At 64.7% G+C, this 55169-nt stretch carries 57 protein-coding genes (1 of these 57 running past the window's edge); 35 read left to right on the top strand and 22 right to left on the bottom strand.

Annotation, left to right across the window (positions count from 1 at the left end; all coding sequences use genetic code 11):
- The 4 genes in view from J4D52_RS19755 to J4D52_RS19740 are tightly spaced (at most 1 nt apart) and all read left to right on the top strand, a layout consistent with a single transcriptional unit that may run on beyond the window.
- Positions 1–1356, top strand: the 3' portion of a protein-coding gene (locus tag J4D52_RS19755; protein WP_102677463.1) for an extracellular solute-binding protein. Its footprint begins 498 nt before the window's first position; the window shows 1356 of its 1854 coding nt (coding positions 499–1854); the start codon falls outside the window, past its left edge; it ends in the stop codon at positions 1354–1356.
- 1 nt (position 1357) lies between these two features.
- Positions 1358–2431 (top strand): microcin C ABC transporter permease YejB, encoded by a 1074-nt coding sequence (locus J4D52_RS19750; RefSeq protein ID WP_009048701.1) that lies wholly within the window; start codon positions 1358–1360, stop codon positions 2429–2431.
- 1 nt (position 2432) lies between these two features.
- The gene (locus J4D52_RS19745) at positions 2433–3452 is read left to right on the top strand and encodes an ABC transporter permease (RefSeq protein ID WP_102677464.1); all 1020 of its coding nucleotides are present in this window, start codon (positions 2433–2435) and stop codon (positions 3450–3452) included.
- Between the two features lies 1 nt (position 3453).
- The gene (locus tag J4D52_RS19740; protein WP_102677465.1) at positions 3454–5064 is read left to right on the top strand and encodes an ABC transporter ATP-binding protein; all 1611 of its coding nucleotides are present in this window, start codon (positions 3454–3456) and stop codon (positions 5062–5064) included.
- 111 nt (positions 5065–5175) lie between these two features.
- On the opposite strand, the gene J4D52_RS19735 is transcribed toward J4D52_RS19740, so the two are convergent.
- Positions 5176–5544: an antibiotic biosynthesis monooxygenase gene (locus J4D52_RS19735; protein WP_053278861.1), complete on the bottom strand. Its 369-nt coding sequence runs from the start codon at positions 5542–5544 to the stop codon at positions 5176–5178.
- A 101-nt stretch (positions 5545–5645) separates the two neighbouring features.
- Here J4D52_RS19735 and J4D52_RS19730 point away from each other — a divergent pair, with 101 nt between their 5' ends.
- Positions 5646–6116 (top strand): MarR family winged helix-turn-helix transcriptional regulator, encoded by a 471-nt coding sequence (locus tag J4D52_RS19730; protein ID WP_102677466.1) that lies wholly within the window; start codon positions 5646–5648, stop codon positions 6114–6116.
- A 28-nt stretch (positions 6117–6144) separates the two neighbouring features.
- On the opposite strand, the gene J4D52_RS19725 is transcribed toward J4D52_RS19730, so the two are convergent.
- From J4D52_RS19725 to J4D52_RS19705, 5 genes are all read right to left on the bottom strand, one after another.
- Positions 6145–6750 (bottom strand): GGDEF domain-containing protein, encoded by a 606-nt coding sequence (locus J4D52_RS19725; RefSeq protein WP_025809211.1) that lies wholly within the window; start codon positions 6748–6750, stop codon positions 6145–6147.
- A 91-nt stretch (positions 6751–6841) separates the two neighbouring features.
- Positions 6842–7420, bottom strand: coding sequence for a hypothetical protein (locus tag J4D52_RS19720; protein WP_102677467.1), 579 nt, complete (start codon positions 7418–7420; stop codon positions 6842–6844).
- Position 7421: 1 nt separating this feature from the next.
- On the bottom strand, positions 7422–9569 hold the full coding sequence (locus J4D52_RS19715) for a xanthine dehydrogenase family protein molybdopterin-binding subunit (protein WP_102677468.1): 2148 nt from the start codon (positions 9567–9569) through the stop codon (positions 7422–7424).
- Between the two features lie 23 nt (positions 9570–9592).
- Positions 9593–10048, bottom strand: a complete 456-nt coding sequence (locus J4D52_RS19710; RefSeq protein WP_102677469.1) for a (2Fe-2S)-binding protein — start codon at positions 10046–10048, stop codon at positions 9593–9595.
- A 188-nt stretch (positions 10049–10236) separates the two neighbouring features.
- A complete protein-coding gene (locus J4D52_RS19705) occupies positions 10237–11082 on the bottom strand; it encodes an oxidoreductase (RefSeq protein WP_102677470.1) in 846 nt (281 codons plus the stop codon).
- Between the two features lie 110 nt (positions 11083–11192).
- Between J4D52_RS19705 and J4D52_RS19700 the strand changes: the two genes are divergently transcribed.
- The 3 genes from J4D52_RS19700 to J4D52_RS19690 all read left to right on the top strand — a co-directional run bounded on the left by J4D52_RS19700 (position 11193) and on the right by J4D52_RS19690 (position 13608).
- Positions 11193–12107, top strand: a complete 915-nt coding sequence (locus tag J4D52_RS19700) for a LysR family transcriptional regulator (RefSeq protein ID WP_102677471.1) — start codon at positions 11193–11195, stop codon at positions 12105–12107.
- 124 nt (positions 12108–12231) lie between these two features.
- Positions 12232–12729, top strand: coding sequence for a VOC family protein (locus J4D52_RS19695; RefSeq protein ID WP_102677472.1), 498 nt, complete (start codon positions 12232–12234; stop codon positions 12727–12729).
- Positions 12730–12774: 45 nt separating this feature from the next.
- Complete coding sequence (locus J4D52_RS19690; protein WP_102677473.1) at positions 12775–13608, top strand: AraC family transcriptional regulator; 834 nt, start codon at positions 12775–12777, stop codon at positions 13606–13608.
- Positions 13609–13835: 227 nt separating this feature from the next.
- On the opposite strand, the gene J4D52_RS19685 is transcribed toward J4D52_RS19690, so the two are convergent.
- Complete coding sequence (locus J4D52_RS19685) at positions 13836–14423, bottom strand: LysE family translocator (RefSeq protein WP_025809218.1); 588 nt, start codon at positions 14421–14423, stop codon at positions 13836–13838.
- A 104-nt stretch (positions 14424–14527) separates the two neighbouring features.
- On the opposite strand from J4D52_RS19685, the gene J4D52_RS19680 reads away from it, so the two are divergent.
- The 18 genes from J4D52_RS19680 to J4D52_RS19595 all read left to right on the top strand — a co-directional run bounded on the left by J4D52_RS19680 (position 14528) and on the right by J4D52_RS19595 (position 30509).
- Positions 14528–15112 (top strand): GNAT family N-acetyltransferase, encoded by a 585-nt coding sequence (locus J4D52_RS19680; RefSeq protein WP_102677474.1) that lies wholly within the window; start codon positions 14528–14530, stop codon positions 15110–15112.
- A 2-nt stretch (positions 15113–15114) separates the two neighbouring features.
- Entirely contained in the window at positions 15115–15621 is a 507-nt protein-coding gene (locus J4D52_RS19675) for a GNAT family N-acetyltransferase (RefSeq protein ID WP_063430282.1), read from the top strand.
- A 51-nt stretch (positions 15622–15672) separates the two neighbouring features.
- Positions 15673–16167, top strand: coding sequence for a hypothetical protein (locus J4D52_RS19670; protein ID WP_102677475.1), 495 nt, complete (start codon positions 15673–15675; stop codon positions 16165–16167).
- A 114-nt stretch (positions 16168–16281) separates the two neighbouring features.
- On the top strand, positions 16282–16950 hold the full coding sequence (locus J4D52_RS19665; protein WP_025809222.1) for a DUF2491 family protein: 669 nt from the start codon (positions 16282–16284) through the stop codon (positions 16948–16950).
- Between the two features lie 344 nt (positions 16951–17294).
- On the top strand, positions 17295–17876 hold the full coding sequence (locus tag J4D52_RS19660) for a YjfI family protein (protein WP_016704634.1): 582 nt from the start codon (positions 17295–17297) through the stop codon (positions 17874–17876).
- Between the two features lie 26 nt (positions 17877–17902).
- Positions 17903–18604: a PspA/IM30 family protein gene (locus J4D52_RS19655; RefSeq protein WP_096374014.1), complete on the top strand. Its 702-nt coding sequence runs from the start codon at positions 17903–17905 to the stop codon at positions 18602–18604.
- Between the two features lie 206 nt (positions 18605–18810).
- Positions 18811–19377, top strand: coding sequence for a rhomboid family intramembrane serine protease (locus J4D52_RS19650; RefSeq protein ID WP_097303215.1), 567 nt, complete (start codon positions 18811–18813; stop codon positions 19375–19377).
- 69 nt (positions 19378–19446) lie between these two features.
- Positions 19447–20481: a potassium channel family protein gene (locus tag J4D52_RS19645; protein ID WP_053278848.1), complete on the top strand. Its 1035-nt coding sequence runs from the start codon at positions 19447–19449 to the stop codon at positions 20479–20481.
- Positions 20468–21118 carry a DUF2491 family protein gene (locus tag J4D52_RS19640; protein WP_102677476.1) on the top strand — a complete coding sequence of 217 codons (651 nt, stop codon included), beginning with the start codon at positions 20468–20470 and terminating at the stop codon, positions 21116–21118. Before J4D52_RS19645 ends, J4D52_RS19640 begins: the two co-directional genes overlap by 14 nt.
- Before the next feature lie 15 nt (positions 21119–21133).
- Positions 21134–21562: a DUF350 domain-containing protein gene (locus J4D52_RS19635; RefSeq protein ID WP_009043573.1), complete on the top strand. Its 429-nt coding sequence runs from the start codon at positions 21134–21136 to the stop codon at positions 21560–21562.
- 20 nt (positions 21563–21582) lie between these two features.
- On the top strand, positions 21583–22299 hold the full coding sequence (locus tag J4D52_RS19630) for a DUF1190 domain-containing protein (RefSeq protein ID WP_063430272.1): 717 nt from the start codon (positions 21583–21585) through the stop codon (positions 22297–22299).
- Positions 22300–22310: 11 nt separating this feature from the next.
- The gene (locus tag J4D52_RS19625) at positions 22311–23468 is read left to right on the top strand and encodes a glutathionylspermidine synthase family protein (RefSeq protein WP_063430270.1); all 1158 of its coding nucleotides are present in this window, start codon (positions 22311–22313) and stop codon (positions 23466–23468) included.
- Positions 23469–23910: 442 nt separating this feature from the next.
- Complete coding sequence (locus J4D52_RS19620; RefSeq protein WP_025809228.1) at positions 23911–24195, top strand: hypothetical protein; 285 nt, start codon at positions 23911–23913, stop codon at positions 24193–24195.
- A gap of 289 nt (positions 24196–24484) precedes the next feature.
- A complete protein-coding gene (gene mgtA / locus J4D52_RS19615) occupies positions 24485–27202 on the top strand; it encodes a magnesium-translocating P-type ATPase (protein WP_063430268.1) in 2718 nt (905 codons plus the stop codon).
- A gap of 162 nt (positions 27203–27364) precedes the next feature.
- Positions 27365–27580: a hypothetical protein gene (locus tag J4D52_RS19610; protein ID WP_063430266.1), complete on the top strand. Its 216-nt coding sequence runs from the start codon at positions 27365–27367 to the stop codon at positions 27578–27580.
- 21 nt (positions 27581–27601) lie between these two features.
- Positions 27602–29311 (top strand): Na/Pi cotransporter family protein, encoded by a 1710-nt coding sequence (locus tag J4D52_RS19605; RefSeq protein ID WP_063430264.1) that lies wholly within the window; start codon positions 27602–27604, stop codon positions 29309–29311.
- Complete coding sequence (locus J4D52_RS19600) at positions 29299–29652, top strand: DUF2493 domain-containing protein (RefSeq protein ID WP_016704625.1); 354 nt, start codon at positions 29299–29301, stop codon at positions 29650–29652. Before J4D52_RS19605 ends, J4D52_RS19600 begins: the two co-directional genes overlap by 13 nt.
- 71 nt (positions 29653–29723) lie before the next feature.
- Positions 29724–30509 carry a hypothetical protein gene (locus J4D52_RS19595; protein WP_102677478.1) on the top strand — a complete coding sequence of 262 codons (786 nt, stop codon included), beginning with the start codon at positions 29724–29726 and terminating at the stop codon, positions 30507–30509.
- Positions 30510–30728: 219 nt separating this feature from the next.
- Here J4D52_RS19595 and J4D52_RS19590 read toward each other — a convergent pair whose 3' ends face one another.
- The 3 genes from J4D52_RS19590 to J4D52_RS19580 all read right to left on the bottom strand — a co-directional run bounded on the left by J4D52_RS19590 (position 30729) and on the right by J4D52_RS19580 (position 33077).
- Positions 30729–31358: a LysE family translocator gene (locus J4D52_RS19590; RefSeq protein WP_025809234.1), complete on the bottom strand. Its 630-nt coding sequence runs from the start codon at positions 31356–31358 to the stop codon at positions 30729–30731.
- A gap of 57 nt (positions 31359–31415) precedes the next feature.
- Positions 31416–32336, bottom strand: a complete 921-nt coding sequence (locus J4D52_RS19585; protein WP_102677479.1) for a pyridoxal-phosphate dependent enzyme — start codon at positions 32334–32336, stop codon at positions 31416–31418.
- Between the two features lie 84 nt (positions 32337–32420).
- Entirely contained in the window at positions 32421–33077 is a 657-nt protein-coding gene (locus tag J4D52_RS19580; protein WP_025809236.1) for a ribonuclease T2 family protein, read from the bottom strand.
- Positions 33078–33502: 425 nt separating this feature from the next.
- Between J4D52_RS19580 and J4D52_RS19575 the strand changes: the two genes are divergently transcribed.
- Both J4D52_RS19575 and J4D52_RS19570 read left to right on the top strand, forming a co-directional pair.
- On the top strand, positions 33503–34201 hold the full coding sequence (locus J4D52_RS19575) for an AzlC family ABC transporter permease (RefSeq protein ID WP_097303204.1): 699 nt from the start codon (positions 33503–33505) through the stop codon (positions 34199–34201).
- Complete coding sequence (locus J4D52_RS19570) at positions 34201–34512, top strand: AzlD domain-containing protein (RefSeq protein ID WP_009043562.1); 312 nt, start codon at positions 34201–34203, stop codon at positions 34510–34512. The genes J4D52_RS19575 and J4D52_RS19570 overlap by 1 nt, the downstream gene beginning before the upstream one ends.
- A 201-nt stretch (positions 34513–34713) precedes the next feature.
- Here the strand turns inward: J4D52_RS19570 and J4D52_RS19565 are convergent, their stop codons facing one another.
- The 3 genes from J4D52_RS19565 to J4D52_RS19555 form a co-directional block, all read right to left on the bottom strand.
- Entirely contained in the window at positions 34714–35934 is a 1221-nt protein-coding gene (locus J4D52_RS19565) for a cytochrome c biogenesis protein DipZ (protein WP_102677480.1), read from the bottom strand.
- 70 nt (positions 35935–36004) lie between these two features.
- Positions 36005–36241, bottom strand: a complete 237-nt coding sequence (locus tag J4D52_RS19560) for a hypothetical protein (protein ID WP_102677481.1) — start codon at positions 36239–36241, stop codon at positions 36005–36007.
- A gap of 46 nt (positions 36242–36287) precedes the next feature.
- Entirely contained in the window at positions 36288–36551 is a 264-nt protein-coding gene (locus J4D52_RS19555) for a DUF2790 domain-containing protein (protein ID WP_063430250.1), read from the bottom strand.
- A 294-nt stretch (positions 36552–36845) separates the two neighbouring features.
- On the opposite strand from J4D52_RS19555, the gene J4D52_RS19550 reads away from it, so the two are divergent.
- The 4 genes from J4D52_RS19550 (at position 36846) to J4D52_RS19535 (ending at position 40260) form a co-directional block, all read left to right on the top strand.
- Entirely contained in the window at positions 36846–37586 is a 741-nt protein-coding gene (locus J4D52_RS19550; protein WP_023968023.1) for a response regulator, read from the top strand.
- Complete coding sequence (locus J4D52_RS19545; RefSeq protein ID WP_102677482.1) at positions 37583–38905, top strand: ATP-binding protein; 1323 nt, start codon at positions 37583–37585, stop codon at positions 38903–38905. Before J4D52_RS19550 ends, J4D52_RS19545 begins: the two co-directional genes overlap by 4 nt.
- Before the next feature lie 116 nt (positions 38906–39021).
- Positions 39022–39657 (top strand): hypothetical protein, encoded by a 636-nt coding sequence (locus J4D52_RS19540; protein WP_102677483.1) that lies wholly within the window; start codon positions 39022–39024, stop codon positions 39655–39657.
- A gap of 96 nt (positions 39658–39753) precedes the next feature.
- The gene (locus J4D52_RS19535; RefSeq protein ID WP_102677484.1) at positions 39754–40260 is read left to right on the top strand and encodes a DoxX family protein; all 507 of its coding nucleotides are present in this window, start codon (positions 39754–39756) and stop codon (positions 40258–40260) included.
- 212 nt (positions 40261–40472) lie between these two features.
- On the opposite strand, the gene J4D52_RS19530 is transcribed toward J4D52_RS19535, so the two are convergent.
- The 5 genes from J4D52_RS19530 to J4D52_RS19510 form a co-directional block, all read right to left on the bottom strand.
- Positions 40473–41234 carry a DUF2063 domain-containing protein gene (locus J4D52_RS19530; RefSeq protein ID WP_102677485.1) on the bottom strand — a complete coding sequence of 254 codons (762 nt, stop codon included), beginning with the start codon at positions 41232–41234 and terminating at the stop codon, positions 40473–40475.
- Positions 41227–42123, bottom strand: a complete 897-nt coding sequence (locus J4D52_RS19525; protein WP_256581553.1) for a DUF692 domain-containing protein — start codon at positions 42121–42123, stop codon at positions 41227–41229. Before J4D52_RS19525 ends, J4D52_RS19530 begins: the two co-directional genes overlap by 8 nt.
- Positions 42124–42188: 65 nt before the next feature.
- Positions 42189–42575, bottom strand: coding sequence for an EF-hand domain-containing protein (locus J4D52_RS19520; RefSeq protein ID WP_063430239.1), 387 nt, complete (start codon positions 42573–42575; stop codon positions 42189–42191).
- Between the two features lie 202 nt (positions 42576–42777).
- Positions 42778–43710: a GDP-mannose pyrophosphatase NudK gene (gene nudK, locus J4D52_RS19515; RefSeq protein WP_102677486.1), complete on the bottom strand. Its 933-nt coding sequence runs from the start codon at positions 43708–43710 to the stop codon at positions 42778–42780.
- A 37-nt stretch (positions 43711–43747) separates the two neighbouring features.
- Complete coding sequence (locus J4D52_RS19510) at positions 43748–44368, bottom strand: TetR/AcrR family transcriptional regulator (protein WP_009048658.1); 621 nt, start codon at positions 44366–44368, stop codon at positions 43748–43750.
- A 152-nt stretch (positions 44369–44520) separates the two neighbouring features.
- Between J4D52_RS19510 and J4D52_RS19505 the strand changes: the two genes are divergently transcribed.
- A complete protein-coding gene (locus J4D52_RS19505; protein ID WP_025809250.1) occupies positions 44521–44961 on the top strand; it encodes a hotdog fold domain-containing protein in 441 nt (146 codons plus the stop codon).
- 58 nt (positions 44962–45019) lie between these two features.
- Here J4D52_RS19505 and fabV read toward each other — a convergent pair whose 3' ends face one another.
- From fabV to J4D52_RS19485, 4 genes are all read right to left on the bottom strand, one after another.
- On the bottom strand, positions 45020–46216 hold the full coding sequence (gene fabV / locus J4D52_RS19500; protein ID WP_025809251.1) for an enoyl-ACP reductase FabV: 1197 nt from the start codon (positions 46214–46216) through the stop codon (positions 45020–45022).
- Positions 46217–46425: 209 nt separating this feature from the next.
- Positions 46426–47715 carry an FAD-binding oxidoreductase gene (locus J4D52_RS19495; protein WP_102677487.1) on the bottom strand — a complete coding sequence of 430 codons (1290 nt, stop codon included), beginning with the start codon at positions 47713–47715 and terminating at the stop codon, positions 46426–46428.
- Positions 47715–49268, bottom strand: a complete 1554-nt coding sequence (locus J4D52_RS19490) for an amino acid permease (RefSeq protein WP_102677488.1) — start codon at positions 49266–49268, stop codon at positions 47715–47717. Before J4D52_RS19490 ends, J4D52_RS19495 begins: the two co-directional genes overlap by 1 nt.
- A 416-nt stretch (positions 49269–49684) precedes the next feature.
- A complete protein-coding gene (locus J4D52_RS19485; protein ID WP_256581554.1) occupies positions 49685–52225 on the bottom strand; it encodes an EAL domain-containing protein in 2541 nt (846 codons plus the stop codon).
- Positions 52226–52688: 463 nt separating this feature from the next.
- On the opposite strand from J4D52_RS19485, the gene J4D52_RS19480 reads away from it, so the two are divergent.
- Both J4D52_RS19480 and J4D52_RS19475 read left to right on the top strand, forming a co-directional pair.
- Positions 52689–53630: a LysR family transcriptional regulator gene (locus tag J4D52_RS19480; protein WP_102677489.1), complete on the top strand. Its 942-nt coding sequence runs from the start codon at positions 52689–52691 to the stop codon at positions 53628–53630.
- A 133-nt stretch (positions 53631–53763) separates the two neighbouring features.
- The coding region (locus J4D52_RS19475) for a GMC family oxidoreductase (protein WP_207272150.1) at positions 53764–55169 on the top strand (1406 nt) is incomplete at its 3' end.

The raw sequence follows: 55169 nt of genomic DNA, 5'->3' as shown, positions 1-55169 counted from the left end.
GCCGAAGACCCGCTCAAGGTGCTGTTCAAGTTCAAGCACACCAACAATCGCGAACTGCCGCTGATTCTTGGGCAGCTGTCGATACTGCCCAAGCACTGGTGGGAACACCGCGACTTTTCCAAGGGCAACCTGGAAATCCCCCTCGGCAGCGGCCCGTACAAGGTGATCGAGGTCAAGGCCGGGCGCTCGGTGCGCTATGAACGGGTCAAGGACTACTGGGGCAAGGACCTGCCGATCAACCGCGGCCAGTTCAACTTCGACGTCATGGCCACCGACTATTACCGCGACAACACCGTGGCCCTGGAAGCCCTCAAGGCCGGCCAGTTCGACTACTGGCTGGAGACCAGCGCGAAGAACTGGGCCAACGCCTACAACATCCCGGCCGTGACCGAAGGCCGGCTGATCAAGGAACAGATCCCCAACGGCAACCCCACCGGCATGCAGGGCTTCGTCTACAACCTCCGCCGCCCGCTGTTCCAGGACGTGCGGGTACGCAAGGCCCTGAGCCTGCTGCTGGACTTCGAGTGGACCAACAAGCAACTGTTCAACGGCGCCTACACCCGCACCCGCAGCTACTTCGAGAACTCGGAAATGGCCGCCACCGGCCTGCCCGACACCGACGAACTGCAGATCCTCGAACCGCTGCGCGGCAAGATCCCCGACCAGGTCTTCACTGAAGCCTTCCAGCCCTCGGTGTGCGATGGCAGCGGCATGATCCGCGCCCAGCAGCGCCAGGCCTACCAGCTGTTGCAGGAAGCCGGCTGGCGCATCGTCGACGACAAGATGGTCGACGCCCAGGGCAAGCCGGTGGTGATCGAGTTCCTGCTGGCCCAGACCGAGTTCGAGCGCGTGCTGCTGCCGTTCAAGCGCAACCTCGCGGACCTCGGGATCGACCTGGTGATCCGCCGGGTCGACGTTTCCCAGTACATCAACCGCCTGCGCTCGCGGGACTTCGACATGGTGGTCGGCGGCTTCCCGCAATCGAGTTCGCCCGGCAACGAGCAGCGCGAATACTGGAAATCCTCCAGCGCCGACAACCCCGGCAGCCGCAACTTCATCGGCCTCAAGGACCCGACCATCGATGCCCTGGTGGAAGACCTGATCAACGCCGACTCGCGCAAGAGCCTGGTGGCCCATGCCCGCGCCCTCGACCGGGTGCTGCAATGGGGCTACTACGTGATTCCCAACTGGCACATCAAGACCTCGCGCGTGGCCTACTGGGACCATATCGGCCACCCCAAGGTCTCGCCCAAATATGACATCGGCATCCAGACCTGGTGGATCAAGCCCGACGCCAAGCCGGCCGTGATCCCGGACACCCACTCGCAGGCCGCCCCCGCCGGCGTGGAGCAATAAGATGCTGGCTTACATTCTGCGGCGACTGCTGCTGATCATCCCTACCCTGTTCGGCATCCTACTGATCAACTTCGTGATCATCCAGGCCGCTCCCGGCGGCCCGGTGGAACAGATGATCGCCAAGCTCGAGGGTTTCGAGGGCGCCACCAGCCGCATCGCCGGCGGCGGCGCCGAAGTCTCGGTGGCCGGTTCCAGCTACCGTGGCGCCCAGGGCCTGGACCCGGCCCTGGTCAAGGAAATCGAGAAGATGTACGGCTTCGACAAGTCGGCGCCGGAACGCCTGTGGATCATGATCAAGAACTACGCCACCCTGGATTTCGGCGACAGCTTCTTCCGCGACGCCAAGGTGGTCGACCTGATCCGCGAGAAACTCCCGGTGTCCATTTCCCTGGGGCTGTGGAGCACCCTGATCATGTACCTGGTGTCGATCCCCCTGGGGATCGCCAAGGCCACCCGCCACGGCAGCCACTTCGACGTCTGGACCAGCTCGGCGATCATCGTCGGCTACGCGATCCCGGCGTTCCTGTTTGCCATCCTGCTGATCGTGATGTTCGCCGGCGGCAGTTATTTCGACTGGTTCCCGCTGCGCGGCCTGACCTCGAACAACTTCGACCAGTTGAGCTGGGGCGGCAAGATCCTCGACTACTTCTGGCACCTGACCCTGCCGGTGACCGCCCTGGTGATCGGCAACTTCGCCACCATGACCCTGCTGACCAAGAACAGCTTCCTCGACGAGATCAACAAGCAGTACGTGATCACCGCCAGGGCCAAGGGCCTGACCAAGCGCCGCGTGCTGTACGGCCATGTGTTCCGCAACGCCATGCTGCTGGTGATCGCCGGTTTCCCCTCGGCCTTCATCGGCATCTTCTTTACCGGATCCTTGCTGGTGGAGGTGATCTTCTCCCTCGACGGCCTGGGCCTGATGAGCTTCGAGGCGGCGATCAACCGCGACTATCCGGTGGTGTTCGGCACCCTGTTCATCTTCACCCTGCTGGGGCTGGTGGTGAAACTGATCGGCGATTTGACCTACACCCTGGTCGACCCACGCATCGACTTCGAAAGCCGGGAGCATTGAGATGAACCTGTCCCCCCTCAATCGCCGGCGCTTCGAACTGTTCAAGGCCAACAAGCGCGGCTGGTGGTCGCTGTGGCTGTTCCTGATCCTGTTTGGCGCCAGCCTTGGCGCCGAGCTGATCGCCAACGACAAGCCGCTGGTGGTGCACTACGACGACAGCTGGTACTTCCCGGCGCTCAAGCGCTACCCGGAAACCACCTTCGGCGGCGAGTTCCCCCTGGAGGCCAACTACAAGAGCCCGTACATCCGCGAACTGCTGGCGGCCAAGGACGCCTGGGTGCTGTGGGCGCCGATCCCCTTCAGCTACCAGAGCATCAACTACGACCTGAAGGTCCCGGCTCCCGCGCCGCCCTCGGCGGAGAACCTGCTGGGCACCGACGACCAGGGCCGCGATGTGCTGGCGCGGGTGATCTACGGCTTCCGGGTGTCGGTGCTGTTCGCCCTGACCCTGACCATCCTCAGTTCGATCATCGGCGTCATCGCCGGGGCGCTGCAGGGTTTCTATGGCGGCTGGGTCGACCTGGCCGGGCAGCGCTTCCTGGAGATCTGGTCCGGGCTGCCGGTGCTGTACCTGCTGATCATCCTCGCCAGCTTCGTGCAGCCGAACTTCTGGTGGCTGCTGGGGATCATGCTGCTGTTCTCCTGGATGAGCCTGGTGGACGTGGTGCGCGCCGAGTTCCTGCGCGGGCGCAACCTGGAATACGTGCGCGCCGCCCGCGCCCTGGGCATGCAGAACGGCGCCATCATGTTCCGCCATATCCTGCCCAACGCCATGGTCTCGACCATGACCTTCATGCCGTTCATCCTCACCGGCGCCATCGGCACCCTGACCGCCCTCGACTTCCTCGGTTTCGGCCTGCCGCCCGGCGCGCCGTCCCTGGGCGAACTGGTGGCCCAGGGCAAATCCAACCTGCAGGCGCCGTGGCTGGGCATCAGTGCCTTCGCCGTGCTGGCGATCATGTTGAGCCTGCTGGTATTCATCGGCGAGTCCGCTCGCGATGCCTTCGACCCGAGGAAATGAGATGAATCAGGACAATCTGATCGAAGTCCGCGACCTCGCCGTCGAGTTTGTCGTCGGCGAACAAAAGCAACGGGTGGTCGAGGGCATCAGCTTCGACATCAAGCGCGGCGAAACCCTGGCCCTGGTGGGCGAAAGCGGCTCCGGCAAATCGGTGACCGCGCACTCGATCCTGCGCCTGCTGCCCTACCCGCTGGCCCGCCACCCGTCCGGGACCATCCAGTACGCCGGCCAGGATTTGCTGACCCAGAAAGAGAAGACCATCCGCCATATCCGCGGTAACCGCATCGCGATGATCTTCCAGGAGCCCATGACCTCGCTCAACCCGCTGCACAGCATCGAGAAGCAGATCAACGAGGTGCTGGGCCTGCACAAGGGCCTGACCGGCAAGATCGCCACCCAGCGCACCCTGGAGCTATTGGAACTGGTGGGCATCCCCGAGCCGCACAAGCGCCTCAAGGCCCTGCCCCACGAGCTGTCCGGCGGCCAGCGGCAACGGGTGATGATCGCCATGGCCCTGGCCAACGAGCCGGAGCTGCTGATCGCCGACGAGCCGACCACCGCCCTCGACGTCACTGTGCAACTGAAGATCCTCGAACTGCTCAAGGAACTGCAGGCACGCCTGGGGATGGCCTTGCTGCTGATCAGCCACGACCTCAATCTGGTCCGGCGCATCGCCCACCGCGTCTGTGTGATGCAGCGCGGCTGCATCGTCGAGCAGGCGCCTTGCGAAGAGCTGTTCCGCGCGCCGCAGCATCCCTACACCCGCGAACTGCTGGCGGCCGAACCCAGCGGCAAGCCGGCGACCAATGTGATCGGCCCTCCGCTGTTGCAGGTCGAGGACCTGAAGGTCTGGTTCCCGATCAAGAAAGGCCTGCTGCGCCACACCGTCGACCATGTGAAGGCGGTGGACGGCATCAACTTCAGCCTGCCCCAGGGCCAGACCCTGGGCATTGTCGGCGAAAGCGGCTCGGGCAAGTCCACCCTGGGCCTGGCGATCCTGCGGCTGATCGGCAGCAAGGGCGCCATCCGCTTCGAAGGCAAGCAGCTGGACTGCCTGTCGCAGCAGCAGGTGCGGCCGCTGCGCCGGGAGATGCAGGTGGTGTTCCAGGACCCCTTCGGCAGCCTCAGCCCGCGCATGTGCGTGAGCCAGATCGTCGGCGAAGGCCTGCGCATCCACAAGATCGGCACCGCCGCCGAGCAGGAACAGGCGATCATCGAAGCGCTCAAGGAAGTGGGGCTGGACCCGGAAACCCGGCACCGCTACCCCCACGAGTTCTCCGGCGGCCAGCGCCAGCGCATCGCCATCGCCCGCGCCCTGGTGCTCAAGCCGGCGCTGATCCTGCTGGACGAGCCGACCTCGGCCCTCGACCGAACCGTGCAGCGCCAGGTGGTGGAGCTGCTGCGCAAGCTGCAGGCCAAGTACAACCTGACCTACCTGTTCATCAGCCACGACCTGGCGGTGGTCAAGGCCCTGAGCCACCAGTTGATGGTGGTCAAGCATGGCCAGGTGGTGGAACAGGGCGACGCGCAGAATATCTTTGCCGCGCCGCAGCACCCCTACACCCGGCAGTTGCTGGAGGCCGCCTTCCTGGCGCCGGCCAGCGAGGCATGAGTGTGAGTTTTGCCTGCTGTCACCGGGCGACGGCCAGCAGGCCGAGCGCGGATGCAGCAGTGGCCGGCAGGCGCCTCACGGCAGCAACCACCTGGGCCAGGTATCGACTGCCTAGGCGACGCAGATGCCCGGTACCGCGACCTTCTGGAACAGATGCGGGGAAGCGACCGCCGAGGACGGATAGTGCGAAAGCTTGGCCCTGAACTCCGGATGCACGAAGGCCGCCCGGAAATGCGCGTTGGACTCCCAGACCGCGTAATTGAGATAGGTCGGGCTTTCGCCGATGGCGCGATGCAGCTGTGTGGAAATGAAACCCGGCTGTTGCTTCATGAAGCTGGCATCGTCTTGCCAGGCCTGCAGGAAGGTCGGCTCGTCGGCCTGGTCCAGGGTGAAGACGTTGATCAGGATGACCGGCGAGGCTTCCAGCGTGATCTGGCGGTCGATCGGAAAGGCGGGGTCCATGGGGCGAATGAGAGGCATGGCAAGCTCCAGGTGTGAGGGCTGAATTCGTAACCACATTGCGATATTGACATCATGATGTCAATATCCCTGAAGAATCACTTTGTCTGGATAACGACGTTATGCACGAACCTGAACCCACCCCGGCCGGGGCTGCCCTGACCGACTTCATTCTGAGTATGTTCCGGGCCAGCAACCTGACGCTGGCCTGGGGCGACCGGATAGTCGCGCCCCTCGGGCTGACCAGCGCCCGCTGGCAGATTCTGGGCGCGATCGTGGCGGCGGAGCGCCCGCAGCCGGTCGCCTGGCTCGCGCGGGACCTGGAGGCCAACCGGCAGAATGTCCAGCGCATCGTCAACGATCTGGAGAAGGAAGGGCTGGTGACATTCCAGCCCAACCCGCATCACCGGCGCGCACAGCTCGTGACGCTGACAGACAAGGGTACGGCAGCCTTCAACGAGGCCATCCGCCTGTACACCCCGCTGGTCAACGACCTGTCGGCCGGACTTGAGGTTGAAGACATTCAAACGGCCCTGCGCGTGATCACCGAGCTGCGCAACAGGCTTCAAGGGCAGACAGACACCGAGCAATGACCAGCCGTATTGCGATATCGGTCCGGCATCACGCCTTCAACGGCCCGAGGCCAGGCCTGCTCATGGACTTGTCGGCATCCGCCAGCAAGGTTTCCACATCGACCGGCCTGGCCGGATCGAACTCGATCTGGCCGATGCTGAAGCAGATGTCGTAGATACACTGCTGGGTGGCCGTGCGCTCGTCGAGGATGGCCTGCAGACGGGTGATGATCGCCAGTTTTTCCACCCGTTCCGAGCCGGTCAGCAGCACTGCGAAACGCTGGTACTCCAGATGCCCGACCACGTCGCTTTCGCGAAAGGCGATGCGCAGCCCGTCGGCGAAGGTCTTCAGCGCCGCCTCGCCTTCGTCCGGCCCGTAAGCACGGGCGATACGGTAGATATCGTCGAGATCGAACAGCAGCAAGGTCGCCGGGCAGTTCAGGTCCTTGCAGGCCTGCAACGCATCGCCGGCCAGCACCGCAAAGCCGTGGGGGTTGGGCAGCAGGGTCAGTTTATCGAGGTTGGCTACCTGCACCGCGGCCAGCTCCTGCTCGGCCCTGCGGTTCTGATCGCGCAACAGTTGCCGGGACGGGTCGTCCGCCTCCGGGGATGGCACCTGATCCGGTGCCTGGACAGGCTTGTCTGGGGAAAACATCGCACACTCCATTGGCGGGAATCACCTATAGAGCTTAGTTGCCGAGGCCTACACCTGCCCCGCAACCAGCCCTCCCTGGGGGCCCCTGGCGTCAACTTCCGACCGCCGGACAGGGTCCGCCCGCCTCGGCCCAGAGTTTGAACTGGCTGACGAACACCTCGTGGGGCACCGGTACCGACGCGCGGTTGCCGCCGGGGTTCCAGCCCCAGAGCACCAGCTTGTCTTCGCTGACATGCTTGATCAGCGCGGCAAAGTCACGGTCGCCGTTGCTGGCCTTGTCCTTGATCATCTGGCACAGACGGTCGGCCGGCAGGCCGATCCAGGCCATCTTGTGCGCCGCCGGCGGCAGGCTCCAGTGCGGCGCCCCCGGTGGCATGTGCGGGCCGTAGCTGGCCGGCGGGTTGCTTGCGCCATGGCAGGTGGCGCACGGCAGCCCCGCCGCGCCCTTGCCGTCCAGGCCACGGACCACGGCCATGGCATGGGGCGTGCCGGCGTCGAACTGCAACGGCGCATCCCCGGGAATGTGGCAGTTCTGGCAGCGTGGGCTCTGGAACACCTTCTGCACCGTCGCGAACGCCGCCAGCGCCGGCTCATCGGCGGCGAACAGGTCCGAGGCATAACCGCCCAGGCCGACCAGGATCAGCGCGCCGAGGAACAGGTGGCGTTTCATCTCACACCCCCGCCAGTTGCAGCGGCAACTCGCGCAGGCGCTGGCCGGTCAGGGCGAACACCGCGTTGGCCACCGCCGGCGCCGTGGGCGGCACGCCCGCCTCGCCGATACCGCCGGGTTTGTCGGTGCTGGCGACTATATGCACCTCGACCTGGGGCATCTCGTTCAGGCGCAACACCTGGAAGTCGTGATAGTTGGACTGCACCACCCGGCCATCCTTGAAGGAAATGCGGCTGTGCAGGGCCATGCCCAGGCCAAAGGTGATGCCCGACTCCATCTGCGCGGCGATGCTCTGCGGGTTCACCGCGATGCCGCAATCCACCGCGCAGACCACCCGGTGCACGCGAATCCGCTCGGCCTCCTGAGACACCTCGACCACCTGCGCCACATAGCTGCCGAAGGACTCGTGCACCGCGACACCCAAGGCATGCCCGTTGGCCACGGGTTTGCCCCAACTCGCCTTCTCCACCGCCAGGTTGAGCACGCCCAGGTGCCGCGGGTGATCCTTGAGCAAGATGCGGCGGTACTCCACCGGGTCCTTGCCCACCGCGTCGGCCATCTCGTCGATCAACGACTCGACGACGAACGCAGTATGGGTATGGCCCACGGAGCGCATCCACAGCACGGTGATGCCGGTCATCGGCGAATGCAGGTCGACCCTGTGGTTCGGCGTGCCCTTCAGGTAAGGCCCATCCGCCAGGCCCTCGACCGAGGTGTTATCGATACCGTTCTTGACGAAGCTGGCCTCGAACGAGGTGCCGGCCATGATCGACTGCCCCACCAGCACATGCTGCCAGGCCAGCGGCAGGCCCTGGGCGTCCAGGCCGACCTGCGCCTGATGCAGGAACGCCGAACGGAAATAGCCGCCGCGCACATCGTCTTCCCGCGACCAGACGGTTTTCACCGGGGCTGCGGCGGCCTTGGCCACCTCCACCGCTTCGCTGACGAAGTCCGAGGTGGGGTTGGCCCGGCGGCCGAAACCGCCGCCCAAAAATTGCGTGTGGATCTGCACCTGTTCCGGCTTGAGCCCGGTGATCTTCGACGCGACCATCTGGTCCAGGGTCTGGAACTGGGTGCCGGTCCAGATCTCGCATTTGTCGGCGCCGATGCGCACCGTGCAGTTGAGCGGCTCCATCGGCGCATGAGCCAGGTAAGGCACGCTGTATTCGGCCTTGATCACCTGGGTCGCCTTGGCCATGCTCCCGGTCGCATCGCCAGCCTCGGCCGCCTTGGTCCCGGGGGTCAGCGCCAGTTTGCGAAAGCTCTGCATCAGGCCTTCGCTGCTCATGTTGGCGTTCGGCCCCAGGTCCCATTCGGCCTTGAGCGCGTCGCGCCCCTGCTTGGCCGCCCAGTAATGCTCGGCGACCACCGCCACGCCCGTGGGCACCTGGAGCACCTTGAGCACCCCAGGCACCGCCAGCGCCGCCTGGGGATCGAAGGACTTGAGCGTGCCGCCGAACACCGGCGAACGCAGGACCACGGCGGTCAGCAGGCCGTCGAAATACATGTCCATGCCGAACTGCGCGCGGCCGGTGATTTTCTCCGGGGTGTCCAGGCGCTTGGTCGGCTTGCCGATCAACCGCCAGTCCTTGGCCTCCTTCAAGCGCAGCGAAGCCGGGTCCGGCACCGGCAACTGCCCGGCGTCGTTGGCCAGGTCGCCGTAGCTCAGGCGCTGTTTCCCGGCCACCACCCAGCCCTGCTCGGTGTGCAGGGTCGAGGGCGCCACCTGCAGGCGCTTGGCCGCCGCCTCGATCAGCATCTGGCGGGCCGCGGCGCCGGCCTGGCGATAGCGGTCGAACTCCATCCAGGTCGAGGTCGAGCCACCGGTGATCTGCATCCCGCCGAATGCCGGCAAGCCATACACCGCGGCGGCCGGCGCGTGCTCGACGCGGATCTTCGACCAGTCGGCATCCAGCTCCTCGGCGATCAGCATCGACAGCCCGGTCCAGATGCCCTGGCCCATTTCCGAATGGCCGAGCACCACGGTGACCACCCCGTCCGGGGCGATGCGCAAGAACGCATTGGGCACGAATTCTTCGCTCGCCGCCCGGGCAAAACGATTGGCCCCCGGGATGACGAACGCCACCACCAGCCCGCCGCCGAGCAGCGCGCCCCCTTTGAGAAATCCACGACGCGACGCAGTGATCATGCCTTGTCCCTCTTAATGCCGACTCAGCCGATTTCGGCGGCGCGTTTGACCGCCGCGCGGATCCTTGGGTAGGTGCCGCAGCGGCAGATATTGCCGGACAGCGCCTGGTCGATATCGTTGTCGGTGGGCGACGGAATCTTCGCCAGCAAGGCCGCGGCCGACATAATCTGCCCTGACTGGCAGTAACCGCACTGCACCACATCCAGCTCGGCCCAGGCGCGCTGCACCGGGTGCGAGCCGTCCGTCGACAGGCCTTCGATGGTGAGGATCTTCTGCCCGTTGGCCACCGCCGCGGCCGGGGTCACGCAGGAACGCAGCGGCGCGCCGTCGACATGCACGGTGCAGGCGCCGCATTGCGCCATGCCGCAGCCGAACTTGGTGCCGGTCAGGTGCGCCACATCACGCAGCACCCAGAGCAGCGGCATGTCCGCGGGCACCTCGAGCGGCTGGTCTTTGCCATTGATATTGAATGTCAACATGCAGAACTCCTCAGGCCGAGGGGGGACAGGATTCACGGGATCCTGGAGCGGCGTCGCCGTGGCCGAAGGCCTACGCGCGCCGCGAGGTTTTCCATACAGCTAAGCGCAGTTTGCCGAACAGGCCGGATTCTGCGACCGCCGGTCACGCCCAGGCCGCCCCGAACAAGGCGGCCGAGCGATGCGCAGCATCAGAAATCGGTGGAGGCCGACAGCGCCCGCCAGGTCGCGGTTTCCTGCTCAACGTAGGCGTTCTTCGCCGCGATGGCGCCCAGAGTGTCGGTGCCCAGGGGCAGGCGCAGCGGCGGTTGCCCGGCTTCGACCAGGGCGATCATCGCCTGCGCCAGTTTGTCCGGGTCGCCCGGCTGCTGCTGGTTATAGGCCTTGGCCTGCTGGCGTACCTGGCCAACGGTGGTGGTGTAGTCGGCGATCGAGGCCGGCGACTCCAGCAACGAATTGCCGTCGAGGAAGTCGGTGCGGAAGTAGCCCGGCTCGACCACCGTGACCTTCACCCCCAAGGGCGCCAGCTCGCTGTGCAGGGCTTCGCTCAGGCCTTCGACGGCGAACTTGGTCGAGCAATAGACGCCGTAGCCCGGCCCCGACTGATAACCGCCGATCGACGAGATATTGATCACATGGCCACTGCGGGCGGCACGCATGTGCGGCAGCACCCCGCGGGTGACGTTGAGCAGGCCGAACACGTTGGTTTCATAGACCCGGCGGATCTCGTCGCCGCTGGCCTCCTCCACCGCACCGAGCAGGCCAAAGCCGGCGTTGTTGACCAGCACATCGATACGGCCGAAATACTCGACGGCCATCTGCGCCACGTCACGGGCCTGGGCCTCGTCGGTGACATCCAGTTGCGCCGCCAGCAGGCCCGGCTGCGCGCCGAAACGCTCGATGAGCGACTGGGCATTGCGCGCAGTGGCCACCACCGCATCGCCATGGGCCAGGGCCGCGGCGGTGATTTTTGCGCCGATGCCCCGGGAAGCCCCGGTGATCAGCCAGACACGTTTGAAAGTCGTTTGCGAAGTCATGATCGGTACCTTGTGAGAAGTGGGTGAACACAAGGTACGCAAGCGCATTGGCTGGAAAAATGGCCTCGTGCTACAAGCACTATGAATTTCTATTTCATAATGGCCTTGCAATGAACCAAGACCCTTTCGACGGCCTGACCGAGTTTCTCGCCGTCGCCGAACACAAGAGTTTCACCCTCGCCGCCACCCAACTGGGAGTAACCCCGACCGCCGTGAGTCATGCGGTAAAGACCCTGGAGCGGCGTACCGGGGTGCTGTTGTTCCAGCGCACCACTCGCCGCGTGGCCCTGACGGAAGCCGGCAGCAGCCTGTTCATCCGCCTGCGCCCGGCCGCCAGTGAAATCGGCGACGCCCTGGCGGTGCTGGGCAGCTATCGCGACCGGCCCATGGGCACCTTGCGCCTCACCGCGCCACGCCTGTCCGGCAAGCGGCTGATCGAACCCTTGGTCTCGCGCTTTCGCGCGGCCTATCCCGACGTCAGGCTGGAGATTTCCCTGGACGATGCCACAGTCGACCTGGTCAGCGAGGGCTTCGACGCCGGTATCCGCCTGGGCGAGTCGATCGAAAAGGACATGGTCGCCGTGCGCCTGACCCCGGACCTGCAATGGTCGGTGGTGGGCTCCCCGGACTATTTCGCCCGGGCCGGCAGGCCGCAGACCCCGGAAGAACTGACCCGGCACCAGGGCATCGGCTTTCGCTTCCTCACCTCGGGCACGACCCATCGCTGGGAGTTCCGGCGCAACGGCCGGGATTTCACCGTCGGTGTCGAGGGCGCGCTGGTGGTCAACGATCGGCACTTGCTGGTCGCCATGGCCCGGGGCGGACAGGGGCTGGCCTACGCCTGCGACTTCGAGGTGGCCGACGACCTGGCCAGCGGGCGCCTGGAGTCTGTGCTGCAGCCTTTCATACCGCTGAGTTCGGGCCTGTACCTGTACTTTCCCAGCCGCACCCAGAGCCAGCCGAAACTGCGCGCCTTTATCGACATGGCCAACGCCTGGGTAGCCGAGCAAGGGCGGCGATTCTGAGGCGGATGCGCCGGCTCGATACCACTCCTCGCCCGGCTGCGCTTTGTCGATCTACGGCAGCCCCGGCCGCCCTCGGGCTGGCTACGCTTGCTCAAGCGTGGACCAGCCGCCGAGGAGAACCGTCATGTCGCACATTCACCGCATCACGCCCTGCCTGTGGTTCGACCATCAGGCCGAAGCCGCCGCCCAGTTCTATTGTTCGGTCTTCGAGCACTCGCGCATCACCGCCCTCACCCACTACGGCAAGGCCGGCTTCGAGTTCCACGGCCGCCCCGAAGGCTCGGTGATGACCGTGTCCTTCGAACTCGATGGGCAGACCTTCACCGGCCTCAACGGCGGTCCGGTATTCCAGTTCAACGAAGCGGTTTCCCTGCAGGTCAACTGCCAGAACCAGGGGGAAATCGATCATTTCTGGAGCGCCCTGTCCTACGGCGGCGATCCCCAGGCCCAGCAGTGTGGCTGGCTCAAGGACAAGTTCGGGCTGTCCTGGCAGATCGTGCCCTGCGCTTTGAACCACTGGATGACCGCCCCCGACACGGCCAAGTCGCAGCGGGTGATGCAGGCCCTGCTGCAGATGAAAAAACTCGATATCGCCGCGCTGGAGCGAGCCTTCGCCGGCTAGACCTAATACACTCGCAGACCGACGCTTGCCGATGGGATGCCTTTGATGAAGCCGAGCTTGAGCCCCAGCCTCGATACCGCCCCGCAGTTCTGGCGCGATGCGGCGCTGCCCTTTATCGAGGCCCGCTCGATCGCCGATGGGCGCAAGGTCTGTTACGCCCGGCATGCCCACGAGCATTTCTCCATCGGCGCCATCACCGCCGGGCACAGCACTTACCTGCACGAGCAGGCGCAATTTCGCATCGGCGCCGGCACCGTGGTGCTGATGAACCCCGGCGAAGTGCACGCCTGCAACCCCATCGACGACCAGCCCTGGTCGTATCTCATGCTCTATGTCGACACCCCCTGGCTGACCGATCTGCAGCACCAGCTGGGGTTCAGCCAGGACCTGGGCTTTCGCGCCTTTTCCACGCCCCACAGCGACGACCCCGAACTCTATGCCGGGCTCAATCGCCTGTATGAGGTGCTGGTGGACGAACAGGCCGAGGTCCTGCAAAAACACAGCGCCGCGGTGGCGTTTTTCAGCGACCTGCAACAGCGCCTGAACCCGGCAAGCCGGCCGCCGCGCGAGAGCAACCAGAAGCTGCAACGGGCGGCCGACTACATTCGCCAACACTGCACCCGTTCGCTGAAGCTGGAGGAAATCTGCCAGGCCGCCGAGCTGTCGCCGTCCTACCTGATCCGCGCCTTCAAGCAGCATTACGGCATGACGCCCCACGCCTTCGTGGTCAACCAGCGGGTGCAGTTCGCCCAGACCCGACTGCGTGACGGCGAGCCGATCGCCGAGGTGGCCCTGGAAGCCGGTTTCGCCGATCAGGCGCATTTCCAGCGCGCCTTCAAGCAGCACCTGGCGGCGACACCGGGGCAATATCGCGGATAAGGTATCGGCCGTTTGTAGGAGCGAGCGGGCGGCGATCCGACTTGCCCGCGATGGTCGCCAACGATGACGTGGAGCACCTGATACTCCGCGCGATCCTCAGGTTCATCGCGAGCAAGCTTCGCTCCTACAAAAGCACAGGCTTATTCGGTCTGTAGGAGCGAGCGGGCGGCGATCCGACTTGCCCGCGATAGCCATGACACTAAATGCCCGGCACGCCGCTCAGATGCTCAAGGCAACAACAGATACACCGCGCTCGCCACCAGCAGCGCCGCCATGCTGCGGTTGAACAGACGCATGCCCTTCGGGTTGCTCAGGTACTGGCGCAAAAAAGTCCCGGCGTAGGCCCAGCAGGCAATCGACAGGTAGCAGATCACGAAGTACACCAGCGCGAACTGCCACACCAGCAGCGCCTCGCCATTGGCCGCGAACGCCCCCATGCCGGCGACGCAGGCCAGCCAGGCCTTGGGGTTGAGCCATTGCATGATCGCGCCGTACAGGGCCGACGGCGCCTTGGCCTGGCCGTCGCTGCTCAGCCGGCCGTCGTCCAGCGCCAGCTTCCAGGCCATGAACAGCAGGAAGGCCACCCCGAATAGCTGGATGCCGCGGGTCAGGAACGGCCACAACCGCAACAGCTCGTGCAGGCCCAGGCCAATCAGCACCAGCAGCAGGACAAAACCCAGGGTCGCGCCACCGACATGTCGCAGGCTGGCGCGAAAGCCGAACTGCGCGCCGGAACTCAGGGCCACGATATTGACCGGGCCGGGGGTAATCGAAGAGGCTAGCGCAAAGGCCGCCATGGAAAACACTAGGCTCATCACACACCTTCAAAGGATCAATCGGAAAGTCCGGTGCCCAAGGTAAGTGCGCAGACCGCTCAGTGTATTGAAGAAAAATACCCCCTCGCTCACGGACGATTCCTATGCCCGATGCTCTCTCCTCCGCGACCACCCTCACCGCCCGCCTGCTGCTGCGCGCACCAACGGCCGCCGACCTGGACGTCACCCACCTGATCCACGGCGACCCACAAACCCAGCGCTACAACCCGGCCGGCCCGGACAGCCGCGAGAGCTGCCAGCACCGGCTGCAGGGCTGGATACAACACTGGCAGGACCAGGGTTTCGGCTATTGGGTGGTCTGCGACCGCGCCCAGCCCGAGCGGGTGCTGGGGTTCGGCGGCGTCATGCACAGCCGCTTCGGCGAGCGCACCGGGCTGAACCTGTACTTTCGCTTCGCCGTCGATGCCTGGGGCCAGGGTTATGCCAGCGAAATGGCCGACGCCGCGCTGCACCTGGCGTTCCGCGTGCTGGGCAAGGAACAGGTGATCGGCCTGGTGCGCCCCGACAACCAGCCATCGCGCCGCGCCCTGGAACGCCTGGGCCTGACCCTGGACGGCGAACTGGACGACTTCCCCGGCCTGGCCCCCAGCCTGCTGTACAGCCTCAGCGCCGAACGCTACTTCGCGGCCAAGGCCACATCGCCCACCGACACGGTGCGGAGCCTGTAACCATGAGCCAGATCGAACTGCACCCGGCCCAGCGCGACGAGCTGGAATGCATCGAAAACCTGATGCAGTTCTACCTGTACGAACTCAGCGAGTGGCTGCCGATCAAGCTCGGCTGCCATGGCCTGTTCCAGATCCAGCCGATGACCGAATACTGGCGCCAGCCCGGCACCCGCCCCTGGCTGCTGCGGGTCGACGGCGAGCTGGCCGGCTTTGCCATAGTCAACGACCAGGTGCACTTCGCCGAGGTGCAGTACAACCTCGCCTACTTCTTTGTGGTCCGGCGCTTTCGCGGTCGCGGCATCGGCCGGCAGGTGGTGATGCAACTGCTGGAGCTGCTGCCCGGGCACTGGCAGATCTTCCATATCGATGACAACCGGCCGGCGCGGGATTTCTGGGCCCGGGTCATACCCACGCTCACCGGCGACGCCTACAGCTGCCACCCGATAACGGCAGACGGCTACCCCTGCACCCTGTATAAATTCCACACCCCGACAGCGCCCGGGCAATGATCGAGGCGCGATCGTCGACAGCCTCGCCCGCCGCACAAGGACCGCCCCGGCATGGATTCAACGAGCCTTCTGGACACCGAGCACTGGCGCATCAGCTATCGCCGCGATGCCCGCCACCCGGGCAGCCTGATCGTCGCCTCCCGCGCCCAGGCCAGCGACCTTGTCGACCTTGCACCTCCGGCGCTGGCCGCCCTGGGCCAGGTCCTGGCCCTCAGCGAACGCCTGCTGCGCCTGGAGTACCAGCCGCACAAGGTAGTGTTCTACAAGCTGGGGTTCTCCAGCGGTTTCAGCGTGCACTTCCACGTGGTGGCAGTGACCCGGGAACTGCTGCAAGAGATAGTCGAACACCCGGATTATCCCGACGAACCCGACGGCAACGACGCCATCCTGTTCATCAGCCGCGAATACGCCGAACGGGCGCTGACACCCACGGAACAGCTCGAGCAGACACAGCAGGTCGAACGCCTGCGCCAGCGGCTGGCGAGCCTGGACTCGCTGGATCATGCGCAGCAAAACACTTTTATCCAGCACAAGACCGATGTTTAATGCCGCCACCAAATTGCTATCAGGGGGCATTTTTCTGTCTGCTTCGATGGCAACACTCATGCCTGGGCGACAATAGCGGTTCTATCGCCCGCACTCATTTCAAGGACATCGACAATGGGCTGGTTTGACCACGTTCTGGGAAGCGAACCTGCAAAGGATCTGGAAAAGGAAATCCACCTTGGCCCCCTCGACCTTAGCCTGAGCAGTACGGTCAGCTTCGACTCGATTCTCAAGCTGCTGCTCGACGGTAAAAGCAAGGCCACGATTCCGGACGGCGAGTTGGAAATCTATGCCGAGACCTTTATCGATCTAGGGGACACCCACTGGCTATCACGCTACTTCCTCGAACCCGGCAGCCATTGGTTGCAGATTCATACCCAGGGCCACAACGAAGACCTGCAGGTCAAATCCATCATCCTGTTCGATAGTATTGTCCTTACGGATATCGATAGTAGCGAACGGTTGGGCTGTACGGTCGCCCCATGGTCATTAATCGGTCGTCCCACCTATATCCATGAAGGCATCGAGTACAGCCGGGAATGGGGGGTCGATGCAGGGCAAACAGCCTTGCTACCTTTGATTGAACATTTAGTCCATAAAGACGACGAGGACGACGCAAGCCCTGAGAGCATCATGCACCGCTCGGTGCTTTACTCCCGCGAGACAGGTTTGACCAATCGCCGGGAATTCCTGCTGTTCGGGGTGGATGACGATGTTGACTTCACCTTTGCCCAAGGTATCTCGCTGTACTTGAGCGATCTGCACGTCAGTTACCCCGGATAGGGGAGAACTACGTGAACTCAACGAGAAACGGGGCACGACGCCCCGATCCTCTCAAGCCACTTCCAGAACCTGCGATACCTGCGATCCGTTGTTGAATCCAGCTCCAAAAAATATCACGCGTGAGTCATTGAGTCGTAACAAAATCCCCTGTAATGTTCTCACGCGTGATACGTGAACAGCGGAGTCACCCCATGAAAAAGACCCTCCCGGCCAGTCAGCCTGCTGACCTACCGGCTTCCTCTGAGAGTCGACAAGGAGAGCGCTCGAAAGCTTCCAGCAGTAAGGCCTCCAGCAACAAGGCCCCTAGCAGCAAGGCTTCCGCCAAGAAGCCGTCGAGCTTCTATATGAAGCAGATGCGCGCGGGCCTGAGTGCCGCTGGTTATGTGAAACACGAAACCTGGGTACTTCCGGAAAACCGGAGCGTGCTCAAGCACATTGAGAAGAAGCTGCGCCAACCCCTGATCGGCGGCGCACCGGTATTGGAGAATGACATGATCGCAGGTGAGAACTGGACCATCGACCGCCTCTTCAGCGCCTTGCAGGCCCTGGACGAAGTGACCTCGAACGAAATCGGCCTGAGCCTGATTCAAGGCGCCGAGCCAAGCATCAAGCTGGAAATGCACGACTTCGGCGGCCTGCCGATCTACATCGCGGTGGTCGGCGAGCAGATCATCGTCGACACCGTGCTGGTGGACCTGGAGTCGATCAACGACGTCGCCCGCTTCAATGACGCGGTGCTGCGCAGCCGGGAGATGTTCCCCCTGTCCTCGATCGGCATCGAGTCCATGCCCAACGGCCAGACCGTCTACAACATGTTCGGCGCCCTGAGCGCCAGCTCGAACCTGACCAACGTGGTGACCGAGGTCAAGACCCTGGTGGACAACGTTCAACGCGCCACCGAAGCCTTCGAAAGCTTCTTCAACTGATTGCCGAGAATCCGGAGTACGCCTACATGACTCAGTCCATCTGGAACAAACTGTTCACCGCCCTGCGCGGCGGCGCCAACGAAGTCGGCGAAGCCATCGCCGACCAGCAGGCCCTGCGCATCCTCGACCAGGAAATCCGCGACGCCGACAACGCCCTGTCCAACGCCAAGCGCGAACTGGTCACCATCATGGCCAAGCACAAGCTGTCCTCGGAGCGAGTGAGCGAATTCACCGCCAAGATCGCCGACCTGGAATCCAAGGCCCTCGCCTCGCTGCAGGCCAACCGCGAAGACCTGGCCCTGGAAGTCGCCGAAGCCATCTCGACCCTGACCACCGGCCTGGAAGCGGAGCAGAAGCAAGCCAGCGAATTCGGCGCCTACGCCGAGAATATGCGCAAGGACATCGGCAAGGCCGAAGCGCGCATCCGCAGCCTGCGCCAGCAAGTGGACATGGCCAAGGCCCGGGAAAGCGTGCAGAAGGCCCAGGTCAGCGCCTCGATCGCCAGCGGCGGTGCCAACGGCAAGCTGGAAACCGCGGTCAACACCCTGAACCGCCTGCAGGCCCGCCAGGATCAGCGCGCGGCGGAAATGGAAGCCCAGGAGCAACTGGCCGATGCGAGCAACGGCAACGACCTGGAACGCCGCCTGCGCGAAGCCAACATCGTGCCGGACCAGGGCAGCGCCAACGCCATCCTCGAGCGACTGAAGAAACAGAAGTCGGCCGAGTAAGGCTCCTGGAGCAGTAAAAAAGGCACGCGGTGCAATGCCACGGAAACTGTAGGAGCGAGCTTGCTCGCGATGGACTGGAGAGTGCCGCGCTCATCCAGTCAGTACGCGGTATCGTTAACGATCATCGCGAGCAAGCTGCGCTCCTACAATGGATCACCTGCGCTTAAGCACCCTGCGCCCTTTTTCTGGCCTATGGGAGGGCCTCGATGGCAGTTGCAAACGGTTTCAAGACCCTGGCGGGCCTGGCCCTGGTGATGATCGCCGTACAGGTGCTCAACAGCCTGAGCGGCTACAGCCTGAATATCTTCGGCCTGATCCCGCGTACCCTGCAGGGTTTGCCGGGGATACTCACCTCGCCCTTTCTCCACGGTTCCTTTACCCACCTGACCGCCAACCTGGTGCCCTTCCTGATCCTCGGCGCCATGGTGATCGCCGAAGGCCAGCGACGCTTCGTGGCGGTCAGCCTGATCATCGTCCTGCTCGGCGGCGCGCTGGTCTGGCTGTTCGGCTTCCGCGGCATCCATGTCGGCGCCAGCGCCTGGGTCTTCGGTTTGTGGGCCTACATCCTCACCCGTGCCTGGTTGCTGCGCAGCTGGAGCAGCCTGCTGGCCGCCGCGGTGACGATGTTCCTGTATTCCGGCCTGGTCCTGGGGTTCCTGCCACGGGCCGGGGTTTCCTTCGAAGGGCATATCTTTGGCGCCTTCGCCGGGTTCATCGCAGCAAAAATGCTTTTATCCGGCGCCAAGCCGATGTCTAATGCCGCGCGGCAATGAGCCGTGCCTTGCCCGGGCACGGCGCGCTGCATCACGGATAGATCAGCTCAACAGGAAATCAGGGATTCGATGTCGATTTTCATCTTGCTTCGGGTATACGCGGCCACCTTCTTCCAGCGCTTCGGCTGGATGGGCCTGGCCATCGCGCTCGGCGTGCATGCCGCGACCTCCTATCTCGGCCTGGTGGCCCTGGGCGAGCAGCACCTCACCGCGCCCGCGACCTTCATCTATTTCTATTTCACTACCACCCTGACCGTGGGTTATGGCGACCTGTCGCCGCAATCCGCCGCTGGCCGGGTCTTCGTGGCGGTGTGGGTGATGCTCGGCGGCATCGCGCTGCTGACCGCGGCCATCGGCAAGACCACCAGCAGCGTTATGGACCTATGGAGAAAAGGCATGAAAGGCAAAGGCGACTTCACCGGCCAGACCGGGCATACCGTACTGGTCGGCTGGGAAGGCGCGTCCAGTGAGCGGGTGATCGAATTGCTGCTGCAGGACGAAACCTCCAACGACAACCTGATCGTCATCTGCGACGCGACCCTCGACGAGAATCCGATGCAGGGCAAGGCCGCCTTCGTCAGGGGCGAAAGCCTGTCGTCCGCGGCCCTGCTGTTGCGCGCCGGAGTGCCCGGCGCCGAACGGGTGCTGGTGCGCACCAGCTCCGACGACCTGACCCTGGCCAGCGTACTCGCGATCAACCAGCTGCGCCCCGCCGGCCATGTGGTCGCCCACTTCAACGACAGTGAAATCGCCACCCTGGCCGCCTCCTACGCACCGAAGCTGGAATGCACCTCGAGCATGGCCATCGAGATGCTGGTGCGCTCCTCCCAGGACCCCGGCTCCTCGGTGGTGATCAACGAACTGCTGTGCGTCGGCCAGGGCGCCACCCAATACGTCATGCGCCTGCCCGAGACTTACGAGGGCCGTTTCGCCGAGCTCTACGTACACCTCAAGGAACGCTACAACGCCACCCTGATCGGCTACCGCGCCCGCGGCGCGCAACACCCGCAGATCAACCCGCACAGCGATACGCGGATCCAGGGCGGCGAACTCTTCTACATCGCTTCCACCCGCCTCAAGGACATCGACAATGGGATGGTTTAAACGCTTTCTGGGGCTCCAGGCCCCGGCCACCACAAGCTCGAGTTTCGCCACCGGCCCACTGGGCCTGAGCATGGGCGCGGGCATCCGCTTCGATGCCAGCCTCAAGCTGCTGCTCGCCGACAACAGCCGCGTGGCGATTCCCGGCGACCAGGCGGTCTACAGCGAAGGCCTGGTGGACCTGGGCCAGTCCGAATGGCTGTCGCGCTACTACCTGGACGACGAGGACTACTGGCTGCAGGTGCACACCAGCGGCGGCATCGACGGCCAGGTCAAATCGATCATCCTGTTCAACTACCTGAGCAACCAGGCGGTCAACAACGAAGCCGAGCTGCGCCGCCTGGCCGGCCCGAACAGCCTGATCGGCCAGCCCACCTACAGCCTCGACGGCGTCGAGTACCAGCGCGAATGGGGCACCGAAGCCGGGCAGACCGAGCTGGTGCCGCTGCGCGAGCAGGTGTCCAAGCCGGACGAGACCTTCGCCTTCGAAAGCCATTCGATGCTCTATGCCCGTGACACCGGCCTGACCAATCGCCGCGAGTTCCTGCTGTTTTCCGTGGAGCAATACGCCGACGGTACCGTCAGCCTGGTGACCTCCCTCGGTATTTCCCTGTACATGACCGACCTGCAAACCCTCTGACAAGGACCAGAACCCATGCTTGAAGCCCTTTCCATTTCCCTGAACAAATTCGCCGTGGTCGGTTTCCTGACCTACATCCTCGGCGCGGCCGTGCTGTTCGCCCTGTTCCAGTTCGTCTACACCCGCCTGACGCCGCACAAGGAGTTCCAGCTGATCCGCGAGGGCAACGTCTCCGCCGCCATCGCCCTGGGCGGCGCCATCATCGGTTTCGCCATCCCGGCCAGCAACGTCATCGCCTACTCCATCAGCCTGCTGGACTTCGCCGTCTGGGCGCTGATCGCCGCCGTGGTGCAACTGCTGGCGTTCCTGATGACCAGCCTGGTGCTCAAGGGCACTTCGCAGCGCATCCGTAACGGCGAAATCGCCGCCGGCATCTACGTCGCCGCCGTGGCCATCAGCGTCGGCCTGCTCAACGCCGCCTGCATGACCCCTTCGCAGAACTGATCGACCGCACGGAGCCCTCGATGAAACGAAGCCAATACGTTCAGCTCTCCCTGGCCGCCTCGGTGGCCCTGGCGATCTCGGGCTGCAACTCGGAGCCGGAGACCCTCGCGGTCCAGCAGAAATTCAACTTCCAGTCGGTGCAGGAATGCGTGGACGGCAAGATCGCCGTGGACGTCTGCTCCGATGCCTATATCAAGGCCATGGCGGAGCACCGCGCCCAGGCGCCGGTCTACGACAACCAGGCCGATTGCGATGCCGACTTCGTCGAAAACTGGTGCCAGATGGATTCCAGCGGCAAGTTCGTGCCAAAGCTGGGCGGCTTTGAAATCAACGCCCAGGGCGCCTTCACCCGCGAGCAGCTGGCGGCAGCCGGAGTCAGCCCCGAGGCCGGCCGCAGCTCGTCGTTCAGCAGCAATGACAGCGGCCTGCTCACCGGCCTGCTGATCGGCAACCTGCTCAGCGGCGGCAACCGCAACTATTACTCCGAGCCGGTCTACCGCTACCGCGACGACCGCGGCAGCTACACCAACTCGACGCTCAACCAGCGCATCGCCAGCGGCTCGACCTTCTCCAAGTCACGCCAGGCGCAGTCGGGCAGCGGCTTCCGGACCACCACCCGGCCGATGTCCGTGTCCTCCTCCACCTCTCGTGGTGGCTTCGGCAGCCAGGCCAGCGCCCGCAGCGGCTGGGGCGGCTCCAGCTCCTCAAGCTGGAGCTCGGGACGCTCGAGCAGCTAAGGAAGCGCGCCATGAAGAAGATCCTCTGCAACGAACGCCCGGACTGGCGACAGACCGCGGAAAAACTCGGCTTCCTGTTCCACACCATCGACGGCGAAGCCTACTGGGACGAAAGCGCTTACTACCAGTTCAGCCTCAAGCAGATCGAGGACGACCTGGAAGACCCGACCACCGAGATCCATGAGATGTGCATGGACCTGGTGGACCGGGTGGTGCGCAGCGAGGCCCTGCTGGATCGCCTGAGCATTCCGCCGGCCTTCTACGACATGATCCGCACTTCATGGCTCGAGGGTCACCCGCACCTCTACGGCCGCCTGGATTTTTCCTATAACGGCCAGGGCCCGGCCAAGCTGCTGGAGCTGAACTACGACACGCCCACCAGCCTCTATGAAACCGCGGCGTTCCAATGGGGCTGGCTGGAGCAGAACATCGAGCGCGGCCTGCTGCCGCGGCATGCCGACCAGTTCAACAGCATCGACACCCGGCTGCACCAGGCCTTCGCCCAGTTGGGGATCGAGCGTCCGTTCTATTTCGCCTCGATGAAGGACTCGGTGGAAGACCGCGCCACCACCGACTACCTGCGCCTGATCGCGGAAAAGGCCGGCATCGAGTCGCGGCATATCGACGTGGAAGACATCGGCCTCACCGCCGAAGGCCGCTTCGTCGACCTGCAGGACCGCTGGATCCCGCACCTGTTCAAGCTGCATGCCTGGGAGTTCATCTTCCACGAGCCCTTCGGCGCGGCGATCGCCGCCAGCGACACGCAGTTTTTCGAACCGGCGTGGAAATCCATCCTCTCCAACAAGGGCATCCTGCCGCTGCTCTGGGAGGCCCACCCGGGCCACCCGAACCTGCTGGAAACCCACCTGGACCTGCACCCGCAGCGCGATGTGCCCAAGGGCTGGGTGCGCAAGCCGTTCTTTTCCCGCGAAGGCGCCAACATCGAGTTGCGCACCCCGCAGGACGAGGTGGTCAAGGAAGACGGCCCCTACACCGACGCGCCCTACATCCTGCAGTCCTTCGCTCCGCTGCCGCGCTTTGGCGACAGCTACACCCTGATCGGCTCCTGGGTCATCGGCGACCAGGCCGCCGGCATCGGCGTGCGCGAAGACGACAGCCTGATCACCAAGGACTCCAGCCGCTTCCTGCCGCACCTGATCCTCGACTGAACAGTCGCCGGGGCGCGCAATGCGCCTCGGCCTGTTTCTCCAGGCGTACAAACTGTCGCAGCACAATAACTATCGTGCACATTGTTTCAATGATTGTTATTCAAGGCCGTCCTATATAACTTGCCCCTTCATTTATCCGAGCTCCGATACAGACCTTACTTAAAGCTGAACGAATATATGATTCGTGGCAATTTAATCTTGACTTGACAGGTCGGCCTGAGTAAATTGCGCGGGCCGGCCAAACCGGCCTTTTTTCAACTCACTAAAGAAGCCAATGGACACAGTATCTAGACGCTGTCTGGTCGATGCGCTTGCGCAGGGCTGGGCACTTAACCCAGAAAATGACGGGACTCGACTTTTCGGTCGGGTGAGCTGCGCTAGAGCTTGACGCTCCTTCGTAACTTGCCTTCACCGGAGCCAGTCCGGTCGCGAGGCAACTGTTATGAACTTCAAATCCACTGTAATGCCCGGCGTACGCGCCTTCGCATCGACCATGCGGGTCAAGCCCTGCGCTGAGCGCGCTGGCGTTTCCCGGGTCGCCACCCTGTATTCCACCCCCTCCTCGCAAACCCGGCCGCGGGCCAACTGGCGCGTCTGCCCGGTCACCTGCCGGCTCCAGCAACGCTGGAGCTTCGACGATAGCCAGGACCCACAGAGTCGGAGCCTGGCCGGCCTCCTGATGCAGGCCGGCCTGCTGCTGAGCCTGTCCCGGGACTCGCACTTCTAGTTCAATCGAAGGCACTTTCAAGTCCTTCCAGAACGTTTTCCTGAATAAGGAATTCGGCAACTTCCTATTGCCTGCTTAAAACTAAAAGTTGGTGGTAATTGTTATGGACGAAGCCAGTAGTAGGTTCGTCGTCTATTCATGCTCATTGAATAGGCGGCGAACGTTAAAACCAATAAAACGCAACTACCTGAATCGATCGCTTACTTGCGGCTCGACATACGTTCGCTCGTCTTTGAATAGGTGAGTGGTCTGTGTGTCGTGCCGCAAGCCTGCGGCAGGAGCACACGTAATGACTACGGTAAAAACCCGCACCTCCTCCTCGCAAAACCCCACCCGCGACGACACCCGGCTGTCGATGCGTGCCGCCCGCGAAGCGCAGAACAGCCTTGGCGTGACCCTGGACAACGTCAAGTCGAACGCCAACGGCCTGACCGAACTCGACGCCGAAGGCCGCCTGCAGCGCGACGGCTTCAACGAGGTGGCCCACGACCGGCCGCCCCATGCCCTGGTGCAATTGCTGCAAGCCTTCAACAACCCGTTCATCTATGTGCTGATGACCCTGACCGGCATCAGCTTCTTCACCGACTTCTGGCTGCCCCTGCAGGCCGGCGAGGAAACCGACCTGACCGGGGTGATCATCGTCCTGGTCATGGTCCTGGCCAGCGGCCTGATGCGTTTCTGGCAGGAGTACCGCTCGGCCAAGGCCGCCGAGGCGCTCAAGGCCATGGTGCGGACCACCGCCACCGTGCTGCGCCGCGAGCAGATGGGCATGAAGGCCGCGCTGCGCGAAGTGCCGATGCGCGACCTGGTGGTCGGCGACATCGTGCAGCTGTCCGCCGGCGACATGATCCCCGCCGATATCCGCCTGATCGAATCCCGCGACCTGTTCATCAGCCAGGCGGTGCTGACCGGCGAGGCGCTGCCGGTGGAGAAGTACGACACCCTGGGCGCGGTGCAGGAGAAATCCGCCCACCGCACAGCTGCTGCCGACCAGCAGGACCTGCTCGACCTACCGAACATCTGCTTCATGGGCACCAACGTGGTCAGCGGCACCGCCACCGCGGTGGTGGTGGCCACCGGGTCGCGCACCTACTTCGGTTCCCTGGCGCGCTCCATCGTCGGCTCGCGGACCCAGACCGCCTTCGACCGCGGGGTGAACAGCGTCAGCTGGCTGCTGATCCGCTTCATGCTGGTGATGGTGCCGGTGGTGCTGCTGATCAACGGCTTCACCAAGGGTGACTGGGCCGAGGCCTTCATGTTCGCCCTGGCGGTGGCCGTCGGCCTGACCCCGGAAATGCTGCCGATGATCGTCAGCGCCAACCTGGCCAAGGGCGCCGCGGCCATGGCCAAGCGCAAGGTGGTGGTCAAGCGCCTCAATGCGATCCAGAACTTCGGCGCCATGGACGTGCTGTGCACCGACAAGACCGGCACCCTGACCCAGGATCGGATCATCCTCGAGCACCACGTCGACATCAGTGGCAGCCGCTGCGACCAGGTGCTGCAACTGGCCTGGCTGAACAGCTACCACCAGAGCGGCATGAAGAACCTGATGGACCGCGCGGTGGTGAGCTACGCCGAAAACAACCCGAAGTTCAGCGCGCCCGATGCCTGGAGCAAGGTCGATGAACTGCCGTTCGACTTCGTCCGCCGGCGCCTCTCGGTGATCCTCGCCGACGACAGCGGCCATCACCTGCTGGTGTGCAAGGGCGCGGTCGAGGAAATGCTCGACACCGCCACCCGGGTACGCCAGGACGGCGTCACCCTGAACCTCGACGCCGGGCGCCGGGCGGCGCTGCTGGAGCTGGCCGAGGAATACAACCGTGACGGCTTCCGCGTGCTGCTGGTCGGCACCCGCGACCTGGCGCCGGGGCAAACCCGCCAGCAGTACAGCGCCAGCGACGAACGCGAGCTGATCATCGAAGGCTTCCTGACCTTCCTCGATCCGCCCAAGGAAACCGCCGGCCCGGCCATCGCCGCCCTGCGCGAGAACGGTGTGACGGTGAAGGTGCTGACCGGCGACAACCCGATCGTCACCGCGAAGATCTGCCGCGAGGTCGGCCTGGAAGTCGGCGAGCCGCTGCTCGGGCGCGATATCGAGCGCATGGACGACGCGCTGCTCGCGCGCCTGGTGGAAGAACGCACGGTGTTCGCCAAGCTCACCCCGCTGCAGAAATCCCGGGTGCTCAAGGCCCTGCAGGCCAACGGCCACACCGTGGGCTTCCTTGGCGACGGGATCAACGACGCCCCGGCGCTGCGCGACGCCGACGTCGGTATCTCGGTGGACAGCGGCACCGACATCGCCAAGGAATCGGCGGACATCATCCTCCTGGAAAAGAGCCTGATGGTCCTGGAAGAAGGCGTGATCAAGGGCCGCGAGACCTTCGGCAACATCATGAAGTACCTGAACATGACCGCCAGCTCCAACTTCGGCAACGTGTTCTCGGTGCTGGTGGCCAGTGCGTTCATCCCGTTCCTGCCAATGCTGGCGATCCACCTGCTGCTGCAGAACCTGATGTACGACATCTCCCAGCTGTCGCTGCCGTGGGACAAGATGGACAAGGAGTTCCTGCGCAAGCCGCGCAAGTGGGACGCCAAGAACATCGGGCGCTTCATGCTGTGGATCGGGCCGACCTCGTCGATCTTCGACATCACCACCTACGCCCTGATGTGGTTCGTGTTCGCCGCCAACAGCGTGGAAATGGCCGCCCTGTTCCAGTCCGGCTGGTTCATCGAAGGCCTGCTCTCGCAAACCCTGGTGGTGCACATGCTGCGGACCCAGAAGATCCCGTTCATCCAGAGCACCGCGGCGCTGCCGGTGATGCTGATGACCGGCCTGGTGATGGCCCTGGGTATCTACGTGCCGTTCTCGCCGCTGGGTGAAATGGTCGGCCTGGTACCGCTGCCGTGGGAATACTTCCCTTGGCTGGTCGGCACCCTGCTGTGCTACTGCGTCGTCGCCCAGACCATGAAGACCCTCTACATCCGTCGCTTCAAGCAATGGTTCTGAGGAACTGAGCCGGGACCGCGTCATCGGTTGGAGCTGGCTTGCCAGCGCTCAGCGATGACGCGGTACTTCTGATGACCGGCGGCGCCTTCATCGCGGGCAAGTCGGATCGCCGCCCGCTCGCTCCTACGGGGGTTGGCGTCGCATGCGACCCGGAGAACAACCATGAAACCAATCACCGAGCTGCTGGCCCGCAGCGAGCGCACCTTGCGCGCCCTGCTGGTGAGCACCCTGGAAGGCATCGCCGCCCTGATCACCCTGGTCGGCATCCGCCTGTATGCCAGAAGCCTGTTGAGCCGCGCTGCCATTCGCCTGCTGCTGGGCCTTGCCAGCGCCATTCATCGCCGCTGCATCCGCCTGCTGCGATCCGCCAAGCCATGAAACACACAAGGGAGAGTCCTCATGTCGGGAACTACTCTGCTGATCAACCTCGCCGGCTCCATCGCCCTGCTGCTATGGGGCACCCAGATGATTTCCTCGGCGCTGCTGCGCGGCTTCGGCACCCAGTTGCGCCAGTGGCTGGGGCAGCACCTGAACAACCGCTGGATGGCCCTGCTGTCCGGCATCGCCATCACCGGGGTCCTGCAAAGCAGCACCGCGGTGAGCCTGATGGCCAGCTCCTTTACCGCCACCGGCACCCTGGGCCTGGCCCCCGCGCTGGCGGTGATGCTCGGGGCCAACATCGGCTCGACCCTGGTGGTGCAACTGCTCAGCGTCGATATCTCGATCCTCACGCCGCTGGTGCTGCTGGCGGGCTTTATCGTGTTCCGCCTGCGCGACGACTCGCGCTTTGAAAGCCTCGGCTGCGCGCTGATCGGCCTGGGGCTGATGCTGCTGGCCCTGCGCATGCTCGGCAGCACCCTGGGCGAAGTGGAAGGCACGCCGGTGTTCGCCGCGCTGATGCGTGGCCTCGACGGCGACCTGCTGATCGCCCTGCTGGCGGCGGCGCTGCTGACCTGGCTGTGCCATTCCAGCGTCGCCGTGGTGCTGCTGGTGGCGTCCCTGGCCGCCACCGGGCTGCTGTCCTCGGTGACCGCCATGGCCCTGGTGCTGGGAATCAATATCGGCGGCGCCCTGCCGTCGCTGCTCAACGCCGACTCCAGCGTCGCCCGGCGCCTGCCCCTGGGCAATCTGCTGGTGCGCCTGTGCGGTGCCGTCGCGCTGCTGCCGTGCCTGCCCTGGATCGCCCAGAGCGCGCCGGTCGCCGCCCTGGATGCCAGCCTGCAGGTGGTCTACCTGCACAGCCTGTTCAACCTGGTGCTGGCCCTGCTGTTCATTGGCCTGACCGGCCCCATGGCAACCTTGCTCAACCGTCTGCTGCCGGAGCCGCCGCGCGACGTCGACCCGGGCATGCCCCACTACCTGGACGAAGCCGGCCTGGCGGTGGCCAATATCGGCCTGTCCAACGCCGCCCGCGAGGCCCTGCGCCTGGCCGACATGCTGTCGCTGATGCTCGACCGGGTGCTGCGCCTGTTCCAGGCCTCGACCCCGGCCGGCGCCGATGAAGTGCGGCGCATCGACCAGTCGCTGGACCTGCTCAGCGCGGCGATCCGCGCCTACCTGGCGGATATCGGCCAGGACGGCATCAGCGACCAGGACGCCGACCGCGCCCAGGAGATCCTGCTGTTCGTGATCAACCTGGAACACGCCGGCGACATCCTCTCCAGCAGCCTGACCCAACTGGCGGCGCGCCGGCTGCGGCGTGGCGAGCAGTTCTCGGTGTTCGAGCTGGACTGCATCGAGCCTCTGCACCAGGCCGTGGTGGACAGCCTGAGCCTGGCGATCACGGTGTTCCTGCGCGAAGACCTGGCCAACGCCCACCAATTGGTGAACCGCAAGGAACTGGTCAGGAGGCTGGAAGCCGACGCCAGCCGCGAACACTTTCGCAGCCTGCGCGAAGACCGCACGGCCTGGGCCGAGTCCGGCGACATTTTCCAGCGGGTGCTGCGCGACTACCGGCGCGTGCACCACCACATCGCGGCCCTGGCCTATCCGGCGCTGGAACGGGCCGGCGAGCGCGACCTGGATAACGCCGAACTGGGCGACGTGCTGCTGGACAACCCGTTGAGCATCAACCCGACGGCGCAGGAGCGCGCACGATGCGCGTCCTGATCTGCGCGGGGCGCCATTACGCCGACGTCCAGCTGTGCCGGCGGGTGCTCGACGCCTTTCAGCGCCTGCATGAAGTGCAGGTGCTGATCCACGGCGGCAGCCAGTTCCTCGGCGCGGAGATAGAAGACTGGGGCCGGGAAATCGGCGCCGACATCGTGCGTTACCCGGCCAACTGGCAGCTGCACGGCAAGCTCGCCGAACGCCTGCGCAACGCCTTCATGCTGCGCGACAGCCGGCCCGACCTGGTCATCGCCCTGCCCGGCGGCGACGACACCGAAGAGCTGGTGGCCCTGGCCAGGGCCGCCGGCATCCAGACCCTGTCAGTGAGCGACTGGCAATGACCCTTTTCCCCACTCGACCACGGAGCGGCCCGCACAGCGCGACCGCTTCCCATGCCTTAGCGAGAACCGCCATGTCCAAATACACCCCTTCCCGCCACAACCGCTTCGCCAGCCTGACCCGCGACCTGCCCCCGGCGAAACGGCGCATGCTGCGGCGTAACCTGATGTTCGTCACCATCACCCTGAGCCTGATCGGCCTGCTGACCCTGGTCGCCAAGGCCAACGCCGCGGGCGGCGCCTATGTGGTGGACGACGGCGCGATCAACGCCCCGGGGGAATGCAACCTGGATATCTGGTACCAGAGCCTGCGCCACCAGGGTTCCAACCATGGCGCGGTGTTTTCCCCGGCCTGCACCTTCGCCGGTCTGCCCTGGTTGCAGGTGGGCGCCGCCATCGAGCGCAGCCGCGAGGACGGCCACGGCGAAACCCAACTGAGCCCGCAGCTCAAGGCGCAACTGTGGAACCGCGAAGACCTGGGCCTGCAACTGGCGCTGGCGACGTCCGCGCATTTCGCCCTCAACCGCGGCCATGGGTTCGACGGTGGCGACATCAGCCTGCCCCTGACCTACCAGCCCCTGGAAAGCCTGCGCCTGAACTTCAACGCCGGCTGGGCCCACGCCTATGACGATGGCCAGCAGAACCATCACTGGACCTGGGGCAGTGGCTTCGAATACGACCTGGGCGAACGCCTGACCCTGGTCGCCGAACGTTACGGCCAGCGCGGCGGCGAACAGGCCTGGCAAGCCGGGCCACGGCTGCATCTGGGAGCGAACCTGGACCTCGACCTGGTGCTGGGCGGCCAGTTGAACGAAGGCCGCGACCGCTGGCTGACCAGTGGCGCGACCTTGAGGTTCTAGAGGCTTCTGTAGAAACGGCCGGTCGACGCTTGATGGCCGGCGATTGGAGCGGCACGGTGTGCCTGACACACTGCCTCGCGCACAAGCTGCTCGAAGACATCTTCTGTAGGAGCGAAGCTTGCTCGCGAGGCGGTGTGTCAGACATTCCGCAGCGTGTCTATCGCCAGCAAGCTTGGCTCCTACAGAAGCAGGACGCCGCTCTGTCAGGTCAATGCAGCTTCAACGGATATCGCTGCGCCGATACAGGCTCAGGCCCACCGCCAGGACCGCGAGCATGCCGGCGCAGCTACGGTTGATCCACAGCATCACCCGCGCGGAGAAGGTGCGCATGGCATAGCGCCCGCCAAAGGCGTAGGTCGCCATCATCACGCAATTGATCGCCGTGCTGACCAGCGCCAGGATCAGGTACTGCTGCGCCACCGGCTCGTCGGGGCGCACGAACTGCGGCAGGAAGGCCGAAAAAAACAGCAGCCCCTTGGGGTTCGACAACCCCACCAGCAACGACCGCACAAACGCCCCGCGCCCGCTGCTGGCACTGCCGCCTGTCTGCGTGGCCAGAGCCTGGGTCGGTGCCTTCCACAGCACCCACGCCAGGTACAGCAGGTACGCGGCACCGCCCCATTTGACCAGGGAGAACAACTGCTCGGAGGCTTGCAGTAACGCACCCAGGCCGCAGCCCACCGCACCGATCAGCAGCAGGTCGGACAGCATCGCGCCAGCCATGCCGCAACCGGCGATGCGCATACCATGGGTGGCACCGTTATTGAGAGCCAGCAGCATCGACGGCCCCGGGGTCATCATCACCGCGCTGACGGTGACGACGTACAGAAACAATGTGGTGGCGTCCATCCGAACCCTCCGTAAAACCACAGACACGACAGGTCGGCCAGCATACACCAGGCGCGTTCAGCCCGGCAGCGACGCGCCCCAGTCCGCTACCTGGCGGGCGCTGATGCTGACGCCGCCGCACACCACGATCACCACGTCCCGCGCTGCGGCGATGGCCGGGTGATCGAGGTAGGCCACCGCCAGCGAGACGCCGCAGGCTGGCTCCACCAATTGCCGCAGGTCGTCGGCATAACGCACCACGCCGAGGATCGCCTCGGCATCCGACAACACCAGCGACTGGTAGGTAAACCGCTGGATCTGCTGCAACGGCCAGGCCGCTACCCGGGCCGCCCCCAGGGAACTGGCGACAGTCTCGATCTTCGCCAGCTTGACCGGGTAGCCGGCCGCCAACCCCGCCGCGAAGGAGGCGCTGCCCTCGGTTTCGCAGGCAACGATCAGGCAGTCGTGACGATGGTGGCGCAACAAGCCGGTGAGGATGCCGGCCAACAAGCCGCCACCGCCCACCGACACGACAATCGCATCGACCTGCGGACAGTCTTCGAGGATTTCATCGACCATGCTGCTGTGCCCTTGCCACAGCACCGGGTGGTCGAAGGCCGGCACGTATTCGCTGTCGGCGTCGCTGCTCAGTTGCAGCGCGCGCTCGTTGGCCTGGTCCCAGACCTTGCCGTGCACCAGCACCTCGGCGCCGGTCCGGGCGATGCGCTCGCGGGTGGTTTGCGGGGTGGTCTGCGGGACCACGATGCAGGCTTGCAGGCCGAGGCTGGCCGCCGCCATCGCCGTGGCCAGCCCGGCATTGCCACCGGAGGGACAGACCACGCAGCGCTTGCCCTGCTGCGCGGCCTGGGCACAGAGCAGGCCCAGGCCGCGCATCTTGAACGAGCCGCTAGGTTGCAGGTTTTCCAGCTTGAGCCAGATGCGCCGGGTGGCCGTGGACAACCCGGGATGCAGGATCAGGGGGGTGCGGATATGCAGCATCATGGGCTCCTTGGAAGAAGACGGGTGTCTTGCAACCATAGATGCTCAGGCCGGCCTATGCCGCCTCCCCCGGCCGCTCGCCGGTCAGCGAATCGGCGGTACGCGAATGTCGCCGCTGCGGCACTGGGTGCGCACGCCCTTGCCACAGGCACCGAAGCCCAGGTTCTTGTCCAGGCAGACCCGCACTTCGGAGAGTTCCGGGCCGCTGCACAACACCGCTACGCCCTTGTCCGGAATCCCCGGGTTGGCCTGGCGAAACAACTGCTCGATCTCCCGGGCCTCGAAGTAATGCACGGTGGTCGAAGGTTCCAGCACCTCAGGAATCTTCACCTTGCCCAGGGCCTGGTCGGAGCTCTCCAGGTAACCCATGGCGCCCAGGCCGCTGCAGGTGCCGTGCTTGCTCCATTCATGCTCCATGAGCTTGGCCGTCGGGAACATAGTCAGGCCCTTGGCCCGCTCTTCGGCAGTCAGCTGGGTCAAGGGCGGGCAGGATTCCGGCCAGCCACCCTTGGCGTATTGCGGCCACAGGCCATGCAGGACAAAACCGTAGCCCTTGCCGGAGCACTGCTCGTTTTCCGGATGGGTCAGGCAAAAGGTCGGCGACCAGGACAGCGACAGCAGGTAGTAGTCGAACACCCCGGCGACCGAGTCGCGCTGCTGCCGCGCCTCCCGTGCCTGGCTGACACCGACGGTGCAGATCATCAGCGCGGCCAGTGCCGCGGTTGCAAAAAGTTTTCTCATTGACCCTCTCCTTGGGATGGGCGGTTGGTGGACAGCCCGGTAGTGATCTGACCGGAATCGGCCAGACACCTTTCTTGGCACGGGGCTGTTGCAGGAAGATGACAGGCCGCCTCCCCCGCGGGAGAAGCTGGCCGATGCTAACGAAGCGTTGTAGCAGACAGATCGGGTTGTCGCCATTACCGACAGATGGCCAACCAAACATGGGATGCAGCTTCCGTAGGAGCGAAGCTTGCTCGCGAGGCGTCGTGTCAGGCACACCGTATCGCTCCAATCGCCGGCAATCGAGCGTCGACCGGCCGCTCCTACAGAAGCAGCTGCGGGCGAACGATAAATAACGACCATCGGCAGCAAGTGCGCAAGATCGTTCAAGCCATTCCCGTCGCGGGCTGGCACAGTCGGTTTCCGTTCCTTGGTTGCAGGCTGTCATGTCCAGCGTTCTTCTTCCCCGTACCGCGTTCCTGCGCGGCGCCGTTGCCATCATGCCGCTGTCCCTGGCCACCGCGCCCTGGGGCCTGCTGGCGGGTTCCATGGCCATCGAGGCCAATCTTACGCCCCTGCAAGGCCAGGGCTTGTCGAGCATCGTCTTCGCCGGCGCCGCGCAGCTGGTGGCGATCGGCATGCTCAAGGGCGGCGCGGGGATCTTCTCGATCCTGCTCACCACCCTGCTGCTGACCTCCCAGCACCTGCTGTACGGCATGAGCCTGCGCTCGGTGATTTCGCCGCTGCCGGGGCGCTGGCGGGTCGGCCTGGGCTTCCTGCTCACCGATGAGCTGTTCGCCCTCACCAGCCAGCACGACAAACAGCAGTTCGACCGCTGGTACGCCCTCGGCGTGGGCCTGACGTTCTACATCGCCTGGAACCTGTTCACCCTGGCGGGCATCGTCCTCGGCCGCGCCATCCCCGGGCTCGAGCACCTGGGGCTGGACTTCTCCATCGCCGCGACCTTTATCGCCCTGATCACGCCGCTGGTGCGCAACGTACCGACTGTGGTCTGCGTGGCGGTGTCACTGTTCTGCTCGGTGCTGCTGAGCTACTGGCAATGGGGCTCGGCCCTCGTGCTGTCGGGCCTGATGGGCATGACCGCGGGTTTTCTCTGCAACAAGTTCTACCGGGAGCGCACATGATGGTCTGGGCAGTGATTTTCGGCATGGGGTTGCTGGTGTTTCTCAACCGCTATGTGTTTCTCGAACCGCGCCTGCCGGTGCGCCTGAGCAGCAACGCCCGGCAGTTCCTCGGGTTCGCCGTACCGGGCATGCTCACGGCGATCTGCGGACCGATCGTGTTCATGCCCGAGCACCAGCTGAACCTGGCCTACGACAACCCGTACCTGATCAGCTCGCTGGTGGCCATCGTCCTGGTGATCTACACCCGCAACACCCTGGTCAGCATGCTGCTGAGCATGGCGTTCTTTTTCCTGCTGCGGTGGTGGTTGTAGGAGCTGGCTTGTCGGCGATCGGGGCTGCGCGGGGCGTCAGGCAGGACGCCTCGCGAGCAAGCTTCGCTCCTACAGGTTCGGGGTTTGCCGCGAATCCGGCATACGCCGCAAACCTGTAGGAGCCAGGCTTGCCGGCGATTGGGGGCAACGCGGTGTCACTGACTCACCGCCCCGCAAATCCCCGACCGGCAACCCTGCCCCTCACGACGCCTTGGCCTCCCGCAACAACTGCTGGATCACCTGCTCCTGCGCCTCATAACTCCCCTCGCCAAAGTGGCTGTAGCGCACCTGCCCGCGGGCGTCGATAAAGTAGTGGGCCGGCCAGTACTGGTTGTCGAAGGCGCGCCAGATCGCGTAGTCGTTGTCGATGGCCACCGGGTAGCCGATATCCAGCTTGCGCACCTGGGCCTTGACGTTGTCGATGACCTTTTCGAAGGCGTACTCCGGGGTGTGCACGCCGATCACCACCAGCCCGTCCTTGGCGTACTTTTTCGCCCAGGCATTCACATAGGGCAGGCTGTGCTGGCAGTTGATGCAGTCGTAGGTCCAGAAATCCACCAGCACCACCTTGCCGCGCAGGGCTTCGGCGTCCAGCGGCGGCGAGTTCAGCCATTGCACCGCGCCATTCAGCGAAGGCATCGGGCCTTTGCTCGGCAGCGTCTCGACGGGCGCCGCGCCGGCCTTGTCGATCAGGTAGTCCAGGGCCTTGGGCACAGCCTTCAGCAGGCCCTGCTCGAGGGCCGCACCGCCTTGAGATGAAGTGCTGGCCAACAGGCGGTCGTCCACCCCGCTGCCGATCGCCACGACCGCCAGCAACACCAAGTAACCGGCGGCGCGGCGCAACCAGGCGGTGGCCGGCAGGGACGGCTTGAGCCGGTTGACCAGCCCTCTTCCAGCGAAGATCAGCAGCCCCAGGGACAAGGCACTGCCCAGGCCGTAGGCCAGCAGCAACAGGCTGGTCTGAGCGCTGGCCCCTTGCAGCATGGCGCCGGTCAGGATCACCCCGAGAATCGGCCCGGCACAGGGCGCCCAGAGCAAGCCGGTGGCCACCCCGAGCAACAGCGCCGCCAGCGGCCCGGAAAGCTTGCGCGCCCGGTCGAGGCGCAGGCCATCCAGGCGGTTGCCCAGGCTGACCCAGGGCCGCGCCAGCCAGTTGCCGAAGCGGGTGAAGATCAACGACAAGGCGAACAGCCCCAGCACGATCAGCGCCAGCTGGCGCCCGATGCCGTTGGCCTGGACGATCCAGTCGCTGCTGACCACCGCCAGGCTCGACACCAGGGCAAAGGTCAGCGCCATGCCGCCGAGGGTCAGCAGCACCGAGCCGCGCGAGCGGTCGGCCCGGGCGAACAGGAACGGCACCACCGGAAGGATGCAGGGGCTGAGGATGGTCAGAACCCCGCCGAGAAACGCAATGAGCAACATGGCATCACCTGTGATAGGTCAATGTCCGCCGCCATCGGCGGCGGGCGTATTCAAGGGTGGCAGGCCGGGTTCAGGCCGGGTTGTCGGCGCGCATCCCTTGCGGGGTGCGCTCGTAGCCGCCTTCGGCTAGCCAGTTGTGCGGATGCAAGGTGCAGGCCTTCAAGGTGGCAGATTTCAAGGGGCTGGCACTTGAGAGCGGGCTGAGCTGGAAGCAGGTCGAGCAGGATGAGTCGGCGGCGCTGGCATCCACGGCCACGCCGGCCAGGGCCAAGGTCAGGGACAGCAGGCAGGTTTTCAGGGTGTTCATGGACAGGTCCTCATGGCGAACAGGGTGATATGACAAGTGAGTGGGTTCAGTTGCCGTCGTTACAGTTGTTGGCGAACTTGCGGTAATCCAGGGCCTGGATGCGCCCCTGGGAATCGAGGTAGGTCATGCGCGCATTGACCACGCCGCAGCTCGGCTCGGCGTCTTCGCTCATCGACAGGACTTTCTGGATATCCAACTCGGTGCCATAGCTGTAGGTCTGGGCCTGCACGGTGCTTTCGGCGCGGGCCGACAGGGTGCAGATATTCAGGGCGGCGAACAGGCAGGCGGCGTAGAGGGCGGTGCGTTTCATGATGCTTTCCTCGGGCGACAATGGGTTTTGGCTGCGAGGCGAGTGGCTGTGCCTCGATGGCGCCCATTGAATGCGCGGGAGGTATCGCGCTTGTGTCGGCAAACCGCCCTTGCGGTCTCCCTGCGTATCCACGCCGCCGGGGGATACAGAGCGATACAAAGGCGCCGGAAAAACCTTGTTTTGCATCGCCGTGTGTTCAACAAGGCGCCAGATACACTGCAATACAAAGGCCCGCAGGCAAGGCCGGCCGGGCCCTATAAACTAGGCAGCACGACCCTATACAGAGGCAGCCCCATGGATCATGTCGATCACGTATTGATAGTCGATGACGACCGCGAGATCAGAGAGCTGGTAGGCAACTACCTGAAAAAGAACGGCCTGCGCACCACGGTAGTGGCTGACGGACGGCAGATGCGCAGCTTCCTGGAAACCACCCCGGTGGACCTGATCGTGCTCGACATCATGCTGCCCGGCGACGATGGCCTGCTGCTGTGCCGCGAGCTGCGCGCCGGCAAGCACAAGGCCACGCCGGTGCTGATGCTCACCGCGCGCAACGACGAGACCGACCGCATCATCGGCCTGGAGATGGGCGCCGACGATTACCTGGTCAAGCCCTTCGCCGCCCGCGAGCTGCTGGCGCGGATCAATGCCGTGCTGCGGCGCACGCGCATGCTGCCGCCGAACCTGGTGGTCACCGAGAGCGGCCGCCTGCTGGGCTTCGGCCGCTGGCGCCTGGACACCACCGCGCGCCACCTGCTGGACCAGGACGGCACCCTGGTGGCCCTGAGCGGCGCCGAATACCGCTTGCTGCGGGTGTTCCTCGACCACCCGCAACGGGTGCTCAACCGCGACCAGTTGCTCAACCTGACCCAGGGCCGCGACGCCGACCTGTTCGACCGCTCCATCGACCTGCTGGTCAGCCGCCTGCGCCAGCGCCTGCTGGACGACGCCCGCGAACCGGCCTACATCAAGACCGTGCGCAGCGAGGGCTATGTGTTCTCGCTGCCGGTGGAGATCCTCGAGGCCGCGTCATGAAGCTGGCGCTGCACTGGCCGCGCACCCTCGCCTCGCGGCTGTCGCTGATTTTCCTGATCGGCCTGGCGCTGGCCCAGGGCCTGTCGTTCGCCGCGCAATCCTACGAGCGCTACCAGAGCGCCAAGATGACCATGCTCGGCAACCTGGAGAGCGACGTCTCGACCTCCATCGCCATCCTCGACCGCCTGCCCGCCGCCGAACGCCCCGCCTGGCTGCAACGTCTGCAACGGCGCAACTATGGCTACCTGCTCAGCGCCGGCGAACCCGGCCAGCCCCTGGACGGCGAGGATGTACCGGTCTCGGTGTACTCGATCAAGAACGCCCTCGGCCGCGACTACGACCTGGCATTCAACAACATTCCCGGACCGCGCCAGCACTACCAGGCCCACCTGCGACTGGCCGACGGCAGCCCGGTGACCATCGACGTGCGCCCGGCGCTGATGCCGATGTCGCCCTGGTTGCCGGCGGTGCTGCTGGGGCAGTTGCTGGTGTTGATCCTCTGCGCCTGGCTGGCGGTGCGCATCACCGTGCGCCCGCTGACCCGGCTGGCCCAGGCGGTGGACAGCCTCGACCCCAACACCCACGGCGTGCACCTGGACGAAAAAGGCCCGCTCGAAGTGGTGCACGCGGCCAAGGCCTTCAATGCCCTGCAGGCGCGGATCGGCGCCTACCTCAAGGAGCGCATGCAACTGCTGGCGGCGATCTCCCACGACCTGCAGACGCCGATCACCCGCATGAAGCTGCGCGCCGAGTTCATGGACGACTCCGCCGAGAAGGACAAGCTGTGGAACGACCTGAGTGAAATGGAACACCTGGTGCGCGAGGGCGTGGCCTATGCCCGCAGCATCCATGGCGCCACCGAGGCCAGTTGCCGCATCGACCTGGATGCCTTTCTCGACAGCCTGGTGTTCGACTACCAGGACACCGGCCAGGACGTCGAGCTGGCGGGCAAGAACGGCGCGCTGATCGACACCCGCCCCCACGCCCTGCGCCGGGTCCTGGTGAACCTGGTGGACAACGCGCTGAAGTTCTCTGGCGCGGCGCGGATCGAGGTCCAGGCCCAAGCCGGCGAGCGCCTGTCGGTCAAGGTCCTGGACCGTGGCCCGGGGATCAGCGAAGAGCAGTTGGCGGAAGTGCTCAAGCCGTTCTATCGGGTGGAAAGCTCGCGCAACCGCGACACCGGCGGCACCGGCCTGGGCCTGGCCATCGCCCAGCAACTGGCGGTGGCCCTGGGCGGTTCGCTGCGCCTGAGCAATCGCGAAGGGGGCGGCCTGTGCGCCGAACTGATCCTGGTCAGCGGCAACCAGGCCAGTCTCTGAAGGCTTTGCTACACAGGCATACATAACCGCCCTTTGCCGACACAGCCGATATACACGGCCTTGCAAGACTCCTGGGACGCGCCGCGACAGCGGCGCCCAACCTCAAGGAGCCTCTCATGCCCACTCAATCCCTCCCTTTGCGTTTCCACGGCTGGCGGCTGTTCAGCCTGCTGGCCGCCGTCGTGCTGCTGATGACCGCGCTGATCCTGCTGCTCGAGCCGGACCTGGTCGAGGCCACCCGCAGCGCCATCCGCGCCACCGCGCGCTCGTCCTTCGTGCTGTTTCTGCTGGCCTTCACTGCTTCGGCATTCGCCGTGCTGCTGCCCTCGCTGCTGGGCCAGGCGCTGGTGCGCGAGCGCCGTTTCATCGGCCTGGCGTTCGCCTTCTCGCACCTGGTGCACGCGCTGCTGATCTACAGCTACGGGCAACTGAACCCGGAGTTCTGGCCCGGCCGCAGCACCCTGGGCAACCTGCCCGGGTCCGTGGGTTACCTGTTTATCCTGCTGCTGACCCTGACCTCGTTCAAAGGCCCGGCGTCGCTGCTCAGCCGTACCGCCTGGAAACGCCTGCACACCAGCGGCATGTGGGTGATAGCCACGATATTCGCTTTCTCCAATTTCAAACGCATCCCCTTAAGCGCCTGGTACCTGCTGCCCTTCGCCATCACCTGCTCGGCCATGACGATCAACCTGCTGGGCAAGCTGGCCCAGGCCAACAAACGCCGGCAACGCCAGGCCCTGAGCCCGCGCTGAACTCAACCGCGCCGCCCTGTAGCCGCTGCCGCAGGCTGCGATCGACGCCGCAGGCGGCGCTGCTTTTGCGATATTCCCCTAACAGGAGATCCCCCCATGATCCTCACGCTTTCATCCACCCTCGATGGGCTGCAACGCCACCTCAACCGCGTCTCCCCCTGGGTCGCGCTCCTCAGCCTGCGCCTGTTGCTGGCCTGGGAGTTTTTCGAATCGGGCCTGGAAAAATGGCAGGGTGAAAACTGGTTCCAGGAGATCCAGTCCGCCTTCCCGTTTCCCTTCGACCAGCTGCCGGCGAGCCTGAACTGGCAGCTGTCGATGTGGGCCGAACTGCTGTGCGCCCTGGCGCTGCTGCTGGGCCTGGGCACCCGCTTCGCCGCGCTGGTGCTGATGGTGGTCACGGTGGTCGCCACCGCCGCCGTGCACTGGCCGGCCGACTGGTCGAGCCTCAGCGAACTGGCCCAGGGTTACGCCATCAGCAACAAGGGCCACGGCAACTTCAAGCTGCCAGTGATCTACCTCGCAGCGCTGCTGCCGCTGCTGTTCCAGGGCCCGGGCAAGCTCAGCCTGGATGCGTTGATCGGGCGCCTGCGTCACGGGCGCTGATGCCTCGGGGCAAAAAAAGCCGCAGCGTGAGCTGCGGCTTTGGTGTTTCCGGGGGAAGGTGATGACGAGCACATCGCGATGACCTGTAGCCGCTGGCGCAGCCTGCGATCGGCGGCGCAGCCGTCGTAAAACCGGCTATCCCGTTCGATCTGATACACCGCGTTGTCTGGGTTTGCGGCCGCTGCGCAGCCGATCGCAGGCTACGCCAGCGGCTACACAGGGCCGATAACGCCTTGGTTGTGCAGCTGTCGCAGCAGGCTCTGGCCATTGGCGAGAAAGGTGTCGAGGTCGTCGATACCCGCTTCTAGGGCCAGGCCTTGCAACTGGTTGCGACCGTGGAGTTGGGGGAACGCCTCGATACGCTCTAGCAGGCGCCAGGCCAGCGGACTCAGTTCAGAGAAGTACACCCGGTAATCGGCATCGCGGCGGATCAGCAGCAAGGTCGGTGCATCCCCAGGCTCGGTGGGACGCCAGGCCGGGCCCAGGCGCTGCACCGGCCAGGCGTAGGCCAGCGGCCAGGCCAGGGGCGACAGGCGCAAGGGCTGGGTCAGCAGCCGCTCCGGGTCGCTGGCCGGCAGCGGCTCGGCCTCGGCCTGTTGCAGGGCCATTTCGATCCACTCGTAATGGCTCAGCTCCAGCATAAAGGCCGGCCAGTTGGCGTCCTGCAAAGCGGCGGGCGCGGAGGCCATCCAGGCCACGAACTCGCCGGCGATCTCGCCGAACTTCGGCGTGGCGCAACGGTGCTCGCGCAGGAACACCCGCAGCAGCCGGCGCCAGTCCGCCTCGCCCAGTATCGAGCGCAACACCGGGAAGGTATTGCCGAGCAACGACAGCAGGTTGTCGAACACCAGCTCGCGGTAAATCTCCACCCGCGCTCGGTCCATCCCGCTGGGCGGCGCGCGGTGCTCGGGGTCGCGCAGGTAAGCGGTCAGGGCCTGTTGCTGGGCGTCGAGGGCGATCAGTGGCTTAGCCATGGGCCAGCCTCCCCTGCGCCTGACAGGCATCGGCCTGCAACTGGCGGATACTGTCCAGCTCGCCCAGCAGCTCGGCGAATGGCGGGAAGTTGAAGTCCCGTTCCAGCAGGGTCGGCTGCACGCCAAACAGCTGGTAGGCACGCGCCAATAAATCCCAGACCACCGGTTTGACCGGCGCGCCGTGGGTGTCGATCTTCAGGCTGTCGGACTGGTCGTAGTGCCCGGCCACATGCATCGCCACCACCCGCTCCGGCGGCAGGCCGGCGAGAAAGGCCTGGGGCTCGAACCCGTGGTTCACCGAGTTGACGTAGAGGTTGTTGACGTCCAGCAACAGGTCGCAATCGGCTTCGGCCAGCACCGCGTTGGTGAAGGCCAGCTCGTCCATGTCCTGGCGTGGCGCGGCGTAGTACGACACGTTCTCCACCGCCAGGCGCCGGCCCAGCACATCCTGGGCCTGGCGGATGCGCGCCGCGACATGGCGCACCGCCTCTTCAGTGAACGGCAGCGGCAACAGGTCGTAGAGGTGCCCGTCGTCGCCGCAGTAGCTCAGGTGTTCGCTGTACAGCGGCACATTAAATCGATCGAGGAACTGCCGGACTTCCCGCAGGAACCCCAGGTCCAGCGGCGCCGGCCCGCCGAGGGACAACGACAGCCCGTGGCAGCTCAACGGGTAACGCTCGGCCAGGGCGCGCAACGCGGCGCCATGGGCACCGCCGATGCCGATCCAGTTTTCCGGCGCCAGTTCCAGAAAATCAAAAGCGCCCGCAGGCGCCGTATTCAATGAGTCGAGCAAGGCACGACGCAAGCCAAGCCCCACGGCTGCCGAAACGGGCTGCCGTGGGGCTTGGGCGGATGATGGGATGTTGCAGGGTCGTATTGAGGGAGGCATGGGCCCGATCTCCTGTTGCCCCGGAAAAAATCGGGGAGCACCTGAGTGCTCCCCGCCACCGCCGATCAGGACTCGATCGCCGCACCGCACTTGCCTTCGCCACATTTGCCTTCGGCCGAGCCGGCCTTGGCCGCCAGGTACTGCTTGGCTTCGCTCAGGCTGATGGCGCCATCGTGGTTGGCGTCGATCTTGTCGAACTCGGCGGCGCGCTCGGGGGCGGCGGCGATGAACTCCTCGCGGGACACCTTGCCGTCATGGTTAGTGTCGGTCTTGGCGAACTTGTCTTCGCCGCACTTGCCTTCGGCCGAGGTCTTGACCCCGTCCGCCGCGGCCAGGGTGTAGCCCTGGGACAGTGCAGTCATGCTCAGCGCCGAAGCGGCGGTGGACAGGCCCAGGCCGCCGACCAGTGCCAGGCCGAGCGCGACGTTGGAAACATTGGAGAGTTTGAACATGCTGATACCCCTTCGATGGATTGACTAAGTATTCCCGCCATCGACACCGAGGAGCTCGGTGCTGGCGAGTGGACGTAGTTAATCCTCGGGGTGTATCCGGGTTGTGTGCGCAACCGGCGCCAGGACAAGCAGGTGTATCAGCCCCGGGCCGATACACACTCCGATACAAGGCCGTCGACCAGCCGGCCAGTTGAACGCGGGTTCAACTGGCCGGATTGCACTGCGGGATGTCCTGCAACGAGCGGTAGACCGGCAGGCCCAGGCCCTCGCCCATCGCGATCAGGGCATCGGCGCTGGCGCAGGCACCGCCGATGCGCAGCAGCGCGTCGCAACGCTGCAACTGATGCCGCGCACGCTCCTGGAACCGGGCGCCTGGCTCGCCGGCAGCGCTCGAATCCTCCGCCGCCAGCCCCAGCCACTGGCCGAATACGGGGCTGTACCCGGCCTCGAACAGCCGCGCGGCACAGTCGTCCAGGCTGGCGACCTGCCGCGCCAGCGCCGCTGCATCGTCGGTCGCCGAATACCGGGGCGCGGCCACCAGGATCGTCAGGCGGCGCGACGGCATCAAGCGCAGTTCCAGGTATTGCAGGAGCATGATGGTCTTGCCGTCGACGATCTCGCCACTGCGCACCATGTCCAGCGCCTGCTGGTAACCCAGCTCCAGCACCTCGATGTCCTCACCCTCTTCCTCCAGGCCGCCACCGTCGCCGATGCGGTCGTCGGGGGAATACTCGCCGATGAAAAAGTGCAGGCGCTCGGTGACCGAGCCAGGGCTCATGAAGGCTTCATAGACCTTCTGCACCGCACCGACGCGGTAGCCGGTTTCCTCTTCGGCTTCCAGGCGGATCCGCTCTTCCGGGCTGGCATTGTCCAGCAGGCCGGCGGCGGTCTCGATCAGGTAGCCGCTGTGGTCGTTGACGTAGGTCGGCATGCGGAACTGGCGGATCAGCAGCACCGTGCGCCGCTCGCGGTTGTACAGCAGGATGGTCGCGCCATTGCCGCGGTCGTAGACCTCGCGGGTCTGCGCCTGCCAGCTGCCGTCGCGGCGTTGCAGGTCGAAGCTGTATTTCTTCAGCAGGTACCAGTTGTCAGAGAGCATCTCCTCGGCGGTGATGCGCACGGGTGCGGTTTGCATGGTCTTCCCCCTTGGCAATTCGGTGTCGTTCAACGCGTCACTGATGGGCGCCGATCGAGCGCCAGGCGGCCTCGGCCAGTTCCTGGCGATAGGTGCTCGGGCTGCTCTGGACCCGACCGGACAACCAGGCGCGGCAGTAGTTTTCCGCCTGCCCGACGATCAGCGACGGCAGCAACTCGGCCGGTATCCGTGGTAATTCGTCGGCCCGGGTGTGGGCCGTCAGCCATTCGCGCAACTGGCGGTTGCGCGCCTTGTTGCGGCTGGCCAGCTCTTCGGCGAACGGGCCCTTGGCGACCGCATACCGCGCCTGGAACTGGAACCGCGCCCACTCGGGCTGGGCGTCGACCCAATCCACATAGCTGTGCACCAGCGCCTGCACACCCTGCTCCAGGGTCTGGGCGTCGCTCATGTAGCGCTCGCGCAGGCCGGCCTGGTCGTCCAGCGCGGCGAAAAACAGCGCGGCCACCAGCCCTTCCTTGTTGCCGAAGTGGTGATAGATCGCACCGACGCTGGTATCGCAGGCCGCGCGGATCATTTCAATGGTGGTGGCTTCGATGCCCTGTTCGTTAAAGCACGCCAGGGCTCGGCGGAGGATGTCGCGTTTGAGTTCGGCCCTGCGGCCGGGGTAGCAGCGTTCAAGCAGATCGATCGTGTCCATTGCCCATCACAAACCAAGGTCCAGGGAACAAGGCGCGCACGCCTCAGTGAGTGGTGGCGCCAGCTTGACATATTTCGCGAAAGCCGAATATTGTTCTTTTACAGAATATTATTCTGTAAACCCTGAAAACAATCCCGATACGAGGCATCCCCATGAGTCAGGTTCTCAACATGTTCAGCGCCGCCGGCCCGGAAAAATTCAGTCAGATGGCCTGCCAGATGGCCCCCTACTTCAGCACCATCAATCCGTTGATCGCCGAGCTGAGCGCGGGACGTTCGGTGGTGCAGGTGCCGTTTCGCAAGGAAATCACCAACCACCTGGGCACGGTGCACGCCATCGCCCTGTGCAACGCCGCCGAACTGGCGGCCGGGGTGATGACCGACGTGTCGATCCCGGCCGGCGCGCGCTGGATTCCCAAGGGCATGACCGTGGAATACCTGGCCAAGGCCAAGACTTCGGTGCGCGCGGTGGCCGATGGCGGCGCGGTGGACTGGAGCAGCAGCGGCGACAAGATTGTCGCGGTGGAAATCTACGATGAGGAAGACCTCAAGGTCTTCAGCGCGCGCATCACCATGAACGTGAAAACCGCCTGACGCAGAAACGACAACGCCCCTCATGAGAGGGGCGTTGGCGATGACGCAGTAAGCTCGCTTACACCTGGATCAGGTTGGCGATCTTCACGTCCGGATCGACATCGGCTTCGTAGTCGACGCCGTCGATCTCGAAGCCGAACAGGCGCAGGAATTCCTGCTTGTAGCCGGTGAAGTCGGTCAGCTGGTAGAGGTTTTCGCTGGTGACTTCATCCCACAGCTGCTTCACGCGGTCCTGGATGGCGGGTTCCAGTTCCTTGTAGTCGGCACGCAGGCGGCCTTCCTGGTCGATGATCGGGTTCGGGTTGTACAGGCTGTCCTTGTACAGACCGTAGACCTGCTCGATGCAACCTTCGTGACTGCCCTGCTCTTTCATGACCTTGAACAGCAGCGACAGGTACAGCGGCATGATCGGGATTGCCGAGCTGGCCTGGGTCACCACGGCCTTGAGCACCGATACCCGCGCGTCGCCGCCCAGCTCCGACAGTTCCTTGCGGATGCCGATGACTTTCTGGTCCAGGTCCTTCTTGGCTTCGCCGATGGAACCGTTCCAGTAGATGTCGTGGGTCAGCTTCTCGCCCAGGTAGGTGAAGGCGGTGGTTTTCGCGCCTTCGGCCAGTACGCCGGCTTCGTGCAGCGCGTCGATCCACATCTGCCAGTCTTCGCCGCCCATCACGGCTACGGTGCCGTCGATTTCTTCCTGGGTGGCTGGCTGCAGGGTGGTCTCTTTAACGATTTCCTTGTCGGTGTCGACACCGCGCAGGGTCACCGACTTGCCCAGCGGCTTGAGGGTCGAGCTCAGGACTTCGCCGGTTTTCGGGTGGGTACGACGCGGAGCGGCCAGGCTGTAGACCACCAGGTCGATCTTGCCCAGGTCGCGCTTGATGGTTTCGATGGTCTGGCGCTTCACTTCGTCGGAGAAGGCGTCGCCGTTGATGCTCTTGGCGTACAGGCCTTTTTCTTCGGCGAACTTGTGGAAAGCCGCGGTGTTGTACCAGCCGGCGGTGCCGAGCTTGCCGTCAACGCTGCCGCGCTCGAAGAACACACCCAGGGTGTTGGCGCCGCAACCGAAGGCGGCGGTGATACGTGCGGCCAGGCCGTAGCCGGTGGAAGCGCCGAGCACCAGTACATTCTTTGGCCCAGCGTCGATGGTGCCTTGTTCGGTGACGTAGTCGATCTGTTGCTTGACGTTGGCTTCGCAACCGACCGGGTGGGTCGTCACACAGATAAAGCCGCGAACGCGGGGTTTGATGACCATACACAATCTCCCAATTTCAATATGCCAAGAGCCAATACGGGCTGCAGCAGCGTCACTTGTTCAAGTCGTAGACGCTCGGAACGTCCTCGCGTCACGCCTTGGGCTTTCAATGAGTGCAGATTTGCCCGCCAGCATAAGTTCATTCCGGGGTTTGGGCCAGAAAACGCTGAGATTGCCCCATGGCCTGTACAGCCTGGGAAAAGCGGCGGTCATTTGTTCAAGCGGTGGGCATCGTAGGCGTCCAGGGCCTGATAGGCGGTGTAGGTTGCCTGCGCCGCGACCAGGCCGGCCAGGCCAAAGGTGGGCACCAGGCCGAACTTGCCGAACCCCTGGGGAATGGGGACGGCCTTGGCGATGGCATCCGCCAGCACCTCCCCCGCCACCGTGGTCGGGGCCATGCCGTGACCGCCAAACCCCACGGCATGCCACACGCCGTTGGCGTCCTGGCCGATCTGCGCCATCTGCTGGCGGCCGTAGCTCATCAGCCCGCCCCAGGAATACTCAATCTCGACGTCGGCCAGTTGCGGGTAGACCGTGACCAGGTCGGCTTTCAGCAGGCCAGCGATCGCCTGCGGGCCACGGTTGAGGATGGAAATGCGCCCGCCCCAGAGAATCCGGCTGTCCGCCAGCGGGCGGTAGTAGTCAAAGGCAAAGCGGGTGTCGTATATGGCCGACTCGCAGTTGATCGACTCCTTCAGGGCTTCACCCAGGGGCTCGGTCGCCACCACATAGGTGGCAATCGGCAGCGTCGCCCGCTCCACCGGGCGGTACAGCCCGCGGGCATAACCACCCGCGGCGAACACCACCTGCTCGGCCAGCACTTCGCCGCCCGCGGTCTTGACCAGGTACTTGCCGCCCTGCCGCTCGATCGCCAGGGCCGCGGAGTGTTCGTGGATATCGATGCCGTAGCCGGCGACAGCCGCGGCCACGCCATACACATACTTGAGCGGGTGAAAGTGAAAGGCATTGCTCTCGAACAAGGCGCCAAAGTAGCGCTCGGTCTTGAGCCTTTCCCGCAACTCGCCTGGGGACACGTACTGCCAGTCGACGCCGTAGACCTCCTTCATCAACTGCCGGGGCTTTTCCAGGCGCGCCGGGTCGTTGAACCAGTTGGCCAGCAGCACGCCCCTGTCGGTCAGGTCGCACTGGATGCCGTATTGCCGGACGCGCTGGCGAATCAGCTCGACCGCATCGATGGTCAGCCGGTAGAGCCGCCGCGCTTCCTCGCGGCCCAGGGTCTTGAGCAGATCGGCATTGCCCAGGCAGTAGCCGCCGAACACAAAACCGCCGTTGCGCCCCGAGGCGCCGTGCCCGACGGTGTGGGATTCGAGGACCACCACGTCCTTGACACCGCGTTCGGCCAAACCCAGGGCCGTGGAAAGCCCGGCCAGCCCGCCGCCCAGAATGCACACCCGGGTCTCCACCCGACCGCCGAGCGCCGGATAGGCGGTCTTTTCAACCGTGGCTTCGTAATAGCTTTCGAGAAAATCCTGACTCATCACTTGGCTCCGACCTGGGTCATTCGCACAGGAAGACCCAGATTCTCATTCATCGCCGATTCCGCTGGCAGATCACATTCGGACTTGCTGCGAATCATTGAAAAGCTCATGTCATCGAACCGGACGAACCTGGAGCCACTGATGACTTTGTGCGCCAGCCAGATCACCAGGAACAGCACCAGACTAATATAGGTGGCGGTCATCCCGGCCCAATCGATCGAGTCGCCGAGCAAGGCTTGATAGTTCTGCCCCAGGGTGACAAACAGGCACAGGACAAAGGCGAAAATCGGCCCGAACGGAAAGAACCGCGACACATAGGGCAGATTGCCCAGGTCGTTGCCCTGGCGCACATAGCCGCGGCGAAACCGGTAGTGGCTGACCGCGATGCCCAGCCAGGCGATAAAACCGAGCATGCCTGAGGTGTTGAGCAACCAGTTATAGATCTGCCCCGGGCTGAAAATGAAGGTCAAGAAGCACAGGGCCGCCACCGTGGCGGTGGCCAGCAACGCCCACCGCGGGGTGCCGGACTGGCTCAAACGGGCGAAGATCGCCGGCGCCTTGCCTTCCAGGGCCAGGCTGTAGAGCATCCGCGAGGAGGCATACATGCCGGAGTTCCCGGCGGACAGCACCGAGGTCAGGATCACCGCGTTCATCACCGCGGCCGCGCCGAGCATGTCGGCCCGTTCGAAGATCAGGGTAAAGGGGCTGACGCGGATATCCGACACCCCATTCCTCAACAGGCTGGGGTCGTTGTAGGGAATCAACAGGCCGATGATCAGGATGGTCAGCACGTAGAACAGCAGGATCCGCCAGAAGATCTGCCGCACCGCGCGCGGTACGTTTTTCCCGGGGTCCCGGGTTTCACCGGCGGCGATACCGACGAACTCGGTGCCCTGGAACGAAAACCCCACGATCATCGCCACCCCGACCAAGGCCCCCAGGCCGCCGACAATAGGCGCATCGCCAATCAACCAGAGCCTGGGGCCGGCATTTTCGCCGCCGCTGAGAATGCCGAACAGCATCAGAATGCCCACCGTGATAAACAGCAGGATAGTGATGACTTTAATCAGGGCGAACCAATATTCGGACTCACCGAACAGGCGCACCGAGGCCATATTGAGTGCGGTGATGATCAATAAAAAACCCGCACTCCAGATATACCCCGGCACATCCGGAAACCAATAAGCCATGATGATCTGCGCGGCCACCAGATCCACAGCAATGGTCACCGCCCAGGCATACCAGTAGTTCCAGCCCAGGGCGAAGCCGAAACTTTCATCGACATACTTCGAAGCATAAGTTGAAAACGAACCGGTGACCGGCATGCAGGACGCCAGTTCACCGAGGCTGGTCATCAGAAAGAACACCATGGCGCCAATGACCACAAAGGCCAGCAGCGCTCCGCCCGGCCCGGACTGGGCAATGGTCGAGCCCGAGGCGACGAACAGCCCGGTGCCGATGCTGCCGCCAATGGCGATCATGCTCAGGTGCCGGGGCGTCAGGGTTCGTTTCAGTCCGCCAGTGGTTTTCTCGCTGTGAAAATCGCCGGCCATGTCGCACGCACCCGGCACTTTTGTGGAGTCTGTCATGGATCACCTTTTTATTATATTTAAGCCACCGATGAGTTAACTCACGCGGTATGGCAGTGTCCCTGGATTGTTTTCCTTCCCCACTAAAGCCCACAAAAATACCGCTGACAAATGATTTTCCAGCATCACATCAGTCGCTTAGGGAATACGCCAGCGGTTACAAGTTTTAAAAAATCGGCACACTAGCAAAGTGCTATCCGCCCACAGACCATAACTAAAAGCCTGTCAGGATTAGTTGGTTTTCCACGAAAAAAAATAGAAGTTTCCTACAGGCTAATAACTTGATTTAAAGAAAATACTCTTCAAATAGCCAAGCCCGTTCCTGACGCCCGGCAGGCCTTGGTCTTTGATGGAGCTTCAGGCCCAAATTGCCTCACCATCTAACTGTGCCAACCAACAAACCACTGCCCGAACGCCCGGGCCGGCATGGGCGAGGAAAACAGCTGGCCCTGCCCCACGTCATAGCCCCGCGCTTGAAGAATGTCGCGCTGCGCGGCGTGTTCGATGCCCTCGGCGACCACCCGCAGGGACAGGCCCTTGCCGATGCCGATGACCGCCTCGCTCAAGGCTCGGCAGGTGGCGTCGTGCTCCAGTTCCTCGACGAAGCTCTGGTCCAGCTTCAGCTCGCTGATCGGCAAGCGCCGCAGATAGCCCAGGCTGGAATAGCCCGCGCCAAAGTCATCGATGGCCAGGCGCACGCCCAGGGTATGCAGGTCCTGCAGGGTCTGCTCGGTGGTCGGGCTGCTGCACAGGAACACCCCCTCCGTCACCTCCACGCACAGGTCCGCCGGCTGCAGGCCGCAGCGCTGCAACTGGCGGGCGATCAGGGCCGCCAGGTTGAGGTTATTGAAGTTGATCGGCGACAGGTTGACCGAGATGGACGGCACCCGGATTCCCGATTGACGCCAGCGCGCCAGTTGCTCGCAGGCCTCGCACAGCACCCACTGGCTGAGGTAGTTGATCAACCCGCACTCCTCGGCCAGCGCGATGAATTGCGCGGGCGGGACATTGCCCAGGCTCGGATGCTCCCAGCGCGCCAGCGCCTCGACCCCGACCAGGCCGTTGGTGTGCAAGTCGATCTGCGGTTGATAGACCAGGTGCAGGCCGTCGCTGGTCAGAGCCTGGCGCAGCGCCGTCTCCAGCTGCAGGCGCTGCTGGGCGAGCTGGTCCATCTCCTCGAGGAAGAACCTGAAACCGCCGCGCTCGGTACGCTTGGCCTGGTACATGGCGATATCGGCGCAATGCAGCAGGCTTTCCATATCCTGGCCGTCGCTGGGGTACAGGCTGACGCCAACGCTCGCCGAAGGAACCATGGCGGTCCCGGCAATATCGGCCGGGGCGCCCAGGGTCAGCATCAGGCGTTCGAGAAAGGCCGTGACCCGGGTGGCGTTCATCCGGGGCAGCACCAGCACGAACTCGTCGCTCGACAGCCGCCCGACGATGTCCGACTCGCGCAGCACGCTGCGCAGCCGTTGCGCCATGACCTGCAGCAGCTCATCACCCGAGGCATGCCCCAGGGCATCGTTGACTTGCTTGAAGCGGTCCAGGTCGACATACAGCACCGCCAGCTCGCCCTGCTCCAGGGCGACCTCGGCGATGCTGCGGTTGGCCTCGGCCAGCAGGGAGCTGCGGTTGGGCAAGCCGGTCAGGGCATCGGAGCAAGCCATGTGGCGGATCGACTGGCGCGCCTCCTCGCGCTCCAGGGCCAGCATGCACAGGTGGGTTCCGGTCATGATCAGGTGGGCATGGGTGGTATCGGGCTTGCGGCTCTCCCGGAAATACAGGGCAAAGGTCGCGCAGACCCTGCCGCCACTGTTGCGCACTGGCATCGACCAACAGGCCCGCACTCCTGCCTGCTGCGCCAGCCAGCGGTAATCGGCCCACAGCGGATCGGTGTCGATATCGGTGACCAGCACCGGCTCGCCGCGAAAGGCCGCGGTGCCGCAGGAGCCGGCGGTGGGCCCGATCGGCAGCCCCTCCATGGCCCTGGAGTAATCGGCCGGCAGGCTGGGGCTGGCCAAGTGATGCAGCAGCCCCTGCGGGTCCACGCTGAGTATCGAGACAATGACCTCCGGCGCCAGGCGCTCGATTTCCTGGCACAGCAGGGTCAACACGTTCTCCAGGGGCTGCTCTTGCAACAGGGCGCCGATGACCTTGTCCTGCAGCACTTCGGGCAGCCTGGAACGGGTGATGTCGGTGAACACTATGACGATGTTGCCGATCCGCCCCTTGGCGTCGAACACCGGCGCCGAGCAGACATGCACCCACAGCCGCTGGCCGTTGCGCTTGCTGACCAGGCCGCAGGCTTCATGGGGCTGGCCACTGAGGATGCTCTCCAGGTGCAGCTCGTCGGCCTGGGCCTCCCCCGGGGTATCGGCGACGAAGAATATCTGTGGCGAGCGCTCCAGCAATTCCTCGCGGGAATACCCGAGCAAGCGCACCAGCCCGTCGTTGATGTAGATCAGCCGGCCGTCAGCGTCGACGATGCAGGTGGCCGAGCTGCTGGCGTTGACCGACATCGACAGCAAGCGCTGCTCGATATCCTTCAGCCGCGTCTGGGTCACGTCTTTGAAAAAGGCGGCATAGAGCATGCGCCCCTGCAGGGTGATTTTCGAGATCGCCATCGCGCCCCAGCGTTCTTCGCCATCCTGGCGTGTAATGCACACATCGCGGCTGGTGCCGATGATCTTGTTGACCCCGGTCTCGCCGTCGTTCCGTGAGCGGATGGGGATCGGCACCAGCGTGCCGACCTCGCCGCCCAGCACCTCGTGCCGTTGACAGCCCCAGAAGCGCTCGGCCGCCGCGTTGAAGAACACCACCTGGTTGCGATCGTCGATGATCACCACCGCATCGTTGGCCTGTTCCAGGGTCTGCGCGAAAAAGTCCGCCGCCTCTTCTCCGGTCGTTGACCCGACGCTCATATCCATTGCCGCCACTGCATGCATGCCATCACGGTCATCGTCCCTGATCACGGTGAAGCGCCATCAAGAGCCCTCGAACTGGAGGGGGCCGGTCCTCGAAGCAACACCCGACACGGCTCAGCGACACTGAGAAACGCGCTTTACCCGGGCGAGCAGGACATCAGGCCATAGGCATGGACATGGATCTTCTAGGCCATCGACCTGAAATTAGAGAATAGCCGCGAAGTGACAGGCCCACGGAAAACCGTACGAACCTCGCCAAACCTCGGCAACATCGGGTAATTCGGGCGCTGGCCCATCGGCAACAGCCGCCCCTGCCTGTTGCCCTGGCTGGCAATTTCGTCTCTGGCCATTTCGCCACTTGCGTTGTCCGATGCGCTTGGCTTCTCATGGCGCCCCTGAGCACCACGCGAACCTGCGTGGTTCTTTTCAGGTTCTTCAACCCAGGGCAACAGGAGTGGCGGTGAATAAATTCTCGGACATGAGCACCTTCGTCGCCGTCGTCGAGGCGGCCAGTTTTTCCGAAGCCGGGCGCCGCCTGGGGACCACCAAGTCGCTGGTCAGCCAACGCATGCAACAGCTGGAGAAGCGCCTGGGTGTGGTGTTGCTGACCCGTGGCCGGCCGCTGAAGCTGACCGAGGCCGGCCAGCTGTTCTACGCCGATTGCACGCGTATCCTGCGGGACCTGGCGCGCGCCGAAGAGTCGGTGCAGGACCGCCAGGCCAGCCTCGGCGGCACCCTGCGCCTGGCGGCGCCGATGGCCTTCACCCCGCGCTACCTGGCGCCGTTGCTGGCGCGCTTCGCCCTGCAATACCCGCAACTGTGCGTCGACATGGAAGCCCAGGACAAGGTGGCCAACCTGCAGGATGGCCATTTCGACGTCGCCATCCGCCTGGGCACCCTCAACGATTCCTGCCTGGTGGCACGGCCGCTGACCGAGAACCGCCACCTGATCTGCGCCAGCCCCGACTACCTGGCGCGCCAGGGCACTCCCGAACACCCCGGTGACCTGCAGCAGCACGACGGGCTGATCTACTACAACCGCGAACCCAACGGCATGTGGAGCCTGCCGCTGGACGGCGCGCAGCACTCGTTCCGGGTCCGCGTGCGGATGCGCACCGACTCCGGGCATCAGTTGCTCGAAGGCGCGCTGGCCGGCCTGGGACTGGCGATTCTGCCAACCTTCCTGGCGGCCGACGCCCTGCTCGACGGCCGGCTGGTGTCGGTGCTGGACGACTATGCGCCGTCCGGCGGGCACATCTCGGCGGTGTACCTCAAGACCCTGAAAACCCCGCCCAAGGTCCAGGCGCTGATTCAATTTCTCGGCGAGGAAATCGGTCGCCCGGCGCCCTGGGACGCGGCTTTGATCGCTCGCGGGCTGCTGGCGCGCGGCTCCACCGCCTGACTGCGCGGGGCCCGCCGCCTGGTCAAGTAATACTGAACCAGCGGTTCACTTTAGAGTGGCTGTCGCTCAACCCGAGCGCACCTTAGCCTCATCTTCCATCTGACAGGCATTCGCCTGCTATGGGAGATGAGCGATGAGTCACCACCAACCAGAAAACCCTTCGCGCCGCAAACTGCTGGCCCAGACAGTCGCCGGCTCGGCGACCCTGGCCATCGGCTCCATGCTGGGCGCCGGCCCCGCTTTCGCGGCAGCACCGCAGGGCGCCAACGGCAAGCGCGACGGCAGCGCCGGCAACCCGGTCGACGTCCTGATCATCGGCGGCGGTTCGGCCGGCGCGGTCATGGCCCGGCGCCTGAGCGAACGCAGCGAGCGCCACGTGCTGCTGCTCGAAGCCGGCCACGTCTACGGCACCCGCGACTACCCGAAAATGATCGCCAGCAGCGACAGCGTCGGCGGCGATGCCAGCAGCGACTGGGGCTACCAGACCCTGCCGGGCTATATCGGCCATCCGATCCACGCGATTCGCGGCAAGGTGCTGGGCGGCAGCTCGGCGGTCAACGGCGCGGTGGCGATCCGCGCGCGCAAGCAGGACCTGGTCAACTGGAACCTGCCCGGCTGGTCCTATGAAGAACTGCTGCCGTCGTTCAAGAAACTGGAAAAACGCAACACCGGCAGCGCCGAGCTGCATGGTCACGACGGCCCCCTGCCGGTGCACCAGCTGACCCGCAATGACATCAGCCCCATGCAGCGGGCCTTCGTCGAAGCGACCATCGCCAACGGCTACCGCGCAGTCGAGGACTTCGACGGCCCCGACGCCAACGGTGTCGGTCCCTACCCGATGAACATCGTCGACGGCGTGCGGGTCAACACCGGCATCGCCTACCTCGACAATGCCGTGCGGGCCCGCGGCAACCTGCAGATCCGCGGCGACGTGCTGGTGGACAAGGTGCTGTTCGACGGCCGCCGCGCCACCGGCGTGCGTCTGGCCAGCGGCGAAGTCATCCATGCGGGCGAAGTCATACTGTCCGCCGGCACCTACGGCAGCGCGGCCATTCTGCTGCGCTCCGGCATCGGCCCGCGCGACCACCTGGCGTCGCTGTCGATCCCCCTGGTCGCCGCCCTGCCCGTCGGCCAGCGGCTCAAGGATCACCCCTTCTACTACAACGCCTATGCCGCCCGCCCCGAGCTGATCGGCAAGCAGTCCCCGGCCATCGGCGCCAAGCTCTGGACCCACAGTTCCACGGCGAAAAATGGCGACCTCGACCTGCACATCACCGCCACCCACCTGTTCCCCCACGACCAGAGCCCGACCAAGGTCGGTTTTGTCCTCGCCGTGGCCCTGACCCGCCCGCTGTCGGTGGGCAGCCTGAAACTGGCCAGCCGCGACCCGGCCCAGGCGCCGCTGATCGACCTCAACTTCCTGGCCCAGGCCGAGGACCGCGCCCGCCTGCTGGAAGGGGTGAAACTGGCGCGCAAGATCGGCCAGACCGCGCCGCTGAAGGACCTGATCCACTCGGAACTGAACCCGGGCGTCCAGGC

Source organism: Pseudomonas sp. GW460-12-10-14-TSB1, assembly GCF_017349775.1.
Classification (GTDB): domain Bacteria; phylum Pseudomonadota; class Gammaproteobacteria; order Pseudomonadales; family Pseudomonadaceae; genus Aquipseudomonas; species Aquipseudomonas piscium.
This window is presented reverse-complemented; position numbering and strand designations above follow the sequence as displayed.

What these genes read in the sequence shown, in the direction of transcription:
- J4D52_RS19700 (WP_102677471.1), top strand. Translation starts at nt 11,193, where the DNA reads ATGAACCAAGACCCTTTCGACGGCCTGACCGAGTTTCTCGCCGTCGCC.
- J4D52_RS19570 (WP_009043562.1), top strand. Translation starts at nt 34,201, where the DNA reads ATGGTCTGGGCAGTGATTTTCGGCATGGGGTTGCTGGTGTTTCTCAAC.
- J4D52_RS19600 (WP_016704625.1), top strand. Translation starts at nt 29,299, where the DNA reads ATGCGCGTCCTGATCTGCGCGGGGCGCCATTACGCCGACGTCCAGCTG.
- J4D52_RS19660 (WP_016704634.1), top strand. Translation starts at nt 17,295, where the DNA reads ATGAAGCAGATGCGCGCGGGCCTGAGTGCCGCTGGTTATGTGAAACAC.
- J4D52_RS19530 (WP_102677485.1), bottom strand. Translation starts at nt 41,234, where the DNA reads ATGGCTAAGCCACTGATCGCCCTCGACGCCCAGCAACAGGCCCTGACC.
- J4D52_RS19505 (WP_025809250.1), top strand. Translation starts at nt 44,521, where the DNA reads ATGAGTCAGGTTCTCAACATGTTCAGCGCCGCCGGCCCGGAAAAATTC.
- J4D52_RS19620 (WP_025809228.1), top strand. Translation starts at nt 23,911, where the DNA reads ATGAACTTCAAATCCACTGTAATGCCCGGCGTACGCGCCTTCGCATCG.
- J4D52_RS19655 (WP_096374014.1), top strand. Translation starts at nt 17,903, where the DNA reads ATGACTCAGTCCATCTGGAACAAACTGTTCACCGCCCTGCGCGGCGGC.
- J4D52_RS19725 (WP_025809211.1), bottom strand. Translation starts at nt 6,750, where the DNA reads ATGTTTTCCCCAGACAAGCCTGTCCAGGCACCGGATCAGGTGCCATCC.
- J4D52_RS19490 (WP_102677488.1), bottom strand. Translation starts at nt 49,268, where the DNA reads ATGGCCGGCGATTTTCACAGCGAGAAAACCACTGGCGGACTGAAACGA.
- J4D52_RS19695 (WP_102677472.1), top strand. Translation starts at nt 12,232, where the DNA reads ATGTCGCACATTCACCGCATCACGCCCTGCCTGTGGTTCGACCATCAG.
- J4D52_RS19585 (WP_102677479.1), bottom strand. Translation starts at nt 32,336, where the DNA reads ATGCTGCATATCCGCACCCCCCTGATCCTGCATCCCGGGTTGTCCACG.
- J4D52_RS19745 (WP_102677464.1), top strand. Translation starts at nt 2,433, where the DNA reads ATGAACCTGTCCCCCCTCAATCGCCGGCGCTTCGAACTGTTCAAGGCC.
- fabV (WP_025809251.1), bottom strand. Translation starts at nt 46,216, where the DNA reads ATGGTCATCAAACCCCGCGTTCGCGGCTTTATCTGTGTGACGACCCAC.
- J4D52_RS19560 (WP_102677481.1), bottom strand. Translation starts at nt 36,241, where the DNA reads ATGAACACCCTGAAAACCTGCCTGCTGTCCCTGACCTTGGCCCTGGCC.
- J4D52_RS19665 (WP_025809222.1), top strand. Translation starts at nt 16,282, where the DNA reads ATGGGCTGGTTTGACCACGTTCTGGGAAGCGAACCTGCAAAGGATCTG.
- J4D52_RS19670 (WP_102677475.1), top strand. Translation starts at nt 15,673, where the DNA reads ATGGATTCAACGAGCCTTCTGGACACCGAGCACTGGCGCATCAGCTAT.
- J4D52_RS19730 (WP_102677466.1), top strand. Translation starts at nt 5,646, where the DNA reads ATGCACGAACCTGAACCCACCCCGGCCGGGGCTGCCCTGACCGACTTC.
- J4D52_RS19715 (WP_102677468.1), bottom strand. Translation starts at nt 9,569, where the DNA reads ATGATCACTGCGTCGCGTCGTGGATTTCTCAAAGGGGGCGCGCTGCTC.
- J4D52_RS19550 (WP_023968023.1), top strand. Translation starts at nt 36,846, where the DNA reads ATGGATCATGTCGATCACGTATTGATAGTCGATGACGACCGCGAGATC.
- J4D52_RS19555 (WP_063430250.1), bottom strand. Translation starts at nt 36,551, where the DNA reads ATGAAACGCACCGCCCTCTACGCCGCCTGCCTGTTCGCCGCCCTGAAT.
- J4D52_RS19625 (WP_063430270.1), top strand. Translation starts at nt 22,311, where the DNA reads ATGAAGAAGATCCTCTGCAACGAACGCCCGGACTGGCGACAGACCGCG.
- J4D52_RS19610 (WP_063430266.1), top strand. Translation starts at nt 27,365, where the DNA reads ATGAAACCAATCACCGAGCTGCTGGCCCGCAGCGAGCGCACCTTGCGC.
- J4D52_RS19605 (WP_063430264.1), top strand. Translation starts at nt 27,602, where the DNA reads ATGTCGGGAACTACTCTGCTGATCAACCTCGCCGGCTCCATCGCCCTG.
- J4D52_RS19750 (WP_009048701.1), top strand. Translation starts at nt 1,358, where the DNA reads ATGCTGGCTTACATTCTGCGGCGACTGCTGCTGATCATCCCTACCCTG.
- J4D52_RS19650 (WP_097303215.1), top strand. Translation starts at nt 18,811, where the DNA reads ATGGCAGTTGCAAACGGTTTCAAGACCCTGGCGGGCCTGGCCCTGGTG.
- J4D52_RS19710 (WP_102677469.1), bottom strand. Translation starts at nt 10,048, where the DNA reads ATGTTGACATTCAATATCAATGGCAAAGACCAGCCGCTCGAGGTGCCC.
- J4D52_RS19590 (WP_025809234.1), bottom strand. Translation starts at nt 31,358, where the DNA reads ATGGACGCCACCACATTGTTTCTGTACGTCGTCACCGTCAGCGCGGTG.
- J4D52_RS19510 (WP_009048658.1), bottom strand. Translation starts at nt 44,368, where the DNA reads ATGGACACGATCGATCTGCTTGAACGCTGCTACCCCGGCCGCAGGGCC.
- J4D52_RS19495 (WP_102677487.1), bottom strand. Translation starts at nt 47,715, where the DNA reads ATGAGTCAGGATTTTCTCGAAAGCTATTACGAAGCCACGGTTGAAAAG.
- J4D52_RS19545 (WP_102677482.1), top strand. Translation starts at nt 37,583, where the DNA reads ATGAAGCTGGCGCTGCACTGGCCGCGCACCCTCGCCTCGCGGCTGTCG.
- J4D52_RS19580 (WP_025809236.1), bottom strand. Translation starts at nt 33,077, where the DNA reads ATGAGAAAACTTTTTGCAACCGCGGCACTGGCCGCGCTGATGATCTGC.
- J4D52_RS19740 (WP_102677465.1), top strand. Translation starts at nt 3,454, where the DNA reads ATGAATCAGGACAATCTGATCGAAGTCCGCGACCTCGCCGTCGAGTTT.
- J4D52_RS19485 (WP_256581554.1), bottom strand. Translation starts at nt 52,225, where the DNA reads ATGAGCGTCGGGTCAACGACCGGAGAAGAGGCGGCGGACTTTTTCGCG.
- mgtA (WP_063430268.1), top strand. Translation starts at nt 24,485, where the DNA reads ATGACTACGGTAAAAACCCGCACCTCCTCCTCGCAAAACCCCACCCGC.
- J4D52_RS19720 (WP_102677467.1), bottom strand. Translation starts at nt 7,420, where the DNA reads ATGAAACGCCACCTGTTCCTCGGCGCGCTGATCCTGGTCGGCCTGGGC.
- J4D52_RS19575 (WP_097303204.1), top strand. Translation starts at nt 33,503, where the DNA reads ATGTCCAGCGTTCTTCTTCCCCGTACCGCGTTCCTGCGCGGCGCCGTT.
- J4D52_RS19630 (WP_063430272.1), top strand. Translation starts at nt 21,583, where the DNA reads ATGAAACGAAGCCAATACGTTCAGCTCTCCCTGGCCGCCTCGGTGGCC.
- J4D52_RS19635 (WP_009043573.1), top strand. Translation starts at nt 21,134, where the DNA reads ATGCTTGAAGCCCTTTCCATTTCCCTGAACAAATTCGCCGTGGTCGGT.
- J4D52_RS19565 (WP_102677480.1), bottom strand. Translation starts at nt 35,934, where the DNA reads ATGTTGCTCATTGCGTTTCTCGGCGGGGTTCTGACCATCCTCAGCCCC.
- J4D52_RS19535 (WP_102677484.1), top strand. Translation starts at nt 39,754, where the DNA reads ATGATCCTCACGCTTTCATCCACCCTCGATGGGCTGCAACGCCACCTC.
- J4D52_RS19690 (WP_102677473.1), top strand. Translation starts at nt 12,775, where the DNA reads ATGAAGCCGAGCTTGAGCCCCAGCCTCGATACCGCCCCGCAGTTCTGG.
- J4D52_RS19520 (WP_063430239.1), bottom strand. Translation starts at nt 42,575, where the DNA reads ATGTTCAAACTCTCCAATGTTTCCAACGTCGCGCTCGGCCTGGCACTG.
- J4D52_RS19735 (WP_053278861.1), bottom strand. Translation starts at nt 5,544, where the DNA reads ATGCCTCTCATTCGCCCCATGGACCCCGCCTTTCCGATCGACCGCCAG.
- J4D52_RS19595 (WP_102677478.1), top strand. Translation starts at nt 29,724, where the DNA reads ATGTCCAAATACACCCCTTCCCGCCACAACCGCTTCGCCAGCCTGACC.
- J4D52_RS19705 (WP_102677470.1), bottom strand. Translation starts at nt 11,082, where the DNA reads ATGACTTCGCAAACGACTTTCAAACGTGTCTGGCTGATCACCGGGGCT.
- J4D52_RS19640 (WP_102677476.1), top strand. Translation starts at nt 20,468, where the DNA reads ATGGGATGGTTTAAACGCTTTCTGGGGCTCCAGGCCCCGGCCACCACA.
- J4D52_RS19680 (WP_102677474.1), top strand. Translation starts at nt 14,528, where the DNA reads ATGCCCGATGCTCTCTCCTCCGCGACCACCCTCACCGCCCGCCTGCTG.
- nudK (WP_102677486.1), bottom strand. Translation starts at nt 43,710, where the DNA reads ATGCAAACCGCACCCGTGCGCATCACCGCCGAGGAGATGCTCTCTGAC.
- J4D52_RS19645 (WP_053278848.1), top strand. Translation starts at nt 19,447, where the DNA reads ATGTCGATTTTCATCTTGCTTCGGGTATACGCGGCCACCTTCTTCCAG.
- J4D52_RS19685 (WP_025809218.1), bottom strand. Translation starts at nt 14,423, where the DNA reads ATGAGCCTAGTGTTTTCCATGGCGGCCTTTGCGCTAGCCTCTTCGATT.
- J4D52_RS19675 (WP_063430282.1), top strand. Translation starts at nt 15,115, where the DNA reads ATGAGCCAGATCGAACTGCACCCGGCCCAGCGCGACGAGCTGGAATGC.
- J4D52_RS19540 (WP_102677483.1), top strand. Translation starts at nt 39,022, where the DNA reads ATGCCCACTCAATCCCTCCCTTTGCGTTTCCACGGCTGGCGGCTGTTC.
- J4D52_RS19525 (WP_256581553.1), bottom strand. Translation starts at nt 42,123, where the DNA reads ATGCCTCCCTCAATACGACCCTGCAACATCCCATCATCCGCCCAAGCC.